A 55316-nucleotide genomic window follows, 5' to 3' on the forward strand; every position below is an offset into this window, starting at 1 on the left:
TATGTCTAAAGCTTTAACCGAATGCGTCAAGAATCCTAAGGAAATATAGTCCACTCCACACTCCCTGTACGAAGCAAGATTTTCTAAAGTGATTCCACCAGATGCCTCTGTAGTCACTGTTTCTGGTACATGTGGAATCCACTCGACGATTTCTTCAGGCTTTCGATTATCAAACATAATAACATCTGCGCCTGCTGCTAATGCTTCAAGCATTTGTTCCTTTGTTTCTGTTTCGACTTCGACCTTTACCATGTGGCCAATGGTCTTTTTGACTGCTTGAACTGCATTGGCAATCGAACCTGCAAATGCAATATGATTATCTTTAATCATCACGGCATCATACAGCCCAAAGCGATGATTATGCCCACCACCAACGGTTACCGCATATTTTTCCAGCATCCGTAATCCTGGCGTTGTTTTTCTCGTATCACAGATTTTTGTATAGCCGCTATTTAATGTTTTTACTGCTTCACTGGTTTTCGTTGCAATCCCACTCATCCTTTGGACAAGGTTTAAAATAACGCGCTCGCCTTTTAATAGCTCTCGAATATTTCCTCTTGCAGTCGCTAATCTTTGACCACTTTCGATAGATTCTCCATCATGGACGAGCATGTTAACCTCAATTGCTGGATTTAATACATGGAAACCTACTTGAATAATCTCTTCTCCACAAAAAATACCATTGTCTTTTGAAAGAAAAACGATTTCTCCTTGCTGTTCCTTTGGAAAAATAGCATCTGTTGTAACATCTCTTTCGCCAATATCTTCAATAAAGAATGCTTCCAGTTGTTTCTGCAATTTTAATTGGTTCATTTGGCTTCTCCTTTGTAAGTTCTCGTTTAAAGCAAATCGTATTCTTTGCCCATTCATCCTTTTCCGCTGGATAATCAGCGCGGAAGTGGCCACCTCTGCTTTCTTTTCTTTCTAATGCTGATTTTGTAATAAGAAAAGCAGTCATCAGCAGAAAATATTTCTCGATCTCATCGATTGATTTATTTTCTAGAGGGAAAGTCATTCGGTCTGATATCCCAAAACTTTCAAGCCACTGCAAGTGCATGCGTAAGTTTATTTCATTGCGAACAATTCCTACATTTTCCATCATTCGTTTTTGAATCTCTTCTTTTTCCGGAAAAATGGAAGGGAATCCACAATCCTCAATCTCTTTTTCTATAATGTAGCTTTTCGCTTCCATGTTGGGCATTCCCTGAAGGAGTTTTGCTAAGGATTTACCCATATACAAACCCTCTAACAAAGAATTACTTGCAAGGCGATTGGCTCCATGAAATCCAGTACATGCTGCTTCACCAATTGCATAAAGATTTTGAACCGACGTTCTTCCATACAGGTCTGTATCAATGCCTCCCATAAGAAAATGGCTGCCTGGAGCAACGGGAAGTAAACCTTTCTGCAAATCAATGCCTTGTTCTTTACACATTTTTGTTATCGAAGGAAATCTATCTGGAAACTTAGCAATCATCGAAATATCTAAATAGACCTTTTCCCCTTTCGATAAATATTGATAAATTGTCTGCGAAACGATATGGCGTGGAGCTAAATCTTTATAAGGATGTACATTTTCCATTATGTACTCTCCAGATGACGATACTAATCTAGCTCCATCTCCTCTAACTGCTTCTGAAATCAGCCCAACTGTTTTTCCGTTTACGTATAATAATGTAGGGTGGAACTGTATAAATTCCATATCACTAATGGATGCTCCAGCTAAATAAGCAAGGGCAATGCCATCTCCCGTAATGGTGGAAGCACTACTTGTATACGTGTATAGCTTTCCACATCCACCTGTTGCGATAACGGTATGAGCACTAAAAAATTTTGTTTTAGTACCATCTGCCAATATTCCTTTTGCTCCAAAACATTGATTAGTATTAGTATTTACCATTAATTCATAGACAAAAACATTTTCGATGATTTCTATGTTGTTCCCCTTATTTTCTGTAAGAAATTCCATCACCTGTTTTCCAGTTGCATCGCCGCCACTGTGGACAATTCTTTTTTCTGAATGAGCTCCTTCCATTCCTAAGGAAAGATTTCCTATTGAGTCCATGTCAAAAGTACATCCCTCTTGCCATAATTCTTTTATTAAACTCGGTGCTGCACTTGTCATTTCTGCAACTACTTCTGGCTTGTTGTGAAATCGTCCGGCTTCAAGTGTATCGAGTGCGTGCTTTCTATAATCATCTGACTCACCCATACTTGCCGCGATTCCACCTTGTGCTAAATAGGAATTGCTTATTTCAACCTTCGACTTTGTGAGAATAATCACATTAAGGTCAGTCGAAAGTTTTTTAGCTAGTTGTAAACTAGCAATTCCACTGCCAATAATCAATACATCTGCATACATTTTCCGCCCTCCTGTTTTACAGGTGTCTTGACACTTATATTTACATAGATTTAAACTTATGACAAGTGTTTTTTTCATTTAATGTTTTTTTAATGAAGCCCGTTGATTTTAGGAAGGGTAATTATTAAAAAATATGCTATTCATCTTCTCCTACTACTAAAATAAAATGGAGGAATTTCTTATGAAATATTTTGATCATGCAGCTACTACTCCTTTAGATGTTGATGCGGCTAATACTTATATGGAGGTAGCTTGTAAATACTTTGGTAATACGAATAGTCTTCATGATATGGGAGATACGGCAGATAAAATCCTTGAGAATTGTCGGGAGGAATGGGGAAGATTATTAAACGTTGATAAAAATGGGATTTATTTTACAAGTGGAGGCACCGAAAGTAATTTTCTTATCATACAAAGCATATTATCGGCATCAAAAAAAGAAGGAAAGCATCTCGTAACATCAGCGGCAGAGCATGCTTCGATTCATAGTATAATGCACATTTTATTGAAAAAAGGCTATGAAATTACTTATCTCCCATTATTGAAGACTGGTGTAATTGATACACAGCTACTAGAAAAATCTATTCGACCTGATACTATTCTCGTTTCGATACAGCATGTTAATTCTGAAATTGGTGCTATCCAACCAATAAAAGAAATCGGTGCTATATGTAAAAAGAATGATGTCCTGTTTCATAGTGATATGGTGCAAAGTATTGGGAAAATAGACGTTAATGAAGTAACCCAATTTGTCGATGCCTTGTCCATTTCGGGTCATAAATTTTATGGACCAAAAGGTGTTGGTGTTGCCTATATTAACCCAAATACGCCATGGATGCCATTATTAGCGAATGGTAGTCATGAAAATGGCTTTCGTTCTGGGACAGTAAATACAGCTGGGATTGCGAGTATGACAGTTGCTGCGCAAAAAGCGTGCTCTATGATTGGGGAAAACTTAAATAAACTTTCTCATCTACGCAGATTATTTAAAGAAAGGATAAATACGGAGTTTGTCGATATTTTTGAATACAAGGAACAATATCCAGGCATTATCGGCTTGCGTGTTAGAGGAATAGAGGGCCAATGGCTTATGCTCGAATGCAATCGTCAGGGATTCGCCATTTCTACAGGAAGTGCCTGTCAGGTCGGAAAGCAGGCTCCTTCTAAAACAATGAAGGCGTTAGGACTAACAGATGGAGAGGCGAAAGAGTTTATTCGGGTTTCGATGGGGAAAGATAACTCGGAAGAAGAAATCATCGAATTGACAAATGTGTTAAATGATTTATCTGTAACATTAGGAGAAAGGAATGCTATATAAGCTTACATTTTGTGACTTCTTTGAAAGCCTTATTCAGTGTATGGAATAAGGCTTCAGATATGCCTTTTACTATATAAACTTTTTACTTTGAACAAACTATAATAATAGATAATCGATACATAGTAATTAGAGTGTTTTCATCATGATATAGTCTATTTGTTCTTCATCACCCATATAAAAAGAATGTTCTCCCGTTTGAACAAATCCATTTTTTTGATAAAAACCGATCGCCTTTTCATTTTTTTCCCATACACCTAACCAGACCTTCCCTTTGGATTCTTTCTTTGCTATTTCAAAAGCTTTATTTATTAAATATTGCCCGAGTCCTAGTTTCTGAAAATTGCTCTTTATATAGATTCTTTCAATTTCAAGTGAATCTTCTCCCATATTTTCAGATTGCGCATCCTTTATATTGACCTTTAAATATCCAGCTAGTCTCTTATTTAAATAGATAAAATAGAATTGAGAAGAAAGATTGGATAATTCCTTTTCTAGTTGTTTAAGGGTAAACGCTTTTTCCAAATAATCCTTCATATTTTCTGGTGAATTTTGATTTTTAAATGTCTCATCAAATGTTTTATAACTTATATCTTGAAGCTTATGTATATCGTTAATCGTACATTTTTTAAAATAAATATCCATTAACTTATTCCCACTCCCTGACTTCAATAATTCCGCTTATTTCCTCTCTTCACATGCTCCCAGTCTTTTTCAATCCCCATGTGTACGATAGAAAATAAAATTAATTATACCTAGTAGATCAATCACCTAATTTAACAATCTACCATGTTATCCATTTCATATTGTTTTCCAGAAGGAAAAGCTTATGTTTTCCCATCCCAAGTGCATTAATCGCTATTAATTTATAATTCTCTTTAAGCTGTTCCGTTATTTCCATAAAGCTAAGGCTAGTGCTTACCATGTAAACAAAAAATAGTTGGTTTCCCTGTTCTCCCCATTCGTTACATGGGTTTTCACATCTTCTACTATTTGGAAATATCATTTCAAGTAATATACCTCCTTTCCAATACATCACTTCACTTATTTTCATATACTGGTAATTGACCTAACATTTCCCATAATCACATAAGGTGACTCACTTCCACTTGGAGTAAATCGATCTTTTATCACTATCCAACCCAAATTTTGATATAAATGACGAGCAACTTTATTGTTTACTTGAGTGGTTAATACAGCCGTTTTATTGTCTACATCATTTAACAATTCATTAAAAAGCGTTTTTCCGTATCCTTTATTTCGATATAAAGGATGCACCGCCAATTCAACGACTTCAAAACAATCTTTCAGCCATGTTTCATATTCTTTTTGATTAAGTGCTTTAGAAAGCAATTCATGATAATATTGTCCAGGTAAGGATTTATAACCATATGCAAAACCTAGCAGTTTCCCTTCCTCTGAAATAATTATGTAACCTCTAAATTTTTCATATGCGATATGTTTTATCAACCGTTCTTTTAGGGACTTATTCCATATTTGTTTATATAGTTCTTCCATTTTATCTATTATTTCTTCATTTTTCTCTATTTGTATTAGCTGTGCCACTTTATTCCCTCCCAATTATCCTATTAAAGCTTCATCTTTAATCCCTCATGTGTTGCTTGAAAGCCTAAGCGTTCATAAAAACGGAGAGCATCTGGTCTTTGTTTATCTGTCGTAAGCTGGATTAAATGGCAGCCACGGTCTTTTGCACGTTTTATTGCCCAGTTAATCAGTTTGGTTCCTACTCCCTTTCCCCTTACGGAAGAGGCAGTCCTAACTCCTTCGATCGTTGCTCTCCATCCACCTTGATGGGTGATGTATGGAGTAAAGGTAATCTGTTGAACACCAACTACTTCATCATCAACACATGCTACTACTAATTCATTATTTGGGTCTTCGGAAATTGCTTTAAATGCCTCTATGTAGCTGTTGGGCAATGGCTGTTCATAACGCTCCCGCTTACTCCCTAAAACATCGTCTGCAAGCATCGCAACAATTTGATCTAAATCCTGTTCATTCGCCATTCTAAACCTTAATTCTTCCAACCAAATCTCCCCTGTCAAAAAACGGATTCATTTTTTACTCATTCTTCATTCTGTACTTATCCCTCTATTTCCTTTAAAACGAAAAGGATTTTTTGAATAACAGATTTAAATTTCTGTTTTTCAAAAATATACTAACTAATAATGTAAATTGAAACTAATTATTCAAAAAATGAAGGAGAGTGTACATGAAGAATTTATTAATCTGCTCCCGCCAAAAAGGTTGGATGAAATATACACCATTTATGATGATAGCTGCGTCTATCGTATTCTTCTTCTATTTTTTAGCTACAATGAATGCTATTTAATCGGATACCTTCCCTTTTCTTGGCTTAGTGAAAATGAGTCAACAAATTATTCAAAAGCAAAAAAATAGACCAAAAACAATATTGGTCTATTTCCCTAACATTTTCCGATATACAATCAGATTAACGGCATTCAATACGATTGTTACAAGAATAAGAACCGTTGCTGCTACCACCACACCGCCAGTAGTATCCATTAGAGCACTCCAATCCTCAATACTAACTAGATGATAGTTATAGAAAATCTGAAAAAGTAGAGCAATCGTACAAGCACTCATGCTGACAAGACCAATAATTAGCCAATTTCCCTGATTCTCCCTTTTGTTTCGCATTAGATTAGCAGCTGGCAATATCCAAGCAATTAATCCAAGCACTAGGCTGCCAATATTAAGTAAACCTATCATTTATAGAGCCTCCTTTGTTATCTATATTAATCTTAAGCCTAAACCATTTATTAAAAGGTAAATATTTCCTAATGATTCGATTTAATTTTAACATAAATTAACAATTATACACAGATAAATATAACCCCTCATCTTGTCAGCATGACTCTATTACAATGAATTTAAGAAATTAGCTTAACCTATTTAAAATCACTTTTCTACTAACCATTCAAACCATCTACCATGTCCGTCTGTTTCTGCAATCGTATTTTGACTCTTCTTACCAGCCAAATAGTAATCTAAATGTAAGAGTCTATCTTGAATATTATTATAAAGATGAAATACATCTCTTTGTACGCCAATAGCTTCTACTGTTTGTAATAGCTGTAGTTTCACGTCTCTTGGCATTTGATTTGCTACATGGGTATGAAAAATGCAAAGGGCATTGTCCTTTGGAATAGTTTCAGCGTACTGAGATAGTAAGCTTACTCCGTCACCATTGATTAATTTTAAGGAATCCTCTTTGCTGTAATTTACCGCTTTTTCAAACAAGAATAATCTCTCTTTATGTTCTGGCCATATTAATGATTTAAGCCACAATTCCTCGTCTTCATCATGCAAATCTATCGTATGTAAATCAAAACCAATTCTTGTCGTAACTGGTGGTGATGATTTAAGAAGGAATGGCATATTATCTCCTTTTATAGAAGCTGTTATCGGAAGTTCAGAATCTATATTTCCATACCACTCCTCTTTACCGTATGAATAGGAATATTTATCCCAATGAAGCTGCAATCCCGCACTGGTGCCTATTTCGATTAGTGCTAGAGGCTTCTTTGCTAGATCATAAATCGTGCAAAATGTAGGATAAAGGTAAGAGCATCTTCTCACCTCATTCGTTTGAACCAGTTTCGTTTTGAGAATCCATTCAATCTCCTTCTGATAATTCAAGCAAAAATCTTTAAAAACAGGAAACAAATCCTTATATGATTTTGGTGCCCCTACTATACTAGGATAATACTCCTTTAGAGGGTGCTCGATTCCCTTTAGTAAGAGATAGTGGATAGAACCAAATAATAAATTAGGGACAGGCTGCCCATCTCTGGCACTTCTAGCGATATTAAGAAGCGTACTATCCTCAGCCAATTGTTTGGACAAATATTCATAGATTAAGCTTGATCCCTTACATTCCTTTTCTGCAAAGGTTAAAAAGGTTTGAGACAGAACTTCATTCGTACTTACCAACTTAATCATCCCCTTATCTCATTCCACTGAATTATGAAATGGAATGAGATTATCTCTTTTATTTCATAATTATAGTCTTCCAATATTCCCACGCTTTTAAATATGCAGCCAAATCATCTGGGTGATGCTTTACACAAGTCCCGATTCTAAGGTATAAACCAATCAAAACTTGTTCGTAAAAATAGGATTTATGTACATTATCAACTACCAAATGACTTGCTGCTGTATCGATTGTTTCCGTTGTCAAGTCATCTGGGGACGAGCAAAAAGCATAAATCAAATCATAAATAGGATCCCCGATTATAGGAGTTGGATCGATTACACCCGTTAACTTTCCATCATTAAAAATGAAATTATGCACGCCACAATCTCCGTGTATTAAAAATGGTTTGCGCTCATTACTAATCTCTATGACTAGGTTATGTATGAAATGATAATCCTCTCTACTTAATCGGGAACCTAACCATTTATTCGCTACTTCAATTTCAGTCTTAAGAAAACTCCGCCAAGAATCTGTTGGTTCGTCTGCCCATCCCCATCCAATATTCTGGTCGATGGGCATATAATTATTTATAAGTTCTTTCACAAGTTCTTGGAGCATTTCCTTTTTATTTTTTCTAGGATAATGAGTAGAACCATTTATATAGGAATATACGATATACCTATTTGAATGCTCAACGAAAAGTAGTTTAGGTAACATGTTTATTTCTTTATATGTATGAAGAAAATTCGACTCAGATTTAGTAATTAGTGGATCATTTGATTTAACAACATATTTACTTCCATCATTATGTAGAAGATACAACTCACTTACGGTACCACCATTTAATTGTTCATAATCTGTTTGTTTGGATTGAATTATTTTATTTTGTATTAGCTCTTTTATTATCTTTTCTATGTCCATGCTTCTCCCTGCTTTGCTTATTACTTTATGAAGGATAAATCAAGTTTCACAGTAAAGCGATGTTTCTACTTTCTGAGTTTTTAGTATATTTTCACGATAAAACAGCTAGATTCCGATAGGAAATTAATAGCTATATGTATCAAATTTCTCTTTATCCCCAAAAAATACATTGACATCAATAAACTTCTCATCGCCACTATAGCCTTCTAATCTTTCCCGATCAGTGTATTGCCAAAATGTCCAGTTTCTATTATCTGACAAAGTTGGTTTTGTAAAAACATCTCGTATCCAAATATCACATTGTGCAAAGCTATTCTTTATATACAATTCATAGACTTCTTTTGTGGTATATAGTATGACACGCTTTCCGTAATGCTTCTCAAGCATTCCCACCATTGTTTGAAGCTCTTCCTGTACCTTGCTCCGTTTCGGTGGATTTTTTTCTTTATCTCCATAGAACTCCACATCAATTACTGGCGGCAATGCTTGTTTTGTGTTTGGCACATTTTGAATGAAGTTCTTAGCCTGGGATTTCCCTTCACTGTCAAAGCTGAAAAAGTGATAGGCACCAATCCGTAAAGTAGTATTTTCTGCTTCATTCCAATTCTCCACAAAATAGTTATCGACAAAATTACTTCCTTCTGTCGCTTTTATGAAGGCAAAGCTTATATCTTGTTTTGGCAATTCGTCCCATTCTATTTCCCCTTGATAGGAGGAAACATCTACCCCTTTTACCGAATAAAGTTTAATACTGATGGCATTTGGAATGATAATGCCTTCAAACCATAACAGTAGTATGAGGAGTAATGCACATACTAGTAAAAGTAATGGGAGTACAATTGATTTTTGTTTATGCTTTTTTACTTCAACGCTTTTATGCATCTTTTCTTTCACACCAATCTGCATGCCTATTCTTTACATAGCCATATATTTTCTTCTATTTAATTTTTTCTCTTTCTATTTAAAATTCATATTATTTTTTGGAATTTCAACTAATATAAAATCACCTAACACATGAATGACGTCCAATATCACAACAATGGAATCGTCTGTTAAATAAGTAAAAACATTCGAACTACCTATTTTATCTGCTTTAAAAAACTATTTAAAAGTTCCTCATTACTTTGCCGATTTCAAATCTTTAATAGGAAAATCAATGCCAATAAAAACGTAGGAAGTAATTCTTGTTACTCCATTAACTGGTTCAAATACATTCCTTATTGTCATTAATGGATCTACGATCTATTTCTTCCCTGTATCTGTTTCAAGAATCCCTTTGTCAAAATCTAGCAATTCGTTTTTGTCACTCGGCTTTTGAATTTCAAAGTCAATTCTTACATAATTTATTGTCGTGTCTTTCATGCTATCCTAATCAACAAGGCCATCGCCTATATAAGCAAATGTATTTATATCTGCATAAACAATCATATTGTTTGGAATGGATTTACTTTTCGTTGGAAAATCAAGCAAATATACTTCTTTTCCTTCATATGATTTATCATCAACTAGAGACATCATATTCTCAGTAAGAGTAACTTTAGAAATCTTCGCATCTGCCCAAGTACCATTGATCCATTCTTTTTGTTCTGCTGACAATTGCTTCCAAACCATTTCTCGGACATCACCCTTTTTTTTAACCTTCTTATCCTGTAATAAAATATCTACCATTCCGTCTAACTGATTCAACCATTCTGTTCTCTTCTCTTTTTCCTTTTCATTCTCAATTTGTTCAGCCACTTCAGCGATTTCCTTTAACTGTTCTTTTATTGCCGATTCTCCTTCTAATGCAGCATAATGTTTAGCATAAGCCTTTGTTGCATAACCTATATGTTTTTCGTATGCTCCCAGGTCACTATAGGGGTCATAGGTCTCAGCATGAATACTATCTTTTGTGCTAACTAACCAACTTTTCATATCCGAAAATTCCAGTTTTTCAATAATGTCATTTCTTTCATCTACAATTCCAAAGTCTTCAGCTATTATTATCAATTGATTTACTGCTCGCTCTAAATTTAAAGTATCTTCTTCTATTTCATTTTGAGCTGCCTGTTGTAAATTTTTCGATAGTTTGCCTATTTCCTCTAATTTATCTACAATTGTTTTTTCTTTTTGAATAGCAGCGAATTGTTTGGAATTGCTCTCAGCATATTCTCCCACCTCTTGTGCATATTTTTTTCCATTTTGATACCACATATCTGGATTTCTCAGCTTCAAATTTAGTTCATATAAAAAACTCGCTAAATTAGGAACCTGTTGATTTTCTTGTTTGCTGATACTAGTAGTTTCATCTTTTTCTTGTACTTTATCGTTGTCTTGCGCTATTTGATTCCGCTGATTATCAAAGTTTCCTGATTGCTTAAATACGTATCCACCGAGAAAAACAATAAAACAAGCAATCGCAACAAAAGATAGTGCTGGTGCAAAGAAAAAACGATTATTCGTTTTTTTATCGTGAATCACAGCTTTATAAAGTCTTTCTTTATCAGCAGTACTCAATTTCCCATGTTTTAAAACAGTCCTATTCATACTCTCTCTTAAAGATTTCAGCTCGTCACTCATTCCCTTCGCCCCTTTCCATTTTCTTTTGAAGCAGCTTCTTTCCTCGTCTTAACCTAGTTTTAATGGTATCAACATTCAAATGGGTTAAGGCTTCGATTTCTTTCATTTTTAATTGCTCATAATAGAATAAAATAATAATTTCGCGATACTTAGTTGGAAGCGCTAATACCTTTTGAGATAATTCGATGTCCTCTAATTTGTTTAGCGCTTGTTCCTCCGTAGAGAATTCGTTGTTCCCTATCCTTTCTTGCATAAAGTCAGTAGGAAAAAACGAGCGATACCATTTACTTTTCAAATAATCCTTGCATTTATTTCTCGTAATCTTATAAAGCCATGTCTTATAGGAGCTGTCTCCTCTAAAACCCTCTATATTTTCATAGCATTTTATAAATACTTCTTGGGTGATATCTTCTGCTGCTGACCAGTTTTTCACATATGTATAAGCTAACCTTTTAATACTCTCCGCATATAGCTCAATAAGTTCTCTTAATAGCTCCTCTTTACTCGGCGGACTTACTTCCATTTTTCCTAATGACATGGCAACTTTAATCCTCTCCTTTATATTGATTAGCCTATAGACGACTCAGCACAATAATATGTTTCGTTTTTTGTAAATTTCAATAATTTTATTTTTTCGTTTTTTTCAATAGTTTCATCTTATACAAAAATCTACCAAGTGTACATCAACCATTAGTGGGTACCCACCAACATAAATTTCCGATTGTCTTATTGAAAAATATTTATAAACTTTTCTCCTTATGCTAAAATATGGTAATACCTATACAGCTAAGGGGGATGTTATGAAAAGTAAATATATTGCGTTATTATTTATACCTCTCTTGTTAAGTTCCTGCTCGAATAAAACAGATGTTTCCAATCAGCTCGAAATAAATGAAAAGGTCTTAACAGATAAAACGAAAGAAATAGAACAACTACAATAAGTGAATAATCACTTATAATTAGGTACCTTCGACAGATATCCAGCATGATGCTGGGTTTGTGAGATTAGCAGATTAAATACATTCTACCTCTTCATACAGGATTAAACTATTTGATTATAAAGGAGTATTTATGAATAAATGGACTAGAACACTAGTGCATACCTCACGGGGGAATTTTGAAATTTTTATAAAAGGGCAAGGGGAACCTCTTTGTGTTGCCCATCATTATTCAGAATTTAATGAGACAGGGGATTATTTTGCAGAATCCTTTGTCCATACGCATAAAGTATTTCTTGTTAATCTACGAGAGGCAGGTAGCTCCGATAAGGCTACGCAACCGTATGAACTAGGTTTATTAGAGTCTATCTTCGACTTAGAAGCAATACGGGAAGCATTGGGAATTAAAAGATGGAGCTTTGCAGGGCATTCCACTGGGGGCATGTTAGGAGTTGTTTATGGGATATATTGCTCTAACAGTTTGAGCAAACTCGTAATAGTTGGGGCTGCTGCAAGAGAATATATGACATTTTCTCCTGAGTGTATATATAACGAAGAACACCCCTCTTTTAAAAAAATGCAAGATTTGATGGAAATCCTAAAACGTTCTGATTTAACAGTAGAAGTAAAAATGGCATTAACGAAAGAACGAACAAAGTTATCCTTATATGCTCCTGATAGGTATGATGAGTATTTTTCCCTACCTATCGAGAAGAAAATATCCTCCATTAGACTGAACTATTTTAGCCAGGAAGTGCAACTATTTGATGTTACTAGGAAGCTCAAACTGATTTCAACTCCAACTTTAATCATTTGTGGAAAATTTGATGTACAGTGCCCTCTACCCTATTCAATAGAAATGAATGAGTGCATCCCTCATTCCAAATTAATGATATTTAATCAAAGCAATCATTATCCATTTCTAGAAGAAGCTACACGATTTAAAGATGAAATAGAAGCTTTTATGGGAGACTGTGCATGCCATTAAAAACTTTAGATATTGATATGATTGCTCGCTCATTACTTACTTCCCTTATTTCCGCTATTTTCGTTAGTATGCTTCAACTTATTGGTTAACCCTATTTTAGTTTTTTGGGAATGCTAATATTCACTTGCATTTTCTTTTGCTTTTATCTAGTTATAGCCTCACCTCTCCAAATTCTCTTAAATCAAAAGCCGAAGAAATTTAGTATTCTCTACCTTGCTATCTATTGTGTTTTTTCTGGGGTAGTAACAGGCATTGTGGCAATATTTTTTGGTATAAAAAATCCTTTCCATTTTTCAGCATTTTATATCCTATTTATTATGTGCACATTCATTTTTTGGATAGTAGATTCAGTTTTACTTCAAAAAAGATGAATCTACTAAAATATGTTTGTGGAATTAGGAGGACAGGATGAAGAACTCATTACAATTAATAGCAGAAGCATCATATTCATTAAACTTTTTGGTTTATATGCAAAATATCTTTCTCAACCAGAATGAAAATAAGGATGATTGGAAATTCCCCTATCTTCCAACAACTTGCAAGTTTCGAAAGGATTTTTTATTACGGTATTGTGACTTATGGACAAATGTAACAAAACGCATTTCCGAGAGTAGAGATATTGACCAGGATATTTTCTATAATGAAAAACACTTATTTTATCACGAATTGTTCGATGTTAATGACGATAATCTAACTGCATTTAATGAAATATATGTTTCATTTTTCACTTGGTGGACAAGTCTTGCAGGACGATTTTCCATTGAAAGGGCTATGGGCGACCGAGTAGAGAACATCTATCACGATGTAGCAAATATACTATTGGAAGAAAAAATCATCCCAAAAAAGCCGTTGAATATTACCTTTATTTACGATGATTCTATAGTCGAAGATTTACCCCCATTTTCCTATTTTGCTGTATTATCTATAAAAGAGTGTATGATCCGTTATAAAAATGTAGTTACTGGATTAAGTATGTGTATTGATTAATTTCATGGGAAAGCATTCCTTAAGTTTGCTTTCATTTTATCTCTAAATCCCAAAAATCCGCGGCACATGAACTCCCCAGTCAAACAAGATCCCCATTACTGTAAAAACAAAAAATATAACAATGCAAAGGGTTACAAATGCTTTACCAATTCGGTTATCATTTTTATCTTCTCTGTTCTGTTGCACTCTTTCCCTATATAGTTCTTGAACCATTTTTTGCTTTTGCAGTTTCTCTTCCTTGTTTTGATTCATCCCTTTATTCCACTCCTTTTTCAAATCCTTCCTTCAAATAATCCTTCCCTCAATAAGAATTTTCTCGTCATTAAATAGAATTCCATTTGTCTTGCCACTATTTTCCCCTTAACTTTTCCACAATGAAAGGCAATTCACCTAAATCGTCCACAATATACTCTGCCTCGACATTATTCCATTGAAAATCTTTCTTCCAAATGCCTTTCATTCCCACTTTTTCAGCAGCAAGTACATCATTCTCTGGATGGTCTCCTACAAATATAGCTTCATTTGGCGGAACATTCAGTATTTCTAATGCCTTATTAAATATTCTTGGATCCGGCTTTTTAATCCCCTCCCATTCAGATACTAAAATAACATCAAAATATTTTTCTATCCCCAAAGACTTGATATTGTCCATTTGAAACTGCCCATATCCATTTGTAATCATTCCTAATAATAATTTATTGCTCTTTAATTCTTCCAACATCTTAATAAGGTTAGGAAATGGAACACAACTATCTTTAAATTGACTAATATAATCTTGTAAAAGCTCTTCCCACGTTATTTCCTTTATATGAAATTCAGCTACTAATTGTTGGTACACTTTATCTTTCCAAACATAACCGCGCTGATCCAATTCGATAAATCTTGTTATATATGTGTCTTTTGGAATATGGTCAAGCTTTTTATTTAGCCTTTCGTGTTGGCTGTCAACAAACACTTTTACCGATTCATCTCTGTTTAATAGCGTTCCATCTAAATCAAATATTATCGCTTTAACCATGGTTTGTTTTCAATACCCCTAACTAGATAGATTTTTTAAATTTCAGCTTACTCCGCACTCAAATTATACCAAATTTTTCTATATTATTTCGATTAATTTGTTAAAATAGATATTAGAATTGGAGGGCGATAATATGCTTAAAAGGAAAATGGTTGCAGCTATCCTTACTTTTGTCTTATCTGTTTTGGTATTTACTTTATTTCTTCCACTAGACTCATTTTTTTCCGACGCAGTAAATAGAAAAGGGGATTTTACAGAGGATCTTTTAGCTTATTCTTTTTATTTTAGCTTAGGATTATTTCTATATGGCTTTCCAATTTCCATCCTTATAGAAAAAATAACGAGGAAACTCCCTGAAGGAAGACGGTCATTTGCCTTTCTTTTATATGTTTTCTTTGGATTTCTTCCTTTCTTTTTCCTGTGGATTTTCACTATTTACTCCTTAAGCATTTCTATTATGTTCTTTATTATTGATGAAATAATAATGCTGTTGAGAAAAGGTAAAAATGAAAAAATAGCGGAAGTTCGCTGACTTTTCCTTGCCGTTAAAAATATAAGGTTGTTGTGCAAAGGCACCCGTTCGTACAATCTTTCTTGTGAATAAGGAAAAAAACGTGTTTCACTTAATAGAAGCACATCTCATTGAACAGTACTTACTCGTTAACCAATTCCAGCCATCAAACCATATAACCCAAACAATAATAATATTAATCCCGAAATACGATTAACAAAACTTAATGAAAAAATTTTCATTCGGTTTGCAACTATTCCTGCTATGCTACTTAGCAATAGCCACCATAACGCTGAACCTAAAAATACTCCTAACACTAAAATAAAGCCAAGTGCTGTTGTATTATTAGTTGTAATTCCAAGACCTGAAAAAATGGCAATGAATGACAAAATTGTTACTGGGTTAGTTATTGTTAATAAAAAGGTAGATATGTAAGCTGTGAAAGGTTTATTACCCTTTGCTTCAGCTGATTCATTAGAAGGTCTTGAAAAGAATATTTTTATGCCTAAGTAACATAAGAAACTACTACCAATAAAATAAAGCCACAGCTGCTGTCCAATTAAAAAATTTGTAATAAGTGTCAAACCGAGACCAGCAATTAGCCCATATAACCCATCTGCTGTTGCAGCTCCTAAACCAGAGACAAATCCAACGAACCTACCATGCTCAATTGTTCGACGAATACATAAAATTCCAATTGGTCCAACTGGAGCAGCAATACTGAACCCAATAATAAGTCCCTTTATTAACATTTCCCCGAACATTTAATTTTCACCTGTTTTATTAAATTTATCTTTTTGCAGTGGGATTTGAAAAGTTTCTTTCGTTGTATCCATTACAATCGTAGTTCTTGTTCTCAGTACGCCAGCAAGACTTTTAATTTCATAACTTATTACTCTATCTAAATCCTTTGTATTTCGGCAACGAATTTTCAATAAATAATCGTCTTCCCCTGCAATATGATGACATTCTTGCACTTCTTCTAAATCTGTGACAAGTTGTAGAAACTCTTTCCTGTATCTTGGTCTTTCTAATGAAACTGTTACAAATGCAGTGCACTCTGTTCCAACGCTTTCACCATTTACCATTGCCCCAAGCTCTTTAATTACTTTATTGTTAAACAAACGATTAACACGGTCTGCGATTGCTGGAGCAGATAATCCAATTTGAGAAGCTAATTCAGCCCAAGTAACCCTTCCGTTAGTCATTATCGCCTTGATTATTTTATAATCGAAAGAATCCAATCCAATCTTCCTTTCTTTTTAAAGTTTTACTATTATATTATTCATAAAGGAAAATTTCAAACTTTTTTTAAAATTAAATAACAGATATTTTTGTTAAATAAATAACGCCCTAATTAATATTAATTAGAACGCCACTCGTAATTATTTTTCAATTAACCTTCCCCTTCTATCACAAAAAAGCTTCCCTTTATTTTAGAAAAGCACGTCTTAATTTATATATAATTTTTCACAAAGAGGTAATTATTCTTGGTGCACAGTGACGCCCCTATTTAAATTGACTAATATAATCTTGTAAAAGCTCTTCCCACGTTATTTGCTTTATGTCAAATTCATCTACTAACTGTTGGTACACTTTATCCTTCCAAACATAACCGCGCTGATCTAACGATAAATCTTGTTATATATGTATCTTTTGGAATATGGCCAAGCCTTTTATTCAATCTTTCATGTTGTCTATCTACAAACACTTTTACTGATGAATCTCTGTTTAATAAGGTTCCATCAAAATCAAATATAATCGCTTTAATCATTTATGTATCTACTCCCCTTACTAATATATTCAAATATTGAAATTTACCAATTACCATTGCTATGTTATTCACATTCCATTTTACTAAATACTGCACGACCTAGTTTCCACTCTATATTCAGATTATACCAAAAATTTCTAATCTAGCCTGTTTTCCCTTACATAATTTGTTAATACAAAAAAGAATAGTTTGGAGTCGATTACATGATTAAAAGTAGAAGTTGTGCGATAGTGCACACAATAATTGAAGAAGGATTATTTTAATAGAATGGAGAATTGTTATGATAATTTCTTTTAAAAGGATATAATGTTTGTAATAATAGAAGTGCAGTAGTGAAAAATGAAAAAGGGAGAGTACATAATGACGATTCTTAGAGAGGTATCAATTTCAAAAGTAGAAATGCTAATCAGAAAACCTGTTAAAGAGGTATTTGAAGCTTTTATTGACCCTTCACTTACTACGAAATTCTGGTTTACCAAAAGCAGCGGAAAATTGGAAGTGGGAAAACGTATTCGTTGGGATTGGGAAATGTACGGGATTTCTACAGAACTTGATGTAATAGAATTAAAACAAAATAACAGAATTTTCATCAAATTTGAAGATGACACAACCGTGGAGTGGATTTTTACACCCCATGATGAAGAAACTTTTGTCACAATTGTTAATGCAGGATTTAAAGGAAGTTCAAATGAAATAGTTAAACAAGTGATAGATTCAACTGGTGGTTTTACGATTGTTCTGTGTGGTTTAAAGGCACTTCTTGAACATAATATTATCTTGAATCTTGTTTCAGATAGATTTCCTGACGCTCATGTATAAAAGGAAAGAATTATCTTTCCTTTGCTTTTAATTCGGCAAATTGCATGGGCATAGAGAAAATATGGTTTATGGAAACATTGATACATTGGAGGAATGAAATATGAGAAGAAAACAAGCACAATCATCCTTTAAATTAACGGAAGCAAATGAAATACCATATAGTGAAGTTACTGAAGGTCCAAAACTAACGAAGGGAATGTTCGTAATGGAATATAATGGAGAACTTCAAGGAAAAGGTGAGCTACAAGAATTGAAATGCTATTTAACAGATAATCTGCCACCGTTTATGGTTTTGAACGTATTACAGGTAGGATTGGCGATAAATCCGGAAGCTTTGTATTGGAGCACGTTGGGAAGTATGAAAATGGTGTGCTCACTTCCAATAGAACTATTGTGCATGGTTCTGGAACAGGAGAATTAACTGGTATTCAAGGTGAAGTGAATTTTGAGTCTGGTAGTGCCGAAGAATTCAGAATCACTTTTAATTATTATTTTGAATAGAAATTATGTAACTTGTATTATCGGGGACTTTTATTCTTGGTCACAGTGACGCCCCTAGGATATAGTTCTATTCAGGAAGCAGTTATAGCAAGCTGTTTGATTCGGTATAAATAAGGGACCTATTTCTAATATCTCTTTGTTTAAATTTACTCTCAGGTATTTTATTCTGTTTTCTTGCGCTATTTCATTAACAAACTTTAGTTGATTAAAGCTCTCAAATTGGTTTAATACTATCAAGAGATCTATTTTTTCACTAGTTAAACTAATTAATTCATCCACATCAATTATTTCAAATATGCTCTCTAATTGATTTTTTAGTTCTGATACTAGACTATGTTGACCAATAACTCCAACTTTACTTTTTCTAATTCTATTTATATCTTTTGTTATATCACTACCTTTTTTTGTAATTAACAATAGATTTTCCAGATTATCGCCTTTAGTTTCATTTTGTAAAACATTACCATTCACAATGTTCTTTTCTTTTAAAAAATTAATAATTTCCTCAAGATTTTCTAATAACTTCTACAGTATTTATACCATTACAAATGTTTATTACTATAGAGATATCCCTAGCTGACTTACCTGATATACTAAATTCTCTATCTATGGTTGCAATATTAAGTTCTTCTTTACCTTTTAAGTAATCAATCAGCACATCGTTCCTTATTAATATTTGTTTTTCATCAATCATTTTGTATTTCTCCTTTATTCATTAAAATACGAAGAACTTTAAGACCGTCACTTTCACTATTATCTGGGAACTTAAATGGAATTAACGAGAATAATGCTATTAAATATGAGAATACAATAACATTTCGATAATAATCAGCATATTGTTCATTACCAAATATTCATATGAGCGTTCCAGTAAGTAGATTAAATATAATTCCACCCAGATATATCATAATATACTTATATTTCATTTGAATGATAGGTAGTTTCCATTCAATACTTCCCATTATAATAGAATCTCTTTTAATGTAAAATTTCCCTATTTTTATCAGTATATCTCCTTTTCCAAAACCAATTCCTTAAACCTCTCCTCCATAGATTTTAACGAAGAAAGCATGACCAAGTTCATGAATAATAGTAACTAAAATATATGAAATGAAATATAAAATTAAATTTCGAATTATCAATCAACTCCTAACATTTATAATTTTATTAAATTTTCTGAAACAAATCTAGGTCACAGTGCCCCGAAATTTGTCAAAAGTTAATAGAAAGTTAGATTGTGTGTAATAAGAGCCTTTTCCTCTCAAAAAAACAGATTGAAACAAGAAAACACCCTACACCGTCACAAGCAAAAGATTTTCAAGCTTAACTCTTTAACATTCTATTCATTTCTTCATCTGATAGTATTGGGTTATCTTGATTCAAAGCTGCTCTTAATTGATTTTCTTCTTCTGAATCAGTAAATTCATAGTAGTCATCGCTGCCAACATCTTCTACTTCCATCAATAAAAATTTTCTCTTTCCAACTTGGATGTATGAATGACCAGATTGAATTGTTTTTTTTATGTCATCATGACAATTCTTATAGGCTCCATTAACATCAGCAACTTCAATTTATTTAATCTTATAATACATGATGATTTATTCAATGAAATAAAATGCTTGTTCTCAGTTATGCCCATAATAATCTTGTTTCACAGGAAGTTTCAAGAGAGGTTTATTGTGTATAATGACTCACAAACTATCTTTTGATAACAAATTTTCTCTCATCATAATCCAATTTTTCTTCGTTAAAATGTAATGATTTTCAATTAGTTCCTGATTACGCTTTGAAAATAATTTTTTATCATATTTAACTAATTCAAAACCAATACTCTCCATAGATTTGCACGAATTTATATTATCTTTCCATGCCACTGCATGAATTTCCTCAATATCTAAATCAAAAAATGCAAAATCATATATTAGATTTCTGGCTTCTTTTGTATATCCACTTCTCCAATATTGTTTTCCAATACGTTGAGCTTCAGCTGTAATAATCCTCTTCTCTTCAAGTTCGTATGGTGCTATCCAATATGTACCAATAAACTCTTGTGTGTTTGTTTTTATTATTGACCATGAAATCAACCCGTCTAAATCACGATACCTACAAAGAAGTTCAAAAGTTTCTAACTCATTATTAGGTATATCGTTACCTGTCCATAAATGCATATCTGGTTCAAGAAACATCTTATAAAATGATCGGTTATCTATATCAGGCTTTATGTTTCTTAATGTTATTCGTTTTCCTTTTATTGTTGGAGCTTCTTTAAAATGGCTAATCATAAGTACTCCTTTCGCCGTTCTCTTCTTTAACAATCCTGCCCCATTTGTAACATAAGAAAGGTTCTCCTCATGTGCTTAAGAATGCTACCTATTAGTAACAAAAAATATCTACAGTCTATCGCTGTCCAATAAAGTTTACTCTCCTTTTTATCCCCAAAATGAATATGCTACCAATGGCAGCTAGATACTTATAATTTATACTATTTGTCCAAAGTAAAAACGAATTCATGACCAGTTGGCTTTCTATTGAAAGGCTCATTATATTCCTTAAACATTAATTTAATGCTTGACGTATCTTCAGGTAAGGGAGGTGTTACAATGTAATCGAATGATATATGTCCACCAGAACCTCCACCTTGATTGTTTCGACAGTCATATTCCATTCTGCTGTCCTCGATTGAAAGTTCTATAAATGTAAATTGGTGCATATCACCAAGCTTCTCTTCTGAGATGTCCTTATCAATATTTAAGTGTACTAAACTAGCATTCTCATATTGACGAATGAATGGTACTGAATAAAATACATTATTATCTTCAAATGACTTTAAAACTGGTATATTTTTAAGGAATCCTTTTGGTTCTTCTATTGGTTTATACCTATCCTCCCTTGGTAAACGGCTAAAAACATCATTTAAAAAGTCTTCATTCAAATTATATTTTTTAGACCAGATAGCAATATGTTGCGAAGTTGGATCACCAGGATCACTTGAGATTAATTTTCTTTGACTTATTAATTCACATATTTTTTCATCAATTGACTCTACACGTTTATCATAATAGTCAATATATGATTCAATTGTCATTTTTCATCCTCCTATGCTAAAGTATTTTATTTGCAATATAATAACATTATAGGAAATACTTAAATTTATAGTTATTCCTTTTTCCAATAACCTGTCCCTTTAGTTAAAAAAGAGCAGAGATTATATTATTTTATATTTTGGATTGTTTATCATTTCATTTATCACATTAGGAATATCCTCGGTAGAATTTTTACCTGTATCCAAAAAATGCTTTTCTTCTAATTCTGATTCCAAAAACTCATCAAATAAGATTAAACATCTTTCTCCCATTCTATTCTCTGGGTCTCTCATCTTATCTCTTTTAATTAATGTTTCAATATCAGTCCATAAGACCGCATAAATAACTTCAACATTTAATCCTTTTAGATTTTCTTTCAACCATCTTACTTCTTGTGGAAAGCTTACATAATCCACAACGACATCATTTCCATATCTAAGGAAATTTTTTGTTAGACTTAAAATATTATCCCAAATTAAAGTGACTTCCTCTCTTCTTTCCCAAGGTTTTTTTCTTCCATTAATATGCATATGACTTATGTAGTCTCCAGAAATATATGCACTTTGAGCTAAATTTTTGGTAAGTTCTTTTGAAGTTGTTGATTTACCTACACCTGCTGGACCAGATAATATATACACCTTGTTCTCTATACTTTTTTTCATTTAAGTAGAACCTCCTGCCAAAGTAAAGTAGCTATCATTAATTCAATAAAACAGTGATAAATCCTTCTTCCATTAATCTTCTTTAGAAAGAGAAATCCCTTTTATTTGAGGAAAGCACCCATTGCTTTTACAAATTATTCATTTCATTTAAAAAGTAATCAAGCCACTCATTTTGAGGAAAAACAATCTGTGGTAAGTTATCTAATGGAGACCAAAATAATTTAAAGCGGTGATTATCTGTCTCTATTTCCCATTCATCAACTTGACTGTTTGATTGCAGAAGGTAAAATTGTCTTGCTACTTTTGAAGCTAAATTTGATTTTTCCGCCCAACCAGTTATCTGATATGTTATGTAATTGGGGTTTGGAAATTTATCTCCTTCTTTATAAGAAATTTGCACAAAATCTCCTCGACTTCGTTCGTGTAGAACAGTAATACCTCTTCTTATTTCTGCCCATTGTAAACTCGATATATCTGGTCTTGAATATATTTTGGCCTTATCAAAAATTATGTAGGAACCCTCTAAGATTTGTTCCTGCTTTCCAATACTTCTGCATGAAATAAATTCTGTTAGACCTGTTTCTTCAATTGTTTCTCTCATTGCAGCCTTTTGAAAGTCTTCATTTATTTCTACTGTACCCGCTGGTATTTGATTACCTGCAGTTGGATGCTGAATTAAAAGAAGTTCAAGTTTGTTATGTTTTATTCTCGTAATAAAACATGTAACTTTCCCTAATACTTTTTCCATCGTCTCCTCCAAAAAATAGGTTAGCTAATTCTTCACCTAAAACTTCTTTTATATTTAAAAAATTCGATCCATATCCCTGTTTCACTATCCTGCCCGATAGAGACATAAGAAAAGTGCTTCCTTCCATTTAAGAAAAGCACCCTATAGTTTAAGATGACCAAGCATCATTAACTGGTTTCCTTGATGTCTATTCCTAGGAAAATTTATTTACTATTCTAAACCCTGTTATACTATCTCTATCCGCATCCTATCATTTATTAATTCTTTGACCACTTGTACAGTATTTTCTACAAATTTATCGACTTCATTTAACGTAAGATATATAAATTTATGGTCATCATTAATCGTGTTATTATAATAAAAATTAGTGATATTTCTAATCTGTTCAACTGTTTGTCCTTGCGGAAAGAATTCTAGGTATTCTGGAAAATCTGTGATATGTTGAAACTCCGTCCAAAAAATATTATCTTTATGATTTTTAAGATATAAAAAATCTAAACCGTACCAGTCTTTTTTAACGAGAGGAGTATATTCAGGAGTGTTTAATATCTCCTCGAACACCTCTTCTTTTTTCTTTTGATCAGTGAATTCAATCCATTTCTCATCCGTCACCAAATGGATATAATAGCCAAGGTAATAAGAAAATTTATTAATCGAGCTCTCTTTTTCGTTAGAGAGATATTGGTGGTAAAAAGAATCAGAATTGATTTTCCCTTCCATCTCGAAATGAGTAATTTTTTTGGGAGGTGTAGGTTTTCCATCCTCTCCAATCAGTCCACAATCTGGTCCAATATTCCCAACCAAAAAATCTATTTTTGATACAGGATGTCCTGTTTTTAATAATTCTTCAGCAATCCTAAAATGAGTTACCCAAGTAGCCAAATTTTCCACTCCCTTTAAAGGTAATTTCAACTGTTAGTTTTAAACAATTGTTTCAACTAAACCTTATTTATTTAATTGAAAATAGCTCCTTATTCATAGACTATATGAACACAATATTTGCTTTTTAAAAATTATTCTACGTTAAAGGATAGTGTCTATTTTTATCAATAAGAATGCGCTCTGTTATTTTAGTCCCTTATTCGTTTAAACTCTTTCTTGTAAAACCACTTTACGTAAGTTTATAACATTATTAGGATTTAATGCCCATCGTTTCATCAATTCCATTTGTTTCTCTTTCAAATCATCAAAAGGTTCTTCAACTACTTCAACCTCACAAAATCTCTTATCAAATACTTTGGAACCTTGTATTTTTTTATAACCACCAAAACCAATATCATCGTTAAGTAACCAGACTACTTTTTTGATATTGGCAAATAATATTCCGCCAGTGCACATCGGACAAGGTTCCAACGAGGTATAAATCGTAAACTTTTCACGATTTACTTTTGCATTAAATATAGATTTGCCTGCCTTTCGTATTGCGTCAATTTCAGCGTGAGCGGTTGCATCTTGTTCGGTATGTACTCTATTACGACCTTTTGCAATTAAATTATAGTTTTCATCCACTATAACTGCTCCAATTGGATATGTATTCTCATCCAATGCTTTTGCTGCTTCTTGCAATGCTAACTCTAAAAAATATTTATCTTTATCAATAATCATTATTAGTCTCGTCCTCTCCCGATCCACTTCTTTCTTATTTATTTGTTTATTGTTCTTTTGGAAATTGGAAAATTCTGATAACAAAATTTTATCATAGATGGTTTCTGTTGGAAACAGGTAGCCTTCAACAACCATCTTATTAACTTTTGTGTCAACATTGCGATGTTAATATTGTAAAGATTTAAATCCAACTCAAATGTTGGTTTTAGTTTTAGTAGGTCATCAAATTCAGTAAGTTTCAATAATGGTTCGTAAAATGGCTATAGATAGTTGCCTGTCACACATAGATGCAACTTCTAAAAAACTGAAAATTATCAGCATTTAAGTCTTCGTGCTGAACAAACAATGAGTTGGATTTGATATATATAAATTTGAAAACTTTTGATACACTTAGCTTAACAAAGTTGATGTTATATAAATGGTTTCTTATTTAAATTTCGAGTAGATTTTTAGGTTAAGGTATGGCATTGGGAAAATTTGTTAATCAGGTGGTGTAAATGATGAAGGCTGTTTTTCTAGATCGTGATGGAACAATTGGCGAAACTGGTGGAGGAATCCATCCGTTTAAATTTTCAACGTATAAATTTTCTCCTAAATCAATAAAAGCTTTAAATGAGTTAGGTTTAAAAGTATTTTTATTTACTAACCAAACAAGAGTTGGTCGAGGGTTTTTTACTGAACAAGAATTACTCAAGAGATTTCAAATGATGGAAGAAGATTTAGCAAAACAGTCTGCGTATTTAAATGGAATTTTCTATTGTCCTCATAAACCTAATGAAGGATGCCAATGCCAAAAACCCAATATTGGTCTTTTGTTGGAAGCACAAAAAAAGCATAATTTAAATCTTAATGAATGTTATGTTGTTGGGGACACGGGTAGTTCAGATATGATTGCGGCTGACAGAGCAGGAATAAAAAAGTGTTAGTTAAAACTGGATGGGGAATTGATTCACTTTCTACCCATCGTGATAACAGGAAAGGAATTGAACCTGATTACATAGCTGATGATTTGATAGATGCAGTAAGATGGATTTCAATTGATTTACTAGAAATAAGTTAAATTTCAAGGCCATATATCTTGATAGCAATCTAATTAGTTCCGCTAGCTCAAATTAGGGAAAATCCGGCATTTGAAAATCGAGTAGAACAAATGCTTCTTACAGCTTATCAATACTCAAACAAAACAACTGTTAATACCTTGTGGTCTCTGTCATAAATAAACAATAGGATAAAAGTTTCCAACTATTCTTAATTAATATTCTCCTTTTCTTCCAAATATCTGTCTAATGCATCTTTAACCTTATCATTTTTTGGTTCAATTTTTGAAAGTCGTTTGCCAATGTCATTTAGCAAGTATATCCCTCTGAACAAACAGCCTAAAACTATACCAAAAGCGATAACTCCTATTATTTGTGGTGGTCCAATCATAAATAAAATGAAGCCTAATATTGTTGATAAAACTATTGATAAAAGAAGATACACAATAACACCTCTTTACAAATTATTTATTCTATCTTTCAAAAGTCACTTATTTATCTTTATTTTACCATACTACTGTTATTCTCAATAAACAACAAAGTTTACGAAAACAGGCTTAAACAAAAATACTAATATCTATATGTCATTGAAATTACGCAACCATTTAGTTCCCCTCATTGACAAGCAACCAAATAGTTACTTATAATCAATATATGTGGGACAAAGACGCTATATTTAAAGCACTTGCCGATTCAAATCGGCGACTAATACTAGATGAACTATCTGAACGGAATGAGATGACATTATATGAACTTACTGCTCGTCTCATTATGAAACATAACCTTACCATTTCACGACAAGGGATAGCGAAACATCTTTCATTATTAGAAGATGCAGGACTTGTACAATCAAAACGAAAGGGAAAATATCGAGTGCTCCTTTATAACAATGAACCACTTAAAGATTTGTTGAAAGGATGGTTAGAGTAATTTTAGAAACTATCTCGGTGATAAAAGGTTAAGAATAAGAATTTTGGAGACTGTATAAGTTATTTGCTTACACCTTGATTATTATCAAAGCATCATTCATACCAATATCAAAGGAGCCAAAAAGGATGAAAATCATTGTTACCAGTTTATTCGTAGAAGATCAAGACAAAGCATTAAAGTTCTATTCAGAAACGCTAGGCTTTGTAAAGAAGCACGACGTACCTAGTGGAAAATTCCGATGGATCACCGTTGTTTCTTCCGAAGATCAAGGCGGTACCGAGCTTGTTCTCGAACCGAATGAGAATCCGATCGCTAACGACTACCAAAAGAAATTATTTGAACAGGGTATCCCAGCGACTATGTTTGGGGTTGCTGATATTCATGAAGAATACAAACGGTTATTGGATAAGGGTGTTCATTTTACGATGGAGCCGACAAAAATGGGTGATATCACTATAGCTGTATTTGATGATACTTGTGGTAACCTTATTCAGATCATACAGCAGTAACGTTTATATTAGTAAAGGACCTCCTAATATAGGTCCTTTACTTCATCATTTTCTAACATCAAAAGAACATCATTCCTAAAATGACTACTATCTAATTTTCACTATTATTTTCCCTTTCGCCCTTCCTGTCTCCGCATATTCCATCGCTTCTTGAGCATTTTCAAAAGGATAAACTCTATCAATGATAGGTTTGATCTTACCAGCCTCGATATAGTTTGCGATGGTACGTAATTGCTCACCACTTGGCTTCATAAACAAAAAGGAATATTGAACATGATGCTTTTTTTCAAGGGCAGTAAGTTTATGACTCGCTGCTGAAAACAACAATGTTTTAAAAAATCCTGAACCATATTCTCTCCCAAAGCGCGCATTCGGTAATCCCGAAACGGAAACAATTTTTCCTCCGCTTTTTACCACTCCGAATGATTTTTCCAGTATCTCGCCTCCAAGTGTATCAAATACAGCATCATAGTTTTTCAGTTTCTCTTCGAATTTTTCAGTCTTATAATTTATAATCTCATCTGCACCAAGAGATTTCACTAAATTCGCACCAGCTTCACTTGCAGTCGTTGCAACAGTGGCTCCCATTATTTTTGCCAGTTGAATAGCAAAAGTACCTACACCCCCTGCCCCAGCTTGAATTAATATTTTTTGTCCTTTTTGTAACTGCATAATGTCTACAAGTGCTTGGTAGGTGGTTAGCCCAACAAGCGGGATTGATGCTGCTTCTTCAAAGCTCAAATTTTTAGGCTTTAAGGCGATATCATCTTCATGAATGGCGATATATTCAGCAAAAGTACCGATTTTACTTTTTCGGGGACGTGCATATATTTCATCACCAACTTTAAAGCGAGTCACTTTTGCGCCAACCTTTGCAACTACTCCAGAAAAATCATTCCCTAAGATAAGCGGCATTTTATATTTCACTAACAATTTCACTTTCCCATCACGAATCTTAAAATCAACAGGATTGATACTAGCTGCATGAATTTCTGCAAGTACCTCATACTCTCCAATTTCTGGTGTCGGCATTTCTGCCAAACGCATTGGAACTTTTCCATACTTATCAATAATCATTGCTTTCATTTCCTATACCTCCAAATAATGTCTATTTTAAATTCAATAAAACTTCTCCATGAATGTATCAATATCCGACATAAGCGTTCTTAATAAACCTAATTCTGAACGTACATTGATATAATAAAAGTTTTTTGTCCCTTCTTTACGCATTAAAATAACACCAGCATCTCGTAAAACCTTAAGATGATGGGATACAGCAGGTCGAGAAAGATGTGTTTGTTCTGTGATTTCCCCCACGCGTAGTCCTGTTTGACAATCGGTCCCCATTAGAACTAACAAGATCGATTGCCTAGTTTCATCTCCAATTGCCAGTAGTACCTTTTGACAATTTATAAAATCCTCTTTGATTATATTAAGTTGGTCCTGTTTATTCATTTAGTAAAATCCCTCCAACAATCAGTTTAATGGTTTAAGTTGATGAACCATATAACCTAAACCAAGAATATACTATTGTTTTCCTTGCTGCAATATTGAGAAAGTAAATCGAGACGAATGAAAGTCTAGTCAGCAATGATTTTTTTCATAACTAATACTTAAGAAAACCATTCAGCTGCTTATTTTTTTAGGATATATATAAAGGACCTCCTAAAAGAGATCCTTTACTTCATACTATCTTTCACTTTTTGAGGTATCATAACAACTTCCGTCTTTAAATCAACTGGCTTAAACGTTTCGTCTATGCATTCGTTCCAAAACTCAATATGCTTTTTATCAATCCAGTGCTCCGATTGTTCTACTTCTTGCCCATCTTCGCCTTGGACAGAATACCAGTAGATATATTCTTCCCCGTTCAGCGTTTCTCTAAATATAGTCTCGACAAACATTTTTTCCCCTTCTAATGTGACAAGAACCTCTTTCTTATTTTCATTTAAGAAGCTAAACCATTTAATTATTGCAGAAGAAATGAGCCGCGTATGCGAAGTTTTAACCACTTTGTGCAGATTGAAGAACCAATATAAATAGTATCACGAAAGCTCTTGTGTAATTATGTTGCATGATTCAAGCATGACACTGATATACAGGAGGTTCCACACCAAGTTTCTATGGACAATTAACGGAAACTGTATTCCTTGACTATCCAGTGATAGAACTAAACTAATGGTTCTCTGACTGATTTCTTCAAAATACAGTTCCAGAATCTTACGACAATTAATCATATTAAAAAAAGCTAGAACAATACAATGACCAACCAATCTATGGAAAGTTGTTTGCTACCACTAAAAGACAATTGTTATTTCACAGTATCTACACCATTTTTTTCCATAAAACTATTGTATTATCCGACATTAAACACAATTTGATTTATTTACAGAAAATCAATAATAATAAAAATTGAAAAAAAATTAAGATATGGTAACATAATGGAAAATAAAAGGAGATATATCGATGAATAAAGTAATCTCTATTTTATTATTTGCTATTTTTTGCGCTTTAATTTTTATTGGTATAGAAATACATAATCTTTCTAATGATTTAAGTCTTTATTTAAATGAAATAAATGATAATTTAAGAAGATTACCTGAAAACTTACAAAATTAAAAAAAAGCTGAGAGAAAAGTATTTTAGCTAAAGAAAACCCAAACTATCATGCGAAATTCTAATTTAGATTTTCGTAATAGTTGGATTTTTTTAATGAATATTGCTATTTTAATAGGAATTATTCAGCTTTATCAGCGGGCAATTGTTTGTCTCCCCTTCTTTTATTTTTTAATAGAAGGAATTAACGTAATTTCACCATCATATTTAGCATTTCCATTTGCCCCCAAGTTTATTACCGGTGCGCCATATGTTATTTCTATGCTATCCAAATTCAACCCACCGTCGCTTGTTCTATGTTTATATGCACTTTTTACTTCTACGTAATCATATCCATAAGACTTTGCAAACGAAAAGTCATACCACATTTTAATTTTAATATAATTAACTTTGTAGGAAACATTTTCTCCATTTACTTTTCCTATATAATTATCCTTTAGATTTGATACTAACGCCATACCGTCAAATTCATCTTTCCACTTAGAGCTACTTGCTCCATATTCAATTGTATCTGAAACATTACTTGTTTTGTAAACTCCATCACCTGCATAATACCTTCCAGAAGCTTCGTAATATTGTTTACCTTGTCTACTTGAACGACTTAAAGTAAAATAATCTGGTCTTCTTGGAGCAGCTGCAATAACATCCTCCAGTCTATTAATAGGCATTTTTTTCCATCGTAAACTGGTTGTAATTCTATATTTTCCAGTAGATAATTTAGTTAATGTTGCGTCCATTATTTTATAAGTTGTTTCTTTTAGTAAATCACTATCACTTAAAGTTGAAAAAGTAGATTCATTTTCTTGTTCTAATTCTTCATAAAATTCTTTTTCTGTTAATATCTCATCTTTCTGCTCTATTACAGTAATATCACTTTCATTAGAAGTTGTACTAAACGCAACGTTCTCATTAGTTTGAGATGAATTTTCTTTATAAATATAAGTTGTTTTAATATAGGTTGTTTGTATCCCCATATCTTCTCCAGTTATTCCATTATTTAAATTGTATTCTTCCTGAGTCAAGTTTTCTATATCCTGAAAATCATACCCTAATCCCATTAAACGAATACAATCCTCTTTTTCAATAACTACACCATATTTGTTGGTAAAAGTTTTGGCTTTTTGCAGTTCCTCTTCCCTTTTTTTCAATTGATCTTCAGTAAGTGGTTTATAACTGTTGTTTTTGCCATTTTACATATCCTCTCAAACTTCTCTTTTATATGCTAGTATGAATTTTTTATGATAAAATCATTTTAACAGATTTTTCTAAATATACGAAACAGGAGTATTCTTTATGAAAATAATGATATTAGGTTCCACTGGATTTTTCGGTTCATCCTTATTTAAACTAGCTGGGTTAAATCCTAATTATTACGTTTGCGGCACTTCTCGCTCCAATAATGCATGTACAAATATTTTACAACTAGATATAAGGAACAAACATCAGGTAACACAACTAGTCAATCATATTGATCCAGATGTAGTTATCTGGTCTTTAATGGATGGGGAAAAGGAAAATCATCTTATAGAAGTTGGTCTCAACCATTTATTATCTGCCATTTCAAAGGAAACTAAATTAATATATTTATCAACAGACGCCGTTTTTGTAGATGGTAAAGGTAACTATGCTGAAACAGAGCAACCAGGATTTCTTCCTAGTGAAGCTCCTTTATCTACATATGTAAATGCCAAACACGTTGGGGAAGACTTAATCCTTGCAAATCATGCAAACCATGTCCTAATTCGTACTGGTCCCCTATATGGCGAAGATGCCAATCACATGATTGAAACCAGAACACAGCGCATCATTCATAAGATAAACACAAATGGATATGCGAATGCTGCTGCCGACACGTTCAAATCCTTTGTTCATATTGATGATTTGGCAAAAGCAATAATCGAAATGATAGAAATGGATTTCACAGGAATTATACATGTTGGTCCAAAACAGAAGGAAAGCTATTATTCTTTTTATTTAAAAAGACTTTCGCAGATTGGATTTGATTCTACCAATCTTTTTCCCTTTAACATTAGCAAGTTTGAAAACCCATATCATTCTTTTGATACATCATTAAACACACAAAAAGCTACTAGCCTACTGTCAACCTACTTTCGGAATATGGATGAACCAAACGGTATAAAAAAAGATAAATTATAATGATACATATTATGAAAGTAAACGAAAGTCATGTGGAAGGGATTTCAAGAGTATGTTTAGAAAGTTTGCGGTTCACTTGATATGCCATCTAATAAATTCCTCGAGGTAAAAATTCAAGCCTAATTATATTTATCTAATGTTATTAGGCACTTTTTCTCAATGCAACAGAAAGTCATAGCTCGTTATCTATTACTAAATCAAATATTTTTCAATCGTTATATCCTCTTTTTCATTCGATATGCAAACAAAAACGGAATTAACGGCAGTACTACCACTATTTTCAACCAATTTTCTGCTCCAATAAAATAGAGTGATGGGATTAAAAGGAATATCCCACTAATGAATAAAGCTTTCCAGGATACCTTCCTTAAACCAATTATGAGTAATAGGCATGAGACACCGACTAATAACCAGAATAGTAATCCGAACCAATAGAATTCCATAATGATTCCTCCTATTAAGCTACTTTGTTTGAAGAAAATACTATCATCGTCTTATGATTGATTTCAATTAATTGGAAAATCAATCGACTTTCTCCTGTTTATTGTTTTATAATTCTAAATATAAAAAAATTTCAAGAATATTACAGTAAATAACAAATTATATTATCAATTATAAAAATTGAAGTGACATAGAAAGGTGATACAAGGAGGTTTTATCATGCCGGCGAATAAATTGTCCTATATTTGTGTAGCTATAAATATTATAGGAATTCTGTGTTTCTACATTGCTTCTACTTTCCAAATCTTAGCTGATTTGTTTGGTCTCTTAATCTTACTAATGATCGGTGCTACTCCAACTGTCTCCTTTATTGGAATACTTCTTGGTATAGGCGCTATTGTACTTAAAGAACCTTTTCTCAAATGTATTACTGCGATAATTTTAAACTTCGTGTTTCTTTTGATTTTCTTGAATGGTTTTTCGATTTTAAAGTAATATTAATTGGAAAGAATGTTTGCACTAATTCAACCTCCGTATTTTCTAAGAAATCACATTTGAAAGGATACTCCAAAATCATTAAGATAATTTGAAATAAACTACAGATTGATGACCTAGTATCCAAAAAATATTATCTAACATTCATCCAAGAATCTTTCCTTATATATTTATGCTCTATCTTATTCCAAAGATAATAACATACCATACCTATACAAGCACCAAAAGTATTTAAGATAATATCATCAATATCTGTACTTCTATTCATCCCGATTTGAAATAAGCGGTAAATTACGTTTTCAACGAATTGGATGAACTCAATTCCTATTGTAATCAGCAAGGAATACCAAAATGTCTTCTTATAATTTTTTGTCCATTTGAAGTAAAGCATGCTAAATGAAAAAGGCGCCAGCATGATGGTGTTTCCAATAATTTGATATAGTAAAGATGCTTGCAATTGAACCAGGATACTTTTTAAAGGGATGAAGTTCGTTGTATAAAAAACATTATATATATATTCTATCGTTAAATCATGGTCACCTAACAATGTAAATCCTCTAAAAAATACAGTTCTATTAAACAAGATACAAAAATAACCAAAAAATAAAACACTTATTATCCAATCTGTTAGATTTTTAATAACTGTAATTCTTAATAGGTAGAATAAACAAGTTAACACCACAATTAAATTAATGATAGCTTCGCTTTCAAAATAAAGTATACTATTTCTCCAATATATAATAGGAATAGCTAATAATAAATATTTTTTCATACTATCTCCCTTGCTAATATAAAATCACTTCATATCCCTAAGAATCATGTAAATACCATTTTATTAAGTTTAGACCTTCCAACAGATTCGTATATATCCCGTTTAATAACAAAAGATAATTGTAATAAAACATCCTTAGGAGAAATTTTATTATGAGAACACTCTTTTTTCTAATACTACTTTTCACATCATTTCATACAGCAGTAGCTGCTACCACCATAACAGAAAACCTTCCTCCAAAAGCAAAGATTACATTAACAGAGTCTGCCTTTTTAAGATTTCTCGGTCCAACTATTCTTGAAATCATGGGGATGCATGTACTTTCTGATGAGTCATTTCGTGCATGGTCGATATAACCCGATACTCATGCCAATATTCATAATCAATTTTGCTAATGTCCACTTCTGCTTCCTTTTCTGTACTTTTACTCGCTTCAATACTTATATCGATAGCCTCTCCCTCTGCCGATACAACAGAATCCTCAATCGTATTTGTGGAAAAATGATGATAAAATCCGTATGTACCAAAGCCGATTAGTAATAGTAGAGCGATACTCCATATAGAAATATTTAGTCCCGCTTTTCCTTTTACTTCTTTTTGATTCATCCATTTACCTTCACCTAACCCTATTTGTTTTATATGGAGAGTTTCTTTCTTTATAACTTGACCGGTTCTATTATGTATTTGTATATCTGACTAAAAATCGTTCCCATTCTTAATGCGTTTATTTCTCCAACTAAGGATTATCCCTCTTTCTTTCTAGATAAAATTTCTAACGTACTATGATAATGAGGGTTCCCATGCGTAATATCTAAAAAGTTTGATTTAACCAAGCTGATTGTTTCATACCCAGCTACTAAACTTCCAAGTTCCTCTTTGGTAAAATAATGAAGATACATATTATTTTTCTCATCATAAAATGTTAAATCTGCTAATCTATGGCATCTTTCTTTTACTTTTGTTAAACTAGGTTCCTCCTCATCAAATACATTGATATAGATTAAACCGTTTTGCTGTAATCCATTTCTTAATTTTGTCATTATATCTTTAATATCGTTATCCGTGAAAAAGTTTAATACATTAGACAAAATAATGCAGGAATATGCTCCAGGTTTAACATCAAAAGTTCTTATGTCATCAACCTTTGCATCAATACGCAGATTATATTCTTTCGAGAGCTCCATACACCTTTTAATTGCAGTGTTCGAAATATCTATACCTTCTACCTCGTACCCTTTCATTGCTAAAAAGATTGCATTTCTACCTTCTCCAATCCCAATATCTAATATCTTTCCACTTTTAGGAATGAGGTCAATATACTTTGACAGCTGATTGCTTGGTGCATATCCCCATAAGTTTTCCACATTTCTGTATTCCTTCTCCCAATAACCTTGTTTCATTTCATCACACCTAATTTATTTTTTGATTAAACTTTACTAAAACGATTACTCAAACAAGTTAAAATTATCTCTTTTTTGTGTTTGATCATATACTTCCAATAATTCAGCTGGAATATGCTCTATTGTCATTCCTGTTATTTGCAGGTTTCTTAAGTTATGGTTACGTATCTTAGCCCCTTATAAATCGCATCAACATAAATGGGTACGGTATCTATTAATCACCAATCACATATGGAAAATTCTGATAATATTAGTTTAGCATGGAATATTGCTGTTGAAAATGCAAAATCCATTCATCCTTCCTTTTGATCACTCTATTTGTGAGGATCCCTGCCATTTTTACATCGTTCATAAGATTCATCTATGTTACTATTTATTGGTAAACTTCATTTTAGGAAATGGATAATCGATTGAACTCCTCTTTAACGCTAGTTGCAGAATACAAGGACGAAATAACAGGATACGCCTTTTTTTCAGGCGACTTAACGAAGAAAGATATCTACTTAGAGTCCATCTATATTCATCCAAGTTTCCAAGGACTAGGAATTGGCAAACAATTATTAAGCACCGGAATTAATTATTACAGGAATCCAAGTACTCTCTCGTTAACGGTTTATAAGGGAAATCCGAATATAGTATTCTATGAAAAAGAAGGATTTAAGGTTGTTAAGGAAAATATCGGTGATTTCTATGGATATCCGATGGTATTCATTATGATGACTAAAGATTTAAAATAAGGGATTAGTACCTGTAAGATGAAAAAAAACTGTCCCAAGTTGTAAATAAACTTGGGACAGATCCTTAATAGCATGGTCATACTTTATCTTTTGTTGGTTTTCTAGTTAATGGTTGAGCTTGTTCTTTAGGCTGTACTTTCGTCTTTGCTTTTGACGGTACAAAGAAAGTTAATATCAATGCCACAATAGCTAAAATGGTCATGAAATAATACGCATCACTTGAACCTAATATGGAAGCCAGCTTGCGAATCATATCAGCTGTTGCATTTGGTGTTTCTTTCATTAGTGTTTCTGCATGGCTAGTTGTTTGTACAGTAAATACGGTTATAACTACTGCCGTTCCAATTGCACCTGCTATTTGACGTAATGTATTATTCACGGCCGTACCATGTGTTACCAGTACCTTTGGTAAAGCATTCAAACTAGCCGTATTCAATGGCATTGTAATAAAGCTTAAACCAATTCGAAGAAAAATGGTTCGTATCATGAGAAAAACAAAGGTTGTTGTCTCTGTTAAATCGGTTACCACCCACATGGAAGGAATGATGAAGATCAAACCAATAATGAATAATGGTTTGGCTCCAAAACGATCATACAATTTTCCAGTAACAGGCGACATAAAAGCATTAATTACTGCACCTGGCAATAATAGCAACCCTGCATTAAATGCCGTAAATCCTCGTCCATCTTGAAGATAGATTGGTAATAAAATCATATCTGCATACATCATCATCGTCACAATAATGTTAATGATCGATGTTAGTGTAAATACTTTATTATTAAATACATTTAAGTTGAGTAATGGATCCGATGACTTCATTTGTCTCAGACAGAATAGGAAAGTAGTGATAATCCCTATTAGGATAGTAATAATAACAAGTTTATCATCCCATCCTCTGCTACCAGCATTACTAAATCCATATAAAATTAGCCCAAAACCAATAGTGGAAAAAATAACACTTACAACATCTAGCTTCGCCTTTGCCGTTTCTGAAACATTGATCAAATATTTCATGGATAATAATAGTACGATTACGACAAGTGGTATTAGACCGATAAATAACCAGCGCCATGAAAAGTATTCAATGACAAAACCGGCTAATGTTGGCGCAATGGCTGGAGCGAAAATAATAGCGAGACCAATTAGTCCCATCATACTGCCTCTTTTTTCTGGTGGAAAAATAAACATAACGACACTCATTAATAATGGCATAATAATTCCTGCACCAATAGCTTGTATCATACGTCCTGTAAGTAAGATAGAAAATGTAGGCGCTGCTGCGCATAAAATGGAGCCTATTAATAGAAATAACATGGAGCTGATAAATAATTGACGTGTTGAAAAACGCTTCATTAAAAATGCGGTAATAGGGACCAAAACCCCGTTTATTAACATAAATCCTGTTGATAGCCACTGTACAGTTGGCGCAGAAACAGAAAATACATCCATTAAATTACTTAAGGCAACGTTTAACAGCGTTTGGTTGAGCGTGGAAAGAAAACACCCTAAAATTAACACGGTTAACAATACTTTTTTATTGATTGATTCTGGCATAGACAAGTTCCTTTCTTCATTTGCTTTTTTAACACTGTGACAATAAAATATAGAATAACATGTATTTTTATTGATTCCTATTTACAATTTTTTAAAATGTGTTAACTAAACGACATATTTGCAAAAAGTATCAAAGAAATCGGAAATAATAGATAAGGAGAATAAAATTGACGACATCAAAAAAGCAGGATCCACGTGCTGCACGCTCTAAACGACTACTGAAAAAAGCTACGGTAGATATATTAATTGAGAATCCAGACATATCCAAACTTACCGTCCAACAAATTACTAAGCGTGCTGAGTTAAATCGCGCAACTTTTTATTTGCATTTCTTAGATATAAATGATTTATTAAGACAGCTAGTGTACGATATTTTCGACAACCTGTTGTTGGAAACAACACCAATACTTCAAATTGATAATAAAAATAATCGAGATCGCTTAATCCTGTTTTTAGATTATTTTTATCAGCATCGTAAACTTTTAGCTGTTCTCTTCGAACACAGCGGCTTTAAGAAAAAATTACAAATGATCTTAAAGGATTCGATTGTCCTCCAACGTGTCAGAGAAGATTCCGACAGTAAGGAAATCGTTTTATCAATGGATATACTTGCTTCCTCTACCTTGGGAATCATTATGTGGTGGCTTAAAGACGGGGTTCATTTTAGTTCTGAATATATTGCAGATCAAATGATTGAATTGTATCGATAGATCTTTCAATCAAATAGGGAAGGCAGTAAAACAAAACCTCCCCAACTTCTTTTTTTCATCTATGTTTTTAAAGAACATACAAGGAGTATTAATTTCGTAGTTTAATCGTTTATAATAAGATAAAAAGGAGGGATTTATTATGAAGTGGCAAGAAGTTAGGGAATTATTTCCTAATCAATTTGTATTACTATCAATCCTCGACTATCATGAGGAAAATGGAAAAAAAATAATCGATGAAGTAGCACCCATTCGCTCTATTTCAAGTGAATACGCTAATAAAGAGTTCTTTAAAGTAAAACCAGGCAACATTGTTTACCATACGTCGAACGAGAGATGTATTGTCCATATTCGTAAAGATCCGTTATTAAGAGCGAGACGAATTTAATGCAAATTTCATCTGATGGACAACTCCTAACAACATCTCTCATTATTACTTTTCGCGGAAGAATACTAAAAGTGAATGATATTATTATTGATACAGGCTCAGCTCACACAGTTATTAGCCCAGATATTTTAGAAGAGATAGGGGTAGTATATGAATATGGAGACAATATTTATGAAGCCTATGGGATAGGTGGCTCAGTGCCTTTTTATACTAAAATAATGGATGAAATTCAAATTGATACGTTTATAGTGAAGGACATTGAAGTGGATGTAGGAATTCTCCCTAAAGATCATATAGGACTTCTAGGGTTAGATATTTTATTGACCTACAATTTTATAATAGATATGAACAAGTTAGAATTATCCCCCTCAAAGAAATAGAATGAAGTTTAATAGAAAAATCTACTCTTTCCACGTATATACACTTCTCATTCATCTCAAACTCATGTTAGAAATAGAACACATATGAGAAATAGTTGCTTTCATGCTTAATTGTTTATTCGATTTTCAACTCATTACTATAATAGTTGTAATAATTTCAGAATCTTCATTGCCTAGTTTTGAAAAACGGAGTTCATTTTATCTCTGAATATTTAGCTGATAAGATGATTGAATTGTATCGATAGATATAAAAGAGAAGGCTGTAGAAACAACCTTCTCTCGTTTGTTTATTTAGTACTCTCGTCTATGGCTTTTGCAGAACCTGTAAATGGATGAATCTCATACGTTAAATCTCTGCCAGCTATCTTTTCTTCGGCAGTGATCATCCTACCTAAAGAAGCATAATAAAAAACAACGGCACCAAACGCTAAAATTCCACTTATAGCTTCAAACCAAAAGACCATCAACTTTCATCTCCTCACTTTACAAGGCTATTATTCTCTACCTTCGCATTTATCTTCAAAAAAATAACCTTCAATTCCCTTTAGCTAATATAAACGCCATAAAACTAGGATCTGGCTTAGCTTCTTTCATTCCGTTTTCAGTTTGAAGAAAAACAGTCTTCTCCTTTTCATAATATACTTTTATTTTCAAATTTCCTAAGTCCATTAATTTTGTATACTTTCTACTAAAAGTAGTTTCTTTTGAATCATATGCTTCGTTATTTATGAACTGAACAATTTCGCTAATTGCTGCTTTATCTGTTATTTCTACAGCATCTTGTTCCGAGTCATTTTGATATATACGAATCTTCTCTGGATTTTTCTTCAACCATACTGTACTATCTAGAATGTCCCGCTTATCAAACATTACTTCTGTTTGCTTTTCTGCCTTATTATACGAAGCAGATAGAGACAGTTCACCGTCAAATCCTTCTTTCCTCCAAGTTGAATAAAATCCAGACCAATCATTTGCTGAATCATTATCCTCAAGCGCTGAGCCTTTAACCTCCACTTTCCATCCGTGCTTTGGAAGTTCTTGATCGTAGTATTCATAAATATCCTCCCATCTATTTCCATTCATAATATAATGGTGTTCAGTTGGTTTAAGTCCAGCGTATAAAGGAATATCTTTCTCTTGTTCAGGAATAATAGTCATTCCCTTATATGTGTCATCCGTTACTTTTTGATAAACAACGAAACCAGTAACAAGGATAATAAAAATAAATCCATATAGAACAAACCGGTTTTTAAACATTTGAGTTCTCCTTTTCCATTTACTTTTCACTATTCTCTCTAATTATAGTATAATATTTCCATTAGCGCTTTTTATTTTTTTGAAAATTCATTTATTTAGGAATGGAAATTTTTTAAATTTAAGAAGAGGAAGCTTCGATATCGATGATTTTATCCTTAATACGATTGGTGCTTTAATCGGTTTCACTATTTGGAAAAAATTATTTAAACGGAACGCCATGCGAGGTTGAAGAAGATTTGCCAGCTTACTATGGGGATTTTCTATAAATACTTTCATAAAAAAATTGGAAATAACCTCCATCCCATTTCGAAATATTGTATAATACACTTACTACAAAATAATGGAGGGCTACAAATGACTAAAAATGGATGGGTGTCCCTACTTATGGTTGGTATTTCTATTCTATTATCCTTTTTTCTCAGCGCCAAAAATGCAGGCATTTTCTTCTTATTATTTAGTATTTTATCTTTAACTGGAATGGCATTTGCTATCTTGTCTAAGAAATGGAGCAATATTATCCTTGGAGTCCTTTTAAATGTTGCATCAGGTGTTATTTTTACATTATTAGCATTTGCAATGGGATTTGGTGAGGCTTAACTACTATTCTAATTAATATATTTCCATTTGAGCATCTTTTGGGCTTACACTTTTGATAAAGGAGATTTCCTTTTCAATAACATTGGGAACAAAGATTTCTGTTCCCCAATGACTGGAATGAAATACAATACCCTCTTCCTTTAATAAATTCACCGTAAACCACTTTAATTCTCTAGCTTTATTTGTATAGCGGTTGCATAAATAATGGACAAATGCTGCTGTTTTCTTCCCATAAAATATCGTTAAGTTACCCTCTTTCCGTATTTCGATTTCAGGATAAAACTGTGATTTGATTTCTTCTATAGTAGTCGTTTCTTCATTCCAGCAATGAATTTCAACACAATCCGATTTTCGTAAATAGTAATCCACTACATGGAGCCAATAATTATAGATTCCTATTACAGGTTTTGGGAAGCTAGAATTTTCTTCCGTATACACCGGAATATATATAATAATATTTTTTTGCAAAATTCCCTTCCCCCCTTTTCTTATCTCGAAACACCCTTCCAAAAAACCTCCCACAATGCTTCTAATTTATCATCCACTCTTTTTCCCGAATTAAAATAAACAATTTCCACCATGATTGCGATGATTATTCCTGTAAAAGCGGAGTTGAAAGTGTTTGCATCTTTTATGCTAAGCTGCCCTTTTTCTATCCACATCCCACACTTTTGGCCAATTAAATGCTCCTGGAAATTCTCTGCTTCTGTTACTTCTGTTTGAATGACATCATATAAATGCATTGGCGGGAAGAAGCCCATTCTTAGCCAAAATTTCAGCATTTCATTTTCCTGAAACATTCCTTTTACGTAAAGTAAGTAATGATACAGAAACGTTTCTGGATTGCTACTATCTTCTTTTTCAAAAAAATCCTGTTTACGCTCGATTTCCTCTGCCTTTGCTTCTTTTAATACTTCGAGAAAAAGGTCATCTTTTCCTTTGAAATGGGAATAAATCGACGCTTTTTTTATGCCCGCTTCTTCGGCAATTTCAGAAAGAGATGCTCCTTCAAATCCATTTTGTAAAAAAAACTTAATTGCCGCTTTTTTTATTTCTTCTTTTTTCACGAAAGTCTCTCCTTTATGAGATTAGTTTCAAACCAACTGCAGCACAAAGAATCATTGCAATAAATAAGATTCTTTTCCAATCCTTTGGCTCCCCGTATACAAACATCCCTAAGATGGCGGATCCAACTGTTCCAATTCCTGTCCATACGCCATATGCTGTACCCATTGAAATAGTCTTCATTGCATAGGTTAGTAATGCAAAGCTACACATAAACCCAATAATTAAATAGAGGAGCGCATCCCATTTTTTCATCGTTAACCGTTTAATATTGATGACACCTATTATCTCACAACAACCTGCAGCAATTAAAGCTACCCATGCCATGTTTTAAGCCTCCTCTTTATTTGTCGCTTCATCTGTTACCATTTTTAAGCCAATTACCCCTATAAGTAAAACGAGAATCAATACTATTTTCACTAGATTAATTGGTTCCTTAAACAGAATGATTTCCGCAATCACTGTTCCAGCTGTCCCCAACCCAGTAAACACTGCGTAAACCGTACCAATAGGCAAATATTTGGTTGTATAGATTAAGAGATAAAAACTAATGATGATTGCGGCCATTGTTCCAGTCCATTCTAAAAAAGTAGATGCATGTTTTAGACCAGAAACCCAAGCAACCTCCACAATCCCAGCACTAAAAACCATTAGCCAATACTTATTCAAATTAATCCCCTCCCTTTCACTTAACTACCGACCGTTCGGTAGTTATTTTGCCACAAAATAGTTTCTCCGTCAAGAAACAAGCTAATTTGGTTCAATATTCTAAGTATGATAGAATGATTAATAAGGGACTTACCATAATTTGGAGATTACAATAAAAGAATAATAAATAGGAAACTATTTATTTCTTTTAAAAGGAGATCGGAGTTGTAAAAATGAAGAAATATAAAACTTATATAGTATCAACCCTATTGGTTATTTTACTAATAGGAATGACTGCATGTAGTAATTCATCTGATGATGCTGCAGCTGTCAATCAACAATCTAAACCTGATCATATACTAGAAAGCAGTGATGATTCAACTACTGACAGTACAAACGATTCATCCCAATCTAATGATTCATCTCACACTACAGTGGAATCCAGTACTAGCGAAAATAAAGGTTCGGGTGGAACCTCCATTAATAATAGCGAATCGCAACCGAAGGATGATACAGAGGAAAGAAGGAAAGAAAGCTTAGATAACATTCAAAAAGAACTTGATGCCTTGCCAGATAAGATTGAGGGAAACAAAAAAGTTTTTATCGAAAGATTAGACAACATCCAAAAAGAGCTTGATACATTACCTGACAAAGAGGGTTCAGATTCAGGTGCAACAAACGCTATGAAAAACTACTATGGAGTTTCTTATGAACAGTATGACAAAGCTTTAAATGCTATTTATACTATTTTAAAAAAGGAGCTATCTCCACAGTCTATGAAGGATTTAAATAAGGAACAGCTGAAATGGATTGAACAGAAAGAGACTAGAGCAGAGGAAGAAAGACTAAAATATAATGGAGGCACCTTTGAAAATGTCGCATTATATATCTCTTTATATGAATCAACAAAGGCAAGAAGTTATCAATTAGTTAACGAGTTTATGACAAACTAAAAGAAAGATGGGAAGTCACATCAACTTCCCATCTTTCTTTTAGTTTATTTTCTTATTATCTTTACTGTTTACAATAATGCTATACTCTTCATTAGCAAGTATGTCTGCTATTTCATCAGATTTTAAAAACTCCACAATTACTCCTTCAATTTCAGCTCCTAGTTGTTTTGAATGAGGATTGGAACTTAATTCAGAGGTACTAATAATAAATGTCAATGGTACCCTTTTATAGCTTACACCTGTTACCTTGTATTCTTTTTTAGATAATAGACCTTCCGCAATGGCTGATTCGACGGGTGCTATATTATCAGCAACTCTTACCTCAACCCTTGTATTCGTCGGAATAATCCGGTAACCTTTATAATGATTTGCATTTGTCACCTCTAGTCCAGCCTTTTCCACCTTTTTCTCTATTGATTGGAAATATTTTTTATCCCCGACAATATTGATAAAAATAGCGTTTTCCGTAGGATCAACCTGGACCATATCAAATTTATAATCTAATTTCTTCATTTTTTCTTCCACTTTTTGCTCAAGTAATTGCTTTTCTGCATTTTCTTCTTCATTCAGGACATAATCTGTTCGCTCTTTATATTCATTCACCTCTACTATATAAGCATCATACCCTTTTTCGTTCAGTTTGTTTACAGCAATCTTTTTCACTTCATTTTTCACTTCTTTATAATAATCCGAACCTTTAATACTTATCATAATCTTTTTTTGAGGGTCATATCCAATTCCTATCCCTTCAATTTCATACCCTTTATCTACTAATTCCTCATAAATGACTGTCATAATGGATTTCGATTGAAAGACAGATCCTAAATAAGGGATAGAAGAAATCATTTTTGCCATAGTTGGCGATACAAGTGCAGAACTGAAAAATATAATCATTAAAACAGCTACCGTACTCCAAGACACAATCCTTTTCTTGCGTTTTGACCATGTTTTTTTATTACTTGATGAGTTATTTAGAACAGGGCTTGGGTTTTCATTCTTTGCTTTTTGCATTCCTAAAATGACTCTATTATGTAAGTCCTCAGGTATTTCAATTTTATCTAATTCTTGTCTGATTTTATTATCCATACATATCTGCCCTCCTTACTTTTTTTCGAAGTTTCTCAAGCGCACGATATAACATTGATTTGACTGTGCTTAGCGGCATGTCTAAAAAGTCCGATATCTCATTAAACGTGTAGCCTTGGTAAAACTTTAGCAATACAACTGTCTTTTCCTCTTCATTCAATATATCCAATAGATCTTGTAAGGATATAGATAGTGGAATATCTTCTTTCATCGAAATGGAGGATTCTATCGTACCTTCCACCTGTAAATATACTAATTTCTTATTTTTTCTTAACAAATCAATCGAGCAGTTTATCGCAATTTTTATTATCCACGTTTTAAATAGGGTAACATCTTTCACACTGCTAAATTTTTGAAAAGATTTATAGGCTGTTTCCTGTACGATATCTAGTGCATCATCCTTATTTTTGACATAAACATAAGCCATTCTGTAAATGTCGTGCTCATATTGTTGAAAAAGCTTTAAAAAAGCTGTTTCTTTTTCCGTTTGTTGCTCCATTTCGGTACTTATGTTCCTCACCTACTTTCTTACTTCTACTTATTAGACGACTTAAGTTGCAATTTGGCCGAAACTTTTTTATTTTCCCAAACTTTTTCCAAAGAAAAAAACCGAGTGCTAGCTCGGTAGTTTGGAAGGATTCCTTTTTATCTGATTAAAATTTGGTTATTGATATGATGTTCCATATGGTCAAGATAGTCTTGTATTAGCCACTGTAATGTTTTATGGGTGTTACCCAAATCACATATATAAGTTAATTTTTCAGTAGGAATATTCATTATGATATTAATAATTTGTTTATTCAATGTTTGAAAAAGATTTAGAATTTCATCAAGTGGCCTTTCTTGATAATTTTGAACAATTACCCATTGATCTTGATCATACGATTGGATTCGATATGGTTGTTCCTCATATTGAATTTTTACAAACCGATCCAAATTATTAATGGCTGAATCACATAGATGTCCTACTATCTCTTTTTTAGCCCATTTATTCGGTAATGGGCGAGTTGATATTTCCGTTTCCGACAAGGAGTTGAATTCTTTTGGTAGTAATTTTATCCAGTAGTCGATTCTTTTTATTATATCTTCCATATTCCTCTCCCCTTTCATTGGCCATTCCATTTAGATACAAGTGATCCATAATAAAAAAACAGCTTCCTATTCCTTCCCAACTCAGTTCCTTGTATTCTCCACTTAATTTACACTATTGGTTGATTATTTCTATAAAGTGATAATAACACAATCCTCTGACTATTCCACCGCTAATCTACACAGAAAAAAAGTGATCACCTTTGATCACTTTTTTATGCTTGAACTTATGGTTATAAACCGATATGTATTATCTAGCCCACCCTACATTTTCTCTCACAATTTTAGCTGGATAACCTGCTATTGTGCAATTCTTCTCTTTGAATTTTTTCGTAACACAGCTATTATATCCGACGATGCAATCATCTGCTATTTCGGTACCTTTTAGGATATCTACATTTGCCCCTATCCAAATATGGTTACCTATTGTGACAGGCTCTGTGTTTTTATCTTTGCTATTATCCAAGATATTATAAATGGTATGTCCATTGGAATCTCTTACACTAACGCTCCATCCAAATAAGACATTATCGCCTATTTCTATCCTTTCCCGGCATGCAAAAAAGCAGTTTCGATTACAGTCAAAGTTTCCCCCGAAGGCTAAAGACCCCTTGTCCACTCGAATGGAAACTCCGCTCGCGAAATTAGCTTTTCCGTTGAAAATTAATTTCCCTTCCTTTTTCACACAAATAAATCCGCTATTTTTTAGTGATTGATTGACTCCGTCTGACCCATTGGTGAAATTCACCTTAATCATAAATCGCGTTATTTTGCCATTAATGACACAGGTATCCCTACTAACATCCGCAATCTTTGTATTGTATGAAATTAAGATAGGTAGCTTTATAGAGAGTTTAAATGGGAAGGCTTTAAAGTTAAAATATAGCGTTTTTGGCATGGATAATAATAGCTTAATCAATAACATAAATTTTCTCATTTGCACTCTCCTGAACTATTCATTGTCATATACTAATAGTACCAAAGGCGTAATAAGGAAAGTGCAAAGGTTTTATTAATTCTATATGTATTTCTTGTAAATTTATATCGTGCCTTGATTATAGTAAGGGACCTTTCCTAGCAAAAGTTCACTAATACCATCTGCATAATAAGAAGCCAATTTATCCGCTTCTTCTATATGAAACCACTGAAGCTGCAGTATTTCCTCTGGTATTATAATGCCTTCCATCCCCCCAACAATTTCTCCTTCAAAAGTAAAAAAGATAGCGTGATTATTTCTTTTTAAAAACTTCCCTTCATTAATCGCGACTATTTTACCTGGTTTTATAATCAGACCAGTTTCCTCTTCTACTTCCCGAATAACAGCTTCTTCTAATGATTCTCCTGTTTCCACTTTACCTCCTGGAAAAGACCAATGACCCTCATGATTTTTTACCATTAAAATCTGAGTATCCCTATTTCTAATTAATGCGTAAACTACTTTTACCTCTTCCAAATGAAGATCCTCCCATTTCTACCACTAATATATGACGCTTAGCTTCTTTCTTTTTTAATAGAGTATAGCAAAGTACCTGTCAGCATTCCTAGCGTTATTCCTACTCCACAGCTACCAACTGCTAAAAATACATTCCCTGCTATAATTCCAAATGTACTAAATATCGAGCCAGCTAATAATCCAAAAATCATTCCATATGCTATATAGCTTTCTAATTTAGGGTTCTTTTCTTCTGAATTATCACTCATAGTTTCCCCCCTTAATCTTTGCTATGCACTTCACTCCTATTTGCTCTATTTTAACTTAATACCAAAGCTTTTTTTAAAATTTTACTATTTAATAGAAAAAACTGAGGTAGTATGATCTGTTATTTCTAAAATTAGTTGATTATTAAGAAATCAGAAGTAAATAAAAGAAACGATACCAGCAATAATGGTATAAGCTATAGAAACATAGAAGGATAGTGTAGGGGTAAAACTTCTTTTCTGCCTGTCTATTTTTGTTTTCACTTCCGTTGCAGCCCATTGTTCATCGTTATTACCGCTTTGAAGCCGTGCATCAGCCAAATCAGACATAAATCCACCCGAAGAATTAAAGAAACCGATAAAAATGGATACTGCAAGCCCAGCTAAAAAAGACCAATCAATGAAATTGTTATTAAAAATTGCTGCTAATCCCCAATTAACAAAAATAATGCAACCTAAAGTAAGACAAGCCCAAACAATTTTTTTCATCTTATCCTGACCTCCAGTATTTTAATCTTCTAGTTATTTAGGAGTCTGCTTATTTTTGAGTGAATCAAGAAGTATGAGCTACCCCCCCCATCATAAATCCTCCAACAATAAAGAGCGTCGTCCCGATGATAATCCATTTAGTGGATAAAAAAGTAAATACGTAAATTCCTGCCATAAATAAAAATCATCCACCGACTATCAATAGTGTACCTTTCTTCATTTCTTCCTCCAATTCAGCTAATTTAGGTTCCCAGGATCGAATTCCATTTCGCTAATGATTTTCCCTATATGTATTCATACGTTTATGGAACAATTTGGTTTCATTAATTATAGCTTTAGTTATTGCTCCATTGGACAACAAAATGCTCATTAGTTATTTATGCTACCTTCTAACAGTTTCATATTTAAAGTATCAAAATCCTCTTTTTTAAAAGAAACAGTTACTCTATCCACTCGCCTCGAATTTGGATAGAGAACCAATTGCTGATGAAACCTTATCCCAGATGGCCCAATTATTTGGTAAATCAGGTTTAAAATATAAAAACAATCTGAGTCAACACCATCTTTTAAATGGTTTTTAATACTTATTACCATTAAGTTTTCGATATGTTCAAATCTAGGTTTCCGTGGAGAAATATTATTAATTTTGCATAGTTTCTTTACTATATGTTTAAAAATGTCTGAATGATCGTTATCTCTATCCAAAAGATTCACTCCTTATTTCAACCTACTATTATGTATTGAAAAAGATATCGTAGTATCCTTTTTAATATGAATAATTTAACACACTTTCTAATATCTTAAAATCTGAAAACAAAGAATTATTTGAATCTGCTATACTGAAAGAAATATTTATCGATGAAGAGGTGAATCGAATGTATTGGACTCCATTATTTGAAAATGATGTACCAGCAGCACCTTTCTGCTCTTAATGAGAAAGGTGACTGCATCTCTCCGTTAGGGGCTTTTAGACCTACTAAAAAAACGGAGGATAAAAATGAAAAAAAGTATATTAGGATCTATTTATTTAACTTTAGCTGCAAGCATTTGGGGTGGTATGTACGTTGTTGTGAAAGTGGTCGTTGCGGTCATTCCCCCACTTGAACTTGTGTGGATTCGTTATCTAATTGCTATTGTCACATTGCTTATCATTGGCTTGGTAACTCGGCAAAAATGGCGAATCGAAAAACGTTATTTCCTTATTATCATAGCCATCGGCATTATTGGAAATGCCATTTCTATTATTGCTCAAGAAACAGGTACCATGTTGTCCACAGCTCAAATGGGTGCAATTATCACTTCAGCCACCCCTGCGTTTATGGTTATTTTTGCACGATTGCTGCTTAAAGAACGTTTGACAATGAAAAAGGGTCTTTCCGTTTCTCTCGCTACAATTGGCGTTTTTCTTATTGTCGGAATCGGTGATCTTGATTTAACAAGCAAATTAGGTGGGATTGCACTTTTAATCGCCGCATTGACGTGGGCATTTATGTCTGTACTTGTAAAGCTTTTGCCAAGTGACTATTCACAAATTGTTGTCACTACTTATTCTATCGCTGTCGCTTTAATCGTGTTGACACCTTTTGTTATGCCAAGGCTACTAGGAATCAATATTTCTGAATGGGGACATCCTTCTATTTTTGGAGGTCTATTATATTTAGGCATTATTTCAACAGCCGGAGGATTTCTACTATGGAACCGTGGGCTACAAATGCTTAACGCCTCAAGTGGAGGAATCTTTTTCTTCTTCCAGCCTGTGGTCGGAGCAATTCTTGGTTGGCTTATTCTTGGAGAAAGTATCGGTTTAACCTTTTGGATTGGCTCTATCCTAATTCTTGTTGGTGTTTTATTTATTATATCGGAGAAATGAACAAGTTCCCCTTTTTATCCATAAAAAGGGGAACTTGTTCTCTGTATCTAAACTTTTCTTTCCCATCCCTAACCTTTTACATAAAAAGATTTTCCACATTATTAAATAATTTAAATACCATCACCCGTTCACCTGTACGAGAGCTTAAATCTGTATGAAAACTTTTTACTTCTTCTCCAGTAATGGTTAATATACATTTCTTTAGTTCTTCTACACCTGATTCCACTAATTCGGAACGAGTTTTCTTAATGGTTAATAGTCCTTCTTTTGTTTCACACACCGTATATTCCGCTGGTGTTAAAATACCTTGTAAACTCACTATTATCATATCCCGTAATATATCTGTTTTGACAGATAAAGATCCACGACCAAGAAAGTCCTTTTCCCATTGAGTAATTGCCTTACTTATCTCGGCTTCACAAGAGCCTTTTGATATTTTCATTTATTATGCATCCCCTATTGAACAATAAAAACTAGTTTTCTATCTGTTTTTTATTTTAAAATGGTAGGCCCCTTGTAGAAGCAAATCTTCGTTAAAAGCACTCCATTTGAAGAAATCTCTGTATTATATATGAATATATACCAATCCAATTGGTGACTCATTAATAATTTATGCGTTTTATCATTTTTTTAAGCAGTTTTATTTGCAGTAATCTCCACAATGGAAGACTTTCCATGCTGATTATTGATCATTAAACCTCTAACTTTAACATTTGCAGGCACTAATGGATGGTGACAAATCATATTAACACAATTTTTGATATTGTCTCCAGTATTTTGTTTACCATTTAACCATTCATTAATCGTTTCACCGGAAAATTCAGGCATGCTATTTTGAAAAAGATAATCCAATGTTTGTGTTTTTACATCAGATTGCCTGTCTATAGAAATAGCATTATACCCTTCCTCTCCTGTTCCTACAACAAAAATCTCTTCCACTTGTTCCTGATAAATTGCAATAATAATCGACCTCATAATATCCCCAAAAGGATTTGAAATAACAGGACCAAAGCATTTGATAGTCAGCATGTTTTCTCGTTGAATATTCGTTTCTTCTTTTAAAATAGACTCCAAGCTTTCTCTAACGTCCATCAGAAATAACACTTTTTTCGTCTTTTCTAAATTCATATCGTACACCCCTTTGTAATGTAAATCAACTGCTACCAGTTTTGCCAATGACCTTCTGGGTCGACACTTGCTAGTCGGACCCAACCATTTTGGACTTTTTGTTGAAATACTGCATTATTTTTTAATAAGCGCTCTACATATTCTTTAGGTGCTTGAATGACAATAAGTAAACGTAGCGGAGAATGATAAGCCTCATTGTCTGATTGCATAACAGATTGCCAAGGTAGTCCAGTTAATAAGTCACTCGCATTCCCCTGCATAACCCCAAGGCCTGCTGTAACGGTTTGCGTTGCCTTATTGCCACTACCATAATAATGTGGTGCTACTGTTGATGCGTAATATTCTAAATTTATCCATTGAGCGACAGTTCCTGGTCCTGAAATAATCGTATCCAAAAGTTCCCCACTTCGATCCTTCTGCCAATTATAATTATGAAGAAAGACTCTTCCTTCTAAGTCACAACCATTCGTTAACTCACGTTGCCCGATAATAAATGCAGCATTGCCCGCTAACCCCCATTCCGGACGGATCACGCTCCAATCTTCCGCTAGTTGATAGGCCTCAGACTTTGGTTTGTTATGTTTCGATTGGAAATGAGGTAATTTAGCTAGTCTCTCTTCATTTGCATGATGGCAAACCCTTGGCAAAATGGCTTCGATACGCTGAAATGCAACTTGTGCTGATTTGGAAAGTTCCGGAACATAAATCCAGTGTAATTCATCCACCGTTGTATTGTGCTCAGCCGCTACAAAAACAGTTTCATCAGGAATAGCTATTCCTTCCAAAGAAAGTCCTTTCCTTACTTCAGGAAGATTACATAAAGTCGCTAAAACCCTAGCATTGAATCCACCTGATGCCCCACCACATGCACCACATTCAAGAGAAGACGCATAAGGGTTATTGGTACTTTGGCTACCATGTCCACATATAACAACCAATGGGCTGAAGTTATCTGTTATCCCCATCATCTTTAAAGCTTGACGTGCATAGTTCACTTTATCTCCCTCGGAAAATCCAATGGGTATTCCGGTCTCTGTTGGATGAACATGATTAAGCACCAGGCTTGTTTTAGGTTTACGCAACCAAGTTTTACGAACATTGTGAATGAAACGATCTGCACTTTTTGGCATAAAGCTGCGTGCCACCATTTGGAGACTAAGAAAGGGACCACTTAATTCTGGTAAAAGTAAGCTTGCAAGTAAGTTCTGTTTCATTGTTTTAAATGTGTAGCTTAATGAATGAACTGCCTGCTTGCGTTGTTGAAAGGAAATTAAGTCATTCTCCTCCGTACTCTCTATAATTTTGTGCAAAGGCTTATTCATAATTGGCAAGGATGGATGACTATGTTTGCATCCTAGTTCATTCGTTGCAATCGGTACCCCAAAGAAACCAGCCATGCCAATCGTTTCAAATGGACCTTCTTTTTCCAGTTGACGACGAAACGGTTCTGAGCGTACATCAATACAAAATACGAATTGCGCTAATGCTGTATCCTTCTCGCTGTTACTAGATTGATTAGAGATTATCTTTTGCTTTAACTGCTCAGCATGTGTTTGTTCCCAAGCTTCTAGCCACAATTTTCTGCAGAGCTTCTCATCAAATTTTGCCGCAAATAACAAATATTCCTGTTGTTTAGCACATGACTTATGTGACCATTCCTCTAGCGAAAGGCTTCCCCAGTGAATCCAAGCTGCTAGAAGAGAATGAATGGACTCCTTTTTCTTCAATTGTTTATTCCTAAAAGGTAGATAAGGATGTATTAGAGCCCATTCCAACGAAATTCTTACTGCCAAATATTCGGTTAGTAAAGCATTTTCCTCACTCGACTGGTTAGAACGCCAAAGCATCATTCCTGCCCAACCCGGTAAGGAAAGTAAATGTGCTTCTAGATAACTCTGGATTTCTGTTTCAGGGATATTCAGTGCTTTTAATGCATTTTCCAAAGCACTATCAGCCTCTTCTGGCCAACTTTTTAAGCTTTCACGCTGTGATTTAGATAGTGCTGGATCATAACAAACGAGACGGTGCCAAGAACGAAAGAAACCTTCCTCGCGATGTGGCATTTCCCAACCTGCCTGAGAGTCATCGAGATATAATTTACACCACTTAATTACATGGTAATCGAGAATATTGATTAACCTTTCCCTATCTTGATTCTCTATTTGAGAACTGATTGGTTGGATGGAGGAATGATCGATAGTATCGGCAATTCGTTCCGAATACTCCTCCCCTTTTTTCTTAAGTTCTGTTGATGATAAAAGATTAGTTGGGATTGGTTCCAATTTCAGTGCTGCATGGCAAAAGCGCTCTGCTACATCTCTTGGGAGACTAAATGTATGTAAATTTGAATCAAGCCAACACTGCAGTCCCTGCTTCACAAATGCTTCATTAATCTCTCCCTTATTTTTGGCAGAAAGAATCATAGAAGCACTTGGATAAATATCAACATCACGAGTATTCTTTAACCAACCCGCAACTTGATCAAAAGATTGCTTTTCAAGTCCCATCCAAGGATGACGTGCTGCAAAGGTAGAAATCGGCCAAAGTGGGGCAATTACTTTACTAGCAGTTTCAACTAGACTACTAATATTACTTTCTATGAAATCAATAGTTATCTCTTTCTTATTTGAATTTTCTTTTGTTAATACAGATGTAACACTCATCACTAATTACCTCCTTATGGTAATTGTTGTTTTAAATAGCTCGGATGGCTCTCTACAGATTTGGGCTTTGCTTCCCCTAATCTCACTAACCAAAGATAAAGTACCGTAAAGAAAATAGACGAACGATTACGTGCAGTAAATGCCCTTATTGCACTGCCAACTAATAAGAGACAAGCAACAATGATGACTGCTGCTATTGGAGGTTGATTCCCCTGGGAAACAGTAGTCTGCAGGAAATCATAGAAAAAATGATGAATAGCGAAATAAATAGCAGCCGTTCCTCCTACCATTAATAACCCTGCGATTCGACCAATGCTCCCTTCTCCAAAAGCTACTAGCTGTCTCCAAGAAATAGACAAGGACCACCCTAAGATTAAGGCACTAATTAGTTGATATCCCTCTCCTGGTGCCTTGAGCCAAAAAACCAACCCAACAACGAAGCCTAAAATCCACCCCGTCATTGTCCATAAAAAGGAAGCCTGCTTATTACTGTGAGTGGGTCCTTCGAAACGGCGCACTGCTGAACCTGACTGTAAAAAAAGGGTTGCTTTAAACAAACCATGTAGAATTAGATGAATTATGGCAGCAATATATGCACCTAACGCACATTGAATGAGCATAAAGCCCATTTGTCCAATAGTCGAGCCAACTAGCTGACGCTTGTAGTCAACTTGTACTAAACTAATTCCAGTACCAACCAAAACAGAAATCCCCGCAAAAACAAGTAAAATAATGGAAGAAACATCTCCATTAAATAGTGGAGAAAAACGAGCAAGCATAATCCCACCTGCATTCACAATTCCTGCATGCATAATCGCAGAAACAGGAGTAGGCGCAACAACAGACTCTACTAACCATCTTTGGAATGGCCATTGAGCTGCTGGAATGATAACCGCTAGGACAATCAGTAAGTTAATCCCTGTTCTTTCCCATGTTGCAAGCTGTGCTAAATTTTCAGTAGATAGAGCTGACGATAATTGCCAATTACCTGTACATTGAAATAGCCAAATGACCGCCAATAATAAGGCCAACCAGCCAAATATAAAGTTGCGACCAGAGATCTTAGATGCTTCATTCGCTACTTTCCACCCACTGTTTAATCTTATAAGCAAGGTTAATCCAGCAAGGGTTGCCCCCCAAAATAGAACCATTAAGCGAAGATCAGCACTTAACCAGGCAATGGAAGCGGCAGTTGTTGTGAATGTAAAGAGTGGAAAATATTTTCGATAAGAACGATCTCCCATTAAGTAGCGTATAGAAAAACGTTGAACAATTAATCCAATGGCAAGAACGAAAAAAGTCATTAACCAAGCCAAGGAATCCAAGTGCAAAGGACCAATATTTTCTCTTCCATTCGTTTTTACAAGTGCTACTAAAGAAATCAAAGGCGGTAAAGACACAATCCAACTATGTATTTTCACATAACTCAATGGCATTCTTGGATGCAGAAGTAATAATCCACTTAGCATAGAAACAATAATCATCATAAAAAACAATACTAGTAATAATAGCAAACTCTGCGAAACAAACATGTTGAATTTCTCCTTTTACTCTTACTTAGAAAAAACCTTTAATTTACAAGAATTCCATTCCTTCTTTATGGAAACAAACATTTTTTCCCAATAAAAAAGCCGACAATCTTTAAAATTCACCATGATTTTAAATCATAGGAATCAAAAAAATTGTCGGCTTCTCTTCAACTAATTGCAGCGCATTTTTTGAAGAGCTACCCTTTATAGGTTTTTATATTTTCATTTAACTTTCATATAAAGACATTCATATATTATTGGACTACTTATTTATAAAATCACTTTTCCTTATTCTATTAAGTTACTTTTTCATTCAGTCAATACAATTATTAAAAGAATGCTAAAGTCTTAATCTCCAAAGAAGAAA

The 55316-nt window shown here is 33.6% G+C and carries 75 protein-coding genes and 1 pseudogene; 22 read left to right on the forward strand and 54 right to left on the reverse strand.

The window, feature by feature from the left end:
* Window positions 1-813, reverse strand: an 813-nt coding sequence (nadC, locus tag RTL21_RS16040; RefSeq protein WP_312097200.1) for a carboxylating nicotinate-nucleotide diphosphorylase, incomplete at its 3' end; no start/stop codon positions are given.
* Complete coding sequence (gene nadB / locus RTL21_RS16045; protein ID WP_312097201.1) at window positions 767-2362, reverse strand: L-aspartate oxidase; 1596 nt, start codon at window positions 2360-2362, stop codon at window positions 767-769. The genes nadB and nadC, both read right to left, overlap by 47 nt.
* A 181-nt stretch (window positions 2363-2543) precedes the next feature.
* Between nadB and RTL21_RS16050 the strand changes: the two genes are divergently transcribed.
* Window positions 2544-3680 (forward strand): IscS subfamily cysteine desulfurase, encoded by a 1137-nt coding sequence (locus RTL21_RS16050; protein WP_312097203.1) that lies wholly within the window; start codon window positions 2544-2546, stop codon window positions 3678-3680.
* A gap of 126 nt (window positions 3681-3806) precedes the next feature.
* On the opposite strand, the gene paiA is transcribed toward RTL21_RS16050, so the two are convergent.
* The 10 genes from paiA to RTL21_RS16100 form a co-directional block, all read right to left on the reverse strand.
* Window positions 3807-4322: a spermidine/spermine N(1)-acetyltransferase gene (paiA, locus tag RTL21_RS16055; RefSeq protein WP_312097204.1), complete on the reverse strand. Its 516-nt coding sequence runs from the start codon at window positions 4320-4322 to the stop codon at window positions 3807-3809.
* A 139-nt stretch (window positions 4323-4461) separates the two neighbouring features.
* The gene (locus RTL21_RS16060) at window positions 4462-4683 is read right to left on the reverse strand and encodes a hypothetical protein (RefSeq protein WP_312097205.1); all 222 of its coding nucleotides are present in this window, start codon (window positions 4681-4683) and stop codon (window positions 4462-4464) included.
* A gap of 44 nt (window positions 4684-4727) precedes the next feature.
* Window positions 4728-5243, reverse strand: a complete 516-nt coding sequence (locus RTL21_RS16065; RefSeq protein ID WP_312097207.1) for a GNAT family N-acetyltransferase — start codon at window positions 5241-5243, stop codon at window positions 4728-4730.
* A gap of 23 nt (window positions 5244-5266) precedes the next feature.
* Complete coding sequence (locus RTL21_RS16070) at window positions 5267-5704, reverse strand: GNAT family N-acetyltransferase (RefSeq protein ID WP_312097335.1); 438 nt, start codon at window positions 5702-5704, stop codon at window positions 5267-5269.
* Window positions 5705-6116: 412 nt separating this feature from the next.
* Window positions 6117-6431 (reverse strand): hypothetical protein, encoded by a 315-nt coding sequence (locus RTL21_RS16075; RefSeq protein ID WP_312097209.1) that lies wholly within the window; start codon window positions 6429-6431, stop codon window positions 6117-6119.
* A 189-nt stretch (window positions 6432-6620) separates the two neighbouring features.
* A complete protein-coding gene (locus RTL21_RS16080; RefSeq protein ID WP_312097211.1) occupies window positions 6621-7664 on the reverse strand; it encodes a DUF2332 domain-containing protein in 1044 nt (347 codons plus the stop codon).
* Between the two features lie 49 nt (window positions 7665-7713).
* Complete coding sequence (locus tag RTL21_RS16085; protein ID WP_312097213.1) at window positions 7714-8559, reverse strand: aminoglycoside phosphotransferase family protein; 846 nt, start codon at window positions 8557-8559, stop codon at window positions 7714-7716.
* Between the two features lie 123 nt (window positions 8560-8682).
* Window positions 8683-9441, reverse strand: a complete 759-nt coding sequence (locus RTL21_RS16090; protein WP_312097215.1) for a glycoside hydrolase family 25 protein — start codon at window positions 9439-9441, stop codon at window positions 8683-8685.
* 486 nt (window positions 9442-9927) lie between these two features.
* A complete protein-coding gene (locus RTL21_RS16095; protein WP_312097216.1) occupies window positions 9928-11118 on the reverse strand; it encodes a hypothetical protein in 1191 nt (396 codons plus the stop codon).
* Window positions 11111-11656, reverse strand: a complete 546-nt coding sequence (locus RTL21_RS16100; RefSeq protein WP_312097217.1) for a sigma-70 family RNA polymerase sigma factor — start codon at window positions 11654-11656, stop codon at window positions 11111-11113. Before RTL21_RS16100 ends, RTL21_RS16095 begins: the two co-directional genes overlap by 8 nt.
* 262 nt (window positions 11657-11918) lie before the next feature.
* Here RTL21_RS16100 and RTL21_RS16105 point away from each other — a divergent pair, with 262 nt between their 5' ends.
* The 4 genes from RTL21_RS16105 to RTL21_RS16115 all read left to right on the forward strand — a co-directional run bounded on the left by RTL21_RS16105 (window position 11919) and on the right by RTL21_RS16115 (window position 14031).
* Window positions 11919-12059 carry a hypothetical protein gene (locus RTL21_RS16105; protein ID WP_312097219.1) on the forward strand — a complete coding sequence of 47 codons (141 nt, stop codon included), beginning with the start codon at window positions 11919-11921 and terminating at the stop codon, window positions 12057-12059.
* A 130-nt stretch (window positions 12060-12189) separates the two neighbouring features.
* Window positions 12190-13044 carry an alpha/beta fold hydrolase gene (locus tag RTL21_RS16110; protein ID WP_312097221.1) on the forward strand — a complete coding sequence of 285 codons (855 nt, stop codon included), beginning with the start codon at window positions 12190-12192 and terminating at the stop codon, window positions 13042-13044.
* 110 nt (window positions 13045-13154) lie between these two features.
* Complete coding sequence (locus RTL21_RS23255; RefSeq protein ID WP_396954460.1) at window positions 13155-13415, forward strand: UPF0715 family protein; 261 nt, start codon at window positions 13155-13157, stop codon at window positions 13413-13415.
* Window positions 13416-13452: 37 nt separating this feature from the next.
* Window positions 13453-14031 (forward strand): hypothetical protein, encoded by a 579-nt coding sequence (locus RTL21_RS16115; RefSeq protein ID WP_312097222.1) that lies wholly within the window; start codon window positions 13453-13455, stop codon window positions 14029-14031.
* Between the two features lie 42 nt (window positions 14032-14073).
* Here RTL21_RS16115 and RTL21_RS16120 read toward each other — a convergent pair whose 3' ends face one another.
* Both RTL21_RS16120 and RTL21_RS16125 read right to left on the reverse strand, forming a co-directional pair.
* On the reverse strand, window positions 14074-14307 hold the full coding sequence (locus RTL21_RS16120; protein WP_312097223.1) for a hypothetical protein: 234 nt from the start codon (window positions 14305-14307) through the stop codon (window positions 14074-14076).
* A 73-nt stretch (window positions 14308-14380) separates the two neighbouring features.
* Complete coding sequence (locus tag RTL21_RS16125) at window positions 14381-15049, reverse strand: HAD family hydrolase (RefSeq protein ID WP_312097224.1); 669 nt, start codon at window positions 15047-15049, stop codon at window positions 14381-14383.
* A 133-nt stretch (window positions 15050-15182) separates the two neighbouring features.
* On the opposite strand from RTL21_RS16125, the gene RTL21_RS16130 reads away from it, so the two are divergent.
* Complete coding sequence (locus RTL21_RS16130; RefSeq protein WP_312097226.1) at window positions 15183-15581, forward strand: hypothetical protein; 399 nt, start codon at window positions 15183-15185, stop codon at window positions 15579-15581.
* A gap of 128 nt (window positions 15582-15709) precedes the next feature.
* On the opposite strand, the gene RTL21_RS16135 is transcribed toward RTL21_RS16130, so the two are convergent.
* The 3 genes and pseudogenes from RTL21_RS16135 to RTL21_RS16145 form a co-directional block, all read right to left on the reverse strand.
* Window positions 15710-16324 (reverse strand): LysE family translocator, encoded by a 615-nt coding sequence (locus RTL21_RS16135; RefSeq protein WP_312097228.1) that lies wholly within the window; start codon window positions 16322-16324, stop codon window positions 15710-15712.
* Window positions 16325-16804, reverse strand: coding sequence for an Lrp/AsnC family transcriptional regulator (locus RTL21_RS16140; protein WP_312097229.1), 480 nt, complete (start codon window positions 16802-16804; stop codon window positions 16325-16327).
* Window positions 16805-17072: 268 nt separating this feature from the next.
* Window positions 17073-17334: pseudogene (locus RTL21_RS16145) on the reverse strand (HAD hydrolase-like protein); the annotation flags it as partial.
* Between the two features lie 360 nt (window positions 17335-17694).
* On the opposite strand from RTL21_RS16145, the gene RTL21_RS16150 reads away from it, so the two are divergent.
* Both RTL21_RS16150 and RTL21_RS23260 read left to right on the forward strand, forming a co-directional pair.
* A complete protein-coding gene (locus RTL21_RS16150) occupies window positions 17695-18153 on the forward strand; it encodes an SRPBCC family protein (RefSeq protein ID WP_312097230.1) in 459 nt (152 codons plus the stop codon).
* Between the two features lie 312 nt (window positions 18154-18465).
* Window positions 18466-18654, forward strand: a complete 189-nt coding sequence (locus RTL21_RS23260) for a DUF3224 domain-containing protein (protein ID WP_396954462.1) — start codon at window positions 18466-18468, stop codon at window positions 18652-18654.
* A 54-nt stretch (window positions 18655-18708) separates the two neighbouring features.
* Here the strand turns inward: RTL21_RS23260 and RTL21_RS16160 are convergent, their stop codons facing one another.
* The 9 genes from RTL21_RS16160 to RTL21_RS16200 form a co-directional block, all read right to left on the reverse strand.
* Entirely contained in the window at window positions 18709-19125 is a 417-nt protein-coding gene (locus RTL21_RS16160; RefSeq protein WP_312097233.1) for a hypothetical protein, read from the reverse strand.
* Between the two features lie 34 nt (window positions 19126-19159).
* Window positions 19160-19348, reverse strand: a complete 189-nt coding sequence (locus RTL21_RS16165) for a hypothetical protein (RefSeq protein WP_312097235.1) — start codon at window positions 19346-19348, stop codon at window positions 19160-19162.
* A 629-nt stretch (window positions 19349-19977) separates the two neighbouring features.
* On the reverse strand, window positions 19978-20115 hold the full coding sequence (locus RTL21_RS16170; RefSeq protein ID WP_312097237.1) for a hypothetical protein: 138 nt from the start codon (window positions 20113-20115) through the stop codon (window positions 19978-19980).
* Between the two features lie 231 nt (window positions 20116-20346).
* Entirely contained in the window at window positions 20347-20937 is a 591-nt protein-coding gene (locus RTL21_RS16175) for a GNAT family N-acetyltransferase (RefSeq protein ID WP_312097239.1), read from the reverse strand.
* Window positions 20938-21137: 200 nt separating this feature from the next.
* On the reverse strand, window positions 21138-21740 hold the full coding sequence (locus RTL21_RS16180) for a hypothetical protein (RefSeq protein WP_312097241.1): 603 nt from the start codon (window positions 21738-21740) through the stop codon (window positions 21138-21140).
* A 120-nt stretch (window positions 21741-21860) separates the two neighbouring features.
* Window positions 21861-22400 (reverse strand): P-loop nucleotide/nucleoside kinase family protein, encoded by a 540-nt coding sequence (locus RTL21_RS16185; protein ID WP_312097243.1) that lies wholly within the window; start codon window positions 22398-22400, stop codon window positions 21861-21863.
* Window positions 22401-22527: 127 nt separating this feature from the next.
* Window positions 22528-23148 carry an NUDIX domain-containing protein gene (locus tag RTL21_RS16190; RefSeq protein WP_312097245.1) on the reverse strand — a complete coding sequence of 207 codons (621 nt, stop codon included), beginning with the start codon at window positions 23146-23148 and terminating at the stop codon, window positions 22528-22530.
* A gap of 225 nt (window positions 23149-23373) precedes the next feature.
* Window positions 23374-24060, reverse strand: coding sequence for a zinc dependent phospholipase C family protein (locus RTL21_RS16195; RefSeq protein WP_312097247.1), 687 nt, complete (start codon window positions 24058-24060; stop codon window positions 23374-23376).
* A 174-nt stretch (window positions 24061-24234) separates the two neighbouring features.
* The gene (locus tag RTL21_RS16200; protein ID WP_312097337.1) at window positions 24235-24753 is read right to left on the reverse strand and encodes a nucleoside deaminase; all 519 of its coding nucleotides are present in this window, start codon (window positions 24751-24753) and stop codon (window positions 24235-24237) included.
* A gap of 500 nt (window positions 24754-25253) precedes the next feature.
* Here RTL21_RS16200 and RTL21_RS16205 point away from each other — a divergent pair, with 500 nt between their 5' ends.
* Both RTL21_RS16205 and RTL21_RS16210 read left to right on the forward strand, forming a co-directional pair.
* Window positions 25254-25679, forward strand: coding sequence for an HAD-IIIA family hydrolase (locus RTL21_RS16205; protein WP_312097249.1), 426 nt, complete (start codon window positions 25254-25256; stop codon window positions 25677-25679).
* Window positions 25673-25813: a hypothetical protein gene (locus tag RTL21_RS16210; RefSeq protein ID WP_312097251.1), complete on the forward strand. Its 141-nt coding sequence runs from the start codon at window positions 25673-25675 to the stop codon at window positions 25811-25813. The genes RTL21_RS16205 and RTL21_RS16210 overlap by 7 nt, the downstream gene beginning before the upstream one ends.
* A 188-nt stretch (window positions 25814-26001) precedes the next feature.
* On the opposite strand, the gene RTL21_RS16215 is transcribed toward RTL21_RS16210, so the two are convergent.
* Window positions 26002-26235, reverse strand: coding sequence for a hypothetical protein (locus RTL21_RS16215; RefSeq protein ID WP_312097253.1), 234 nt, complete (start codon window positions 26233-26235; stop codon window positions 26002-26004).
* A 209-nt stretch (window positions 26236-26444) separates the two neighbouring features.
* Between RTL21_RS16215 and RTL21_RS16220 the strand changes: the two genes are divergently transcribed.
* Both RTL21_RS16220 and RTL21_RS16225 read left to right on the forward strand, forming a co-directional pair.
* The gene (locus RTL21_RS16220; RefSeq protein ID WP_312097339.1) at window positions 26445-26720 is read left to right on the forward strand and encodes an ArsR/SmtB family transcription factor; all 276 of its coding nucleotides are present in this window, start codon (window positions 26445-26447) and stop codon (window positions 26718-26720) included.
* 125 nt (window positions 26721-26845) lie between these two features.
* Window positions 26846-27229 (forward strand): VOC family protein, encoded by a 384-nt coding sequence (locus tag RTL21_RS16225; protein ID WP_312097341.1) that lies wholly within the window; start codon window positions 26846-26848, stop codon window positions 27227-27229.
* An 87-nt stretch (window positions 27230-27316) separates the two neighbouring features.
* Here the strand turns inward: RTL21_RS16225 and RTL21_RS16230 are convergent, their stop codons facing one another.
* The 3 genes from RTL21_RS16230 to RTL21_RS16240 all read right to left on the reverse strand — a co-directional run bounded on the left by RTL21_RS16230 (window position 27317) and on the right by RTL21_RS16240 (window position 29241).
* The gene (locus RTL21_RS16230; protein ID WP_312097255.1) at window positions 27317-28315 is read right to left on the reverse strand and encodes an NADP-dependent oxidoreductase; all 999 of its coding nucleotides are present in this window, start codon (window positions 28313-28315) and stop codon (window positions 27317-27319) included.
* Window positions 28316-28348: 33 nt separating this feature from the next.
* Window positions 28349-28684, reverse strand: a complete 336-nt coding sequence (locus RTL21_RS16235) for an ArsR/SmtB family transcription factor (protein WP_312097257.1) — start codon at window positions 28682-28684, stop codon at window positions 28349-28351.
* A gap of 224 nt (window positions 28685-28908) precedes the next feature.
* A complete protein-coding gene (locus RTL21_RS16240; RefSeq protein WP_312097259.1) occupies window positions 28909-29241 on the reverse strand; it encodes a DUF6176 family protein in 333 nt (110 codons plus the stop codon).
* A 454-nt stretch (window positions 29242-29695) separates the two neighbouring features.
* On the opposite strand from RTL21_RS16240, the gene RTL21_RS16245 reads away from it, so the two are divergent.
* Window positions 29696-29848, forward strand: coding sequence for a hypothetical protein (locus RTL21_RS16245; protein WP_312097261.1), 153 nt, complete (start codon window positions 29696-29698; stop codon window positions 29846-29848).
* A 161-nt stretch (window positions 29849-30009) separates the two neighbouring features.
* Here RTL21_RS16245 and RTL21_RS16250 read toward each other — a convergent pair whose 3' ends face one another.
* A complete protein-coding gene (locus tag RTL21_RS16250) occupies window positions 30010-30993 on the reverse strand; it encodes a hypothetical protein (RefSeq protein ID WP_312097263.1) in 984 nt (327 codons plus the stop codon).
* A gap of 145 nt (window positions 30994-31138) precedes the next feature.
* Between RTL21_RS16250 and RTL21_RS16255 the strand changes: the two genes are divergently transcribed.
* Window positions 31139-32002 (forward strand): sugar nucleotide-binding protein, encoded by an 864-nt coding sequence (locus RTL21_RS16255; protein WP_312097265.1) that lies wholly within the window; start codon window positions 31139-31141, stop codon window positions 32000-32002.
* A gap of 215 nt (window positions 32003-32217) precedes the next feature.
* On the opposite strand, the gene RTL21_RS16260 is transcribed toward RTL21_RS16255, so the two are convergent.
* Window positions 32218-32445, reverse strand: coding sequence for a hypothetical protein (locus RTL21_RS16260; RefSeq protein ID WP_312097267.1), 228 nt, complete (start codon window positions 32443-32445; stop codon window positions 32218-32220).
* A 217-nt stretch (window positions 32446-32662) separates the two neighbouring features.
* On the opposite strand from RTL21_RS16260, the gene RTL21_RS16265 reads away from it, so the two are divergent.
* Window positions 32663-32938 (forward strand): hypothetical protein, encoded by a 276-nt coding sequence (locus tag RTL21_RS16265; protein ID WP_312097269.1) that lies wholly within the window; start codon window positions 32663-32665, stop codon window positions 32936-32938.
* A gap of 133 nt (window positions 32939-33071) precedes the next feature.
* Here the strand turns inward: RTL21_RS16265 and RTL21_RS16270 are convergent, their stop codons facing one another.
* The 3 genes from RTL21_RS16270 to RTL21_RS16280 all read right to left on the reverse strand — a co-directional run bounded on the left by RTL21_RS16270 (window position 33072) and on the right by RTL21_RS16280 (window position 35110).
* The gene (locus RTL21_RS16270; protein ID WP_312097271.1) at window positions 33072-33710 is read right to left on the reverse strand and encodes a VanZ family protein; all 639 of its coding nucleotides are present in this window, start codon (window positions 33708-33710) and stop codon (window positions 33072-33074) included.
* Window positions 33711-34013: 303 nt separating this feature from the next.
* Window positions 34014-34316 carry a hypothetical protein gene (locus RTL21_RS16275; RefSeq protein WP_312097272.1) on the reverse strand — a complete coding sequence of 101 codons (303 nt, stop codon included), beginning with the start codon at window positions 34314-34316 and terminating at the stop codon, window positions 34014-34016.
* Between the two features lie 137 nt (window positions 34317-34453).
* Window positions 34454-35110, reverse strand: a complete 657-nt coding sequence (locus RTL21_RS16280; RefSeq protein WP_312097274.1) for a class I SAM-dependent methyltransferase — start codon at window positions 35108-35110, stop codon at window positions 34454-34456.
* 410 nt (window positions 35111-35520) lie between these two features.
* On the opposite strand from RTL21_RS16280, the gene RTL21_RS16285 reads away from it, so the two are divergent.
* Window positions 35521-35847, forward strand: a complete 327-nt coding sequence (locus tag RTL21_RS16285) for a GNAT family N-acetyltransferase (RefSeq protein WP_312097276.1) — start codon at window positions 35521-35523, stop codon at window positions 35845-35847.
* A gap of 76 nt (window positions 35848-35923) precedes the next feature.
* On the opposite strand, the gene RTL21_RS16290 is transcribed toward RTL21_RS16285, so the two are convergent.
* Window positions 35924-37402, reverse strand: a complete 1479-nt coding sequence (locus RTL21_RS16290; protein ID WP_312097278.1) for a DHA2 family efflux MFS transporter permease subunit — start codon at window positions 37400-37402, stop codon at window positions 35924-35926.
* Window positions 37403-37569: 167 nt separating this feature from the next.
* Between RTL21_RS16290 and RTL21_RS16295 the strand changes: the two genes are divergently transcribed.
* The 3 genes from RTL21_RS16295 (at window position 37570) to RTL21_RS16305 (ending at window position 38877) form a co-directional block, all read left to right on the forward strand.
* Window positions 37570-38112 (forward strand): TetR/AcrR family transcriptional regulator, encoded by a 543-nt coding sequence (locus tag RTL21_RS16295; protein WP_312097280.1) that lies wholly within the window; start codon window positions 37570-37572, stop codon window positions 38110-38112.
* Window positions 38113-38251: 139 nt separating this feature from the next.
* The gene (locus RTL21_RS16300) at window positions 38252-38497 is read left to right on the forward strand and encodes a hypothetical protein (RefSeq protein ID WP_312097282.1); all 246 of its coding nucleotides are present in this window, start codon (window positions 38252-38254) and stop codon (window positions 38495-38497) included.
* A gap of 71 nt (window positions 38498-38568) precedes the next feature.
* Entirely contained in the window at window positions 38569-38877 is a 309-nt protein-coding gene (locus RTL21_RS16305) for a retropepsin-like aspartic protease (protein ID WP_312097284.1), read from the forward strand.
* 287 nt (window positions 38878-39164) lie between these two features.
* On the opposite strand, the gene RTL21_RS16310 is transcribed toward RTL21_RS16305, so the two are convergent.
* Both RTL21_RS16310 and RTL21_RS16315 read right to left on the reverse strand, forming a co-directional pair.
* Window positions 39165-39341 carry a hypothetical protein gene (locus RTL21_RS16310; protein WP_312097286.1) on the reverse strand — a complete coding sequence of 59 codons (177 nt, stop codon included), beginning with the start codon at window positions 39339-39341 and terminating at the stop codon, window positions 39165-39167.
* A gap of 70 nt (window positions 39342-39411) precedes the next feature.
* Window positions 39412-40134 carry a hypothetical protein gene (locus RTL21_RS16315; protein ID WP_312097288.1) on the reverse strand — a complete coding sequence of 241 codons (723 nt, stop codon included), beginning with the start codon at window positions 40132-40134 and terminating at the stop codon, window positions 39412-39414.
* Window positions 40135-40488: 354 nt separating this feature from the next.
* On the opposite strand from RTL21_RS16315, the gene RTL21_RS16320 reads away from it, so the two are divergent.
* A complete protein-coding gene (locus RTL21_RS16320) occupies window positions 40489-40731 on the forward strand; it encodes a hypothetical protein (protein ID WP_312097289.1) in 243 nt (80 codons plus the stop codon).
* A 12-nt stretch (window positions 40732-40743) separates the two neighbouring features.
* On the opposite strand, the gene RTL21_RS16325 is transcribed toward RTL21_RS16320, so the two are convergent.
* The 4 genes from RTL21_RS16325 to RTL21_RS16340 are packed head-to-tail and all read right to left on the reverse strand — an operon-like array spanning window position 40744 to window position 42447.
* Complete coding sequence (locus RTL21_RS16325) at window positions 40744-41199, reverse strand: hypothetical protein (protein WP_312097290.1); 456 nt, start codon at window positions 41197-41199, stop codon at window positions 40744-40746.
* 20 nt (window positions 41200-41219) lie between these two features.
* On the reverse strand, window positions 41220-41798 hold the full coding sequence (locus tag RTL21_RS16330) for a TetR/AcrR family transcriptional regulator (RefSeq protein WP_312097291.1): 579 nt from the start codon (window positions 41796-41798) through the stop codon (window positions 41220-41222).
* 13 nt (window positions 41799-41811) lie between these two features.
* Entirely contained in the window at window positions 41812-42123 is a 312-nt protein-coding gene (locus RTL21_RS16335) for a DMT family transporter (protein ID WP_312097293.1), read from the reverse strand.
* Window positions 42124-42126: 3 nt separating this feature from the next.
* Entirely contained in the window at window positions 42127-42447 is a 321-nt protein-coding gene (locus RTL21_RS16340; protein WP_312097342.1) for a DMT family transporter, read from the reverse strand.
* 230 nt (window positions 42448-42677) lie between these two features.
* On the opposite strand from RTL21_RS16340, the gene RTL21_RS16345 reads away from it, so the two are divergent.
* Window positions 42678-43397 carry a lysozyme inhibitor LprI family protein gene (locus tag RTL21_RS16345; RefSeq protein ID WP_312097294.1) on the forward strand — a complete coding sequence of 240 codons (720 nt, stop codon included), beginning with the start codon at window positions 42678-42680 and terminating at the stop codon, window positions 43395-43397.
* Between the two features lie 39 nt (window positions 43398-43436).
* Here RTL21_RS16345 and RTL21_RS16350 read toward each other — a convergent pair whose 3' ends face one another.
* The 8 genes from RTL21_RS16350 to RTL21_RS16385 all read right to left on the reverse strand — a co-directional run bounded on the left by RTL21_RS16350 (window position 43437) and on the right by RTL21_RS16385 (window position 48464).
* Window positions 43437-44483 (reverse strand): DUF4179 domain-containing protein, encoded by a 1047-nt coding sequence (locus RTL21_RS16350; RefSeq protein WP_312097296.1) that lies wholly within the window; start codon window positions 44481-44483, stop codon window positions 43437-43439.
* On the reverse strand, window positions 44476-44982 hold the full coding sequence (locus RTL21_RS16355; protein ID WP_312097297.1) for an RNA polymerase sigma factor: 507 nt from the start codon (window positions 44980-44982) through the stop codon (window positions 44476-44478). The genes RTL21_RS16350 and RTL21_RS16355 overlap by 8 nt, the downstream gene beginning before the upstream one ends.
* Before the next feature lie 146 nt (window positions 44983-45128).
* Window positions 45129-45575 carry a DinB family protein gene (locus tag RTL21_RS16360; protein ID WP_312097298.1) on the reverse strand — a complete coding sequence of 149 codons (447 nt, stop codon included), beginning with the start codon at window positions 45573-45575 and terminating at the stop codon, window positions 45129-45131.
* A gap of 247 nt (window positions 45576-45822) precedes the next feature.
* On the reverse strand, window positions 45823-46509 hold the full coding sequence (locus RTL21_RS16365) for an acyltransferase (protein WP_312097300.1): 687 nt from the start codon (window positions 46507-46509) through the stop codon (window positions 45823-45825).
* Between the two features lie 102 nt (window positions 46510-46611).
* Window positions 46612-47025, reverse strand: coding sequence for an NUDIX hydrolase (locus RTL21_RS16370; protein WP_312097301.1), 414 nt, complete (start codon window positions 47023-47025; stop codon window positions 46612-46614).
* A gap of 38 nt (window positions 47026-47063) precedes the next feature.
* A complete protein-coding gene (locus RTL21_RS16375; protein WP_312097303.1) occupies window positions 47064-47273 on the reverse strand; it encodes a hypothetical protein in 210 nt (69 codons plus the stop codon).
* A 150-nt stretch (window positions 47274-47423) separates the two neighbouring features.
* Entirely contained in the window at window positions 47424-47759 is a 336-nt protein-coding gene (locus RTL21_RS16380; RefSeq protein WP_312097305.1) for a hypothetical protein, read from the reverse strand.
* A 369-nt stretch (window positions 47760-48128) separates the two neighbouring features.
* Window positions 48129-48464: a hypothetical protein gene (locus tag RTL21_RS16385; RefSeq protein WP_312097307.1), complete on the reverse strand. Its 336-nt coding sequence runs from the start codon at window positions 48462-48464 to the stop codon at window positions 48129-48131.
* Between the two features lie 292 nt (window positions 48465-48756).
* Between RTL21_RS16385 and RTL21_RS16390 the strand changes: the two genes are divergently transcribed.
* Entirely contained in the window at window positions 48757-49629 is an 873-nt protein-coding gene (locus tag RTL21_RS16390; protein WP_312097308.1) for a DMT family transporter, read from the forward strand.
* A 76-nt stretch (window positions 49630-49705) separates the two neighbouring features.
* On the opposite strand, the gene RTL21_RS16395 is transcribed toward RTL21_RS16390, so the two are convergent.
* The 4 genes from RTL21_RS16395 to RTL21_RS16410 form a co-directional block, all read right to left on the reverse strand.
* Window positions 49706-50071, reverse strand: coding sequence for a Na-translocating system protein MpsC family protein (locus RTL21_RS16395; RefSeq protein ID WP_312097309.1), 366 nt, complete (start codon window positions 50069-50071; stop codon window positions 49706-49708).
* Between the two features lie 188 nt (window positions 50072-50259).
* Complete coding sequence (locus RTL21_RS16400) at window positions 50260-50757, reverse strand: carbonic anhydrase (RefSeq protein WP_312097311.1); 498 nt, start codon at window positions 50755-50757, stop codon at window positions 50260-50262.
* A 32-nt stretch (window positions 50758-50789) separates the two neighbouring features.
* Window positions 50790-53420: a DUF2309 domain-containing protein gene (locus tag RTL21_RS16405; RefSeq protein WP_312097313.1), complete on the reverse strand. Its 2631-nt coding sequence runs from the start codon at window positions 53418-53420 to the stop codon at window positions 50790-50792.
* A 14-nt stretch (window positions 53421-53434) separates the two neighbouring features.
* Window positions 53435-54952 (reverse strand): NADH dehydrogenase subunit 5, encoded by a 1518-nt coding sequence (locus RTL21_RS16410; RefSeq protein WP_312097315.1) that lies wholly within the window; start codon window positions 54950-54952, stop codon window positions 53435-53437.
* Window positions 54953-55316: the final 364 nt, after the last annotated feature.

Source organism: Niallia sp. (genome assembly GCF_031978665.1).
Lineage (GTDB): Bacteria > Bacillota > Bacilli > Bacillales > Cytobacillaceae > Niallia.

Bases quoted from the DNA above. Each gene is read 5' to 3' on its own strand.
- RTL21_RS16225 (WP_312097341.1), top strand. From the start codon at position 26,846: ATGAAAATCATTGTTACCAGTTTATTCGTAGAAGATCAAGACAAAGCA.
- RTL21_RS16345 (WP_312097294.1), top strand. From the start codon at position 42,678: ATGAAGAAATATAAAACTTATATAGTATCAACCCTATTGGTTATTTTA.
- RTL21_RS16115 (WP_312097222.1), top strand. From the start codon at position 13,453: ATGAAGAACTCATTACAATTAATAGCAGAAGCATCATATTCATTAAAC.
- RTL21_RS16255 (WP_312097265.1), top strand. From the start codon at position 31,139: ATGAAAATAATGATATTAGGTTCCACTGGATTTTTCGGTTCATCCTTA.
- RTL21_RS16395 (WP_312097309.1), bottom strand. From the start codon at position 50,071: ATGAAAATATCAAAAGGCTCTTGTGAAGCCGAGATAAGTAAGGCAATT.
- RTL21_RS16165 (WP_312097235.1), bottom strand. From the start codon at position 19,348: ATGATTGATGAAAAACAAATATTAATAAGGAACGATGTGCTGATTGAT.
- RTL21_RS23255 (WP_396954460.1), top strand. From the start codon at position 13,155: ATGCTAATATTCACTTGCATTTTCTTTTGCTTTTATCTAGTTATAGCC.
- RTL21_RS16110 (WP_312097221.1), top strand. From the start codon at position 12,190: ATGAATAAATGGACTAGAACACTAGTGCATACCTCACGGGGGAATTTT.
- RTL21_RS16365 (WP_312097300.1), bottom strand. From the start codon at position 46,509: ATGAGAAAATTTATGTTATTGATTAAGCTATTATTATCCATGCCAAAA.
- RTL21_RS16175 (WP_312097239.1), bottom strand. From the start codon at position 20,937: ATGATTAGCCATTTTAAAGAAGCTCCAACAATAAAAGGAAAACGAATA.
- RTL21_RS16360 (WP_312097298.1), bottom strand. From the start codon at position 45,575: ATGGAAGATATAATAAAAAGAATCGACTACTGGATAAAATTACTACCA.
- RTL21_RS16090 (WP_312097215.1), bottom strand. From the start codon at position 9,441: ATGCATAAAAGCGTTGAAGTAAAAAAGCATAAACAAAAATCAATTGTA.
- RTL21_RS16335 (WP_312097293.1), bottom strand. From the start codon at position 42,123: ATGGCATGGGTAGCTTTAATTGCTGCAGGTTGTTGTGAGATAATAGGT.
- RTL21_RS16275 (WP_312097272.1), bottom strand. From the start codon at position 34,316: ATGAATCAAAAAGAAGTAAAAGGAAAAGCGGGACTAAATATTTCTATA.
- RTL21_RS16315 (WP_312097288.1), bottom strand. From the start codon at position 40,134: ATGTTTAAAAACCGGTTTGTTCTATATGGATTTATTTTTATTATCCTT.
- RTL21_RS16100 (WP_312097217.1), bottom strand. From the start codon at position 11,656: ATGTCATTAGGAAAAATGGAAGTAAGTCCGCCGAGTAAAGAGGAGCTA.
- RTL21_RS16070 (WP_312097335.1), bottom strand. From the start codon at position 5,704: ATGGCGAATGAACAGGATTTAGATCAAATTGTTGCGATGCTTGCAGAC.
- RTL21_RS16265 (WP_312097269.1), top strand. From the start codon at position 32,663: ATGCCGGCGAATAAATTGTCCTATATTTGTGTAGCTATAAATATTATA.
- RTL21_RS16390 (WP_312097308.1), top strand. From the start codon at position 48,757: ATGAAAAAAAGTATATTAGGATCTATTTATTTAACTTTAGCTGCAAGC.
- RTL21_RS16355 (WP_312097297.1), bottom strand. From the start codon at position 44,982: ATGGAGCAACAAACGGAAAAAGAAACAGCTTTTTTAAAGCTTTTTCAA.
- RTL21_RS16405 (WP_312097313.1), bottom strand. From the start codon at position 53,420: ATGAGTGTTACATCTGTATTAACAAAAGAAAATTCAAATAAGAAAGAG.
- RTL21_RS16170 (WP_312097237.1), bottom strand. From the start codon at position 20,115: ATGGAAGTAGAAGATGTTGGCAGCGATGACTACTATGAATTTACTGAT.
- RTL21_RS16410 (WP_312097315.1), bottom strand. From the start codon at position 54,952: ATGTTTGTTTCGCAGAGTTTGCTATTATTACTAGTATTGTTTTTTATG.
- RTL21_RS16400 (WP_312097311.1), bottom strand. From the start codon at position 50,757: ATGAATTTAGAAAAGACGAAAAAAGTGTTATTTCTGATGGACGTTAGA.
- nadB (WP_312097201.1), bottom strand. From the start codon at position 2,362: ATGTATGCAGATGTATTGATTATTGGCAGTGGAATTGCTAGTTTACAA.
- RTL21_RS16220 (WP_312097339.1), top strand. From the start codon at position 26,445: ATGTGGGACAAAGACGCTATATTTAAAGCACTTGCCGATTCAAATCGG.
- RTL21_RS16060 (WP_312097205.1), bottom strand. From the start codon at position 4,683: ATGATATTTCCAAATAGTAGAAGATGTGAAAACCCATGTAACGAATGG.
- RTL21_RS16230 (WP_312097255.1), bottom strand. From the start codon at position 28,315: ATGAAAGCAATGATTATTGATAAGTATGGAAAAGTTCCAATGCGTTTG.
- RTL21_RS16080 (WP_312097211.1), bottom strand. From the start codon at position 7,664: ATGATTAAGTTGGTAAGTACGAATGAAGTTCTGTCTCAAACCTTTTTA.
- RTL21_RS16200 (WP_312097337.1), bottom strand. From the start codon at position 24,753: ATGATTATTGATAAAGATAAATATTTTTTAGAGTTAGCATTGCAAGAA.
- RTL21_RS16245 (WP_312097261.1), top strand. From the start codon at position 29,696: ATGAATAAAGTAATCTCTATTTTATTATTTGCTATTTTTTGCGCTTTA.
- RTL21_RS16105 (WP_312097219.1), top strand. From the start codon at position 11,919: ATGAAAAGTAAATATATTGCGTTATTATTTATACCTCTCTTGTTAAGT.
- RTL21_RS16375 (WP_312097303.1), bottom strand. From the start codon at position 47,273: ATGAGTGATAATTCAGAAGAAAAGAACCCTAAATTAGAAAGCTATATA.
- RTL21_RS16180 (WP_312097241.1), bottom strand. From the start codon at position 21,740: ATGACAATTGAATCATATATTGACTATTATGATAAACGTGTAGAGTCA.
- RTL21_RS16300 (WP_312097282.1), top strand. From the start codon at position 38,252: ATGAAGTGGCAAGAAGTTAGGGAATTATTTCCTAATCAATTTGTATTA.
- RTL21_RS16095 (WP_312097216.1), bottom strand. From the start codon at position 11,118: ATGAGTGACGAGCTGAAATCTTTAAGAGAGAGTATGAATAGGACTGTT.
- RTL21_RS16310 (WP_312097286.1), bottom strand. From the start codon at position 39,341: ATGGTCTTTTGGTTTGAAGCTATAAGTGGAATTTTAGCGTTTGGTGCC.
- RTL21_RS16135 (WP_312097228.1), bottom strand. From the start codon at position 16,324: ATGTTCGGGGAAATGTTAATAAAGGGACTTATTATTGGGTTCAGTATT.
- RTL21_RS16350 (WP_312097296.1), bottom strand. From the start codon at position 44,483: ATGGATAATAAAATCAGACAAGAATTAGATAAAATTGAAATACCTGAG.
- RTL21_RS16380 (WP_312097305.1), bottom strand. From the start codon at position 47,759: ATGAAAAAAATTGTTTGGGCTTGTCTTACTTTAGGTTGCATTATTTTT.
- RTL21_RS16205 (WP_312097249.1), top strand. From the start codon at position 25,254: ATGAAGGCTGTTTTTCTAGATCGTGATGGAACAATTGGCGAAACTGGT.
- RTL21_RS16270 (WP_312097271.1), bottom strand. From the start codon at position 33,710: ATGAAAAAATATTTATTATTAGCTATTCCTATTATATATTGGAGAAAT.
- RTL21_RS16150 (WP_312097230.1), top strand. From the start codon at position 17,695: ATGACGATTCTTAGAGAGGTATCAATTTCAAAAGTAGAAATGCTAATC.
- RTL21_RS16125 (WP_312097224.1), bottom strand. From the start codon at position 15,049: ATGGTTAAAGCGATAATATTTGATTTAGATGGAACGCTATTAAACAGA.
- RTL21_RS16190 (WP_312097245.1), bottom strand. From the start codon at position 23,148: ATGGAAAAAGTATTAGGGAAAGTTACATGTTTTATTACGAGAATAAAA.
- RTL21_RS16235 (WP_312097257.1), bottom strand. From the start codon at position 28,684: ATGAATAAACAGGACCAACTTAATATAATCAAAGAGGATTTTATAAAT.
- RTL21_RS16050 (WP_312097203.1), top strand. From the start codon at position 2,544: ATGAAATATTTTGATCATGCAGCTACTACTCCTTTAGATGTTGATGCG.
- RTL21_RS16290 (WP_312097278.1), bottom strand. From the start codon at position 37,402: ATGCCAGAATCAATCAATAAAAAAGTATTGTTAACCGTGTTAATTTTA.
- RTL21_RS16185 (WP_312097243.1), bottom strand. From the start codon at position 22,400: ATGAAAAAAAGTATAGAGAACAAGGTGTATATATTATCTGGTCCAGCA.
- RTL21_RS16280 (WP_312097274.1), bottom strand. From the start codon at position 35,110: ATGAAACAAGGTTATTGGGAGAAGGAATACAGAAATGTGGAAAACTTA.
- RTL21_RS16130 (WP_312097226.1), top strand. From the start codon at position 15,183: ATGCTTAAAAGGAAAATGGTTGCAGCTATCCTTACTTTTGTCTTATCT.
- paiA (WP_312097204.1), bottom strand. From the start codon at position 4,322: ATGGATATTTATTTTAAAAAATGTACGATTAACGATATACATAAGCTT.
- RTL21_RS16320 (WP_312097289.1), top strand. From the start codon at position 40,489: ATGACTAAAAATGGATGGGTGTCCCTACTTATGGTTGGTATTTCTATT.
- RTL21_RS16260 (WP_312097267.1), bottom strand. From the start codon at position 32,445: ATGGAATTCTATTGGTTCGGATTACTATTCTGGTTATTAGTCGGTGTC.
- RTL21_RS16340 (WP_312097342.1), bottom strand. From the start codon at position 42,447: ATGGTTTTTAGTGCTGGGATTGTGGAGGTTGCTTGGGTTTCTGGTCTA.
- RTL21_RS16085 (WP_312097213.1), bottom strand. From the start codon at position 8,559: ATGGACATAGAAAAGATAATAAAAGAGCTAATACAAAATAAAATAATT.
- RTL21_RS16075 (WP_312097209.1), bottom strand. From the start codon at position 6,431: ATGATAGGTTTACTTAATATTGGCAGCCTAGTGCTTGGATTAATTGCT.